Source organism: Halospina sp. K52047b, from assembly GCF_008709855.1.
Classification (GTDB): domain Bacteria; phylum Pseudomonadota; class Gammaproteobacteria; order Pseudomonadales; family Oleiphilaceae; genus Halospina; species Halospina utahensis_B.
Genome location: NZ_VYJH01000005.1, coordinates 114238 through 171908, shown reverse-complemented (window position 1 = coordinate 171908; position 57671 = coordinate 114238). Strand labels below are relative to the sequence as shown.

Below are 57671 nucleotides of genomic sequence, written 5' to 3'. Positions count from 1 at the left end.
GGACCGTGGGGCATTGATTAACGCCGTCTGTGCCCACCAGGACCGGATACGCTCTATCGTGGAGCGTATCCATGAAGCGGGGCTTGAGCTTGAATGCATTGATATCGCCGAGCTCGCGCTGCGTAACCTTCTGGCCCGTGCCGATCCAGAGGGGCGTGGCGCGGCCCTGGTGCATCTGGGACGGCAGAGTGGTCACGTGATCTTTTGCCGGGGTGAGGTGCTCTACATGGCGCGGCGCCTGGATGTCTCCCAGGCCCAGCTACGGGACGCCACCACCCAGGAGCAGACGGTCCAGGACCTGGCGCTGGAGATCCAGCGGTCGCTGGATTATTACGAAAGTCAGCTGCGACAGATTCCCCCCTCCCGTGTCCAGCTGGCAGGCCACCCGGAAGCGCTGCCGCTTGCCGGGATGCTCAATTCCGAGGTGACCGCTGAAGTGGTGGATCTGGATTGGAGTGCCATGCTCTCAGGCGTGACGCCCGCACCCGGAACCGGGCTTGCTGTTGCCACGCTGCTGGCGGATGACGAGGGAGCGAGATGAAGCAGTCCGTCAACCTGTACACAGAGGCCTTTCAGCCCTCAAGGGAGTGGCTGACCCTGGGCCGGATGCTCAGCCTGGTTGCGGTTGTGCTGCTGGTGGTTGCCGGCATCGGGGGCGCTCTCCGGTATCAGTTGGCCGGTGCTGAAGCCCGGCTGGCGGAGATTGAAGCCCGGGAAGCCGAAAAGCAGCAGTCGGTGGAGACGCTCCAGGAACAGGTGGCCGACCGAAAGAAGGATCCGGCCCTGGAAGAGCAGGTCACACGACTGGAGCAGCGGGTCCGTGATCGCCGCCGCCTGGTTGAGCGTGCGGATTCGGTGGCAAAGGCGAGTAGCGAGGGCTTCACACCCTATCTGGAAGGGCTGGCACGCCAGACACTCGATGGGCTATGGCTCACACGGATCCGGGTGGATCTGATGCGTGATCGTCTGGGGCTGTCAGGTCGTACCACCGATGGCCAGAACGTGCCTGAATATCTGCAGCGATTGCAGAAAGAATCCGTGTTCGAAGGGCGTCGCTTTGCCCGCTTTGGCATTGACCGCCCGGAGGACGGTGGGCCGCTGAGCTTTGATGTGGCTTCAACCCGCGAATCAGCGGAGGAAGACGAATGAAGGACCGTCTCCAGCAGCGCTGGCAGACGCTCGCGGCTGCCTTCCTGGCGCGGGCGCGCCGTGAACGTGTGCTGATGCTGGTGGCTGCGGCGGCGCTGGTGGCTCTGGGAGCCTGGCAGTTGCTGGTGACACCGGTTCTGGAGGCCCGGAGCCAGGTGGCGGAGCGCATTGCCAGTGCGCAGGAGTCGCTGGAAGGGCTTGCCGCGCAGGAGGAAACGCTTCTGCGCAAGCTGGAAAAGGATCCCAACGAACCGCTGCGTGAACGTATCAGCCAGCTCCAGAGGCGCCTTGACCGTTACGATCAGCAGCTCGAGGAGCTGACGACCGGCCTGATCAGCCCGTCGGAGATGGTGGCGCTGTTACGCCGTATGCTGGTCCGGCATGAGGGGGTGGCCCTGGAGAGTGTCTCCCACAGGGCCCCTCAGCCGGTTGCGGTGGAAGGCCAGGATGACAGTGCGAACAGTGAAAAGGAGGCCAGCCTCTATGCCCACCCGGTGGAAGTCACCGTCAGCGGTGGTTTCCATGATGTGCTGGCGTATCTGCGGGATCTTGAAGGCCTGGATGAGCGTCTGGGGTGGCGGTCACTGGATTATCAGACACAGGACTGGCCGGGAGCGCGGGTCCGGATCCGGTTGCACACACTGAGCCTGCACAGGGAGTGGTTGGGTGTCTGAACGGCTTGTGAGTGGCATCATTGCTGGCCTGCTGATTCTGGTACCGCTGACCTGCGGGGCCAGCAGCGGGGCGTCACTGCCGGACCCAACGCGGCCGTCCTCGGTATCGACACAGGAAAGCAGCGTCTCGCCAGCACGCCGCTTCCAGCTGGACTCAATCCTGGTGGGGGATCAGCGCCGGCGGGCGGTCATCAACGGGATCAGCCTTGCTAAGGGCGGTCAGCTTGGGGATGCCACCCTTGTCCGAATCGGTATGGATCGTGTGCTGATTGAAATTGGCGGACAGCAGTACACTCTTGAACTCGACAGCGCGCCGTCAGTCCGGCGCTAGCAGCAGGTTAACCGTTATGCGAGAGCGTTCCGTCCCATTTCTGATTCCAGCTGTGCTCAGCCTGTTTTTGGCCGGCTGTGCCGGGAATCCGCTGATGCAGACCCAGCAGGCAAGTTCTACGGAAACCACGGAGCGGATCGAAAAAGAACTGGAAAAGGCTGGAGCCAGCAGCGGTGATACGGATGCCGCCCCGGCGCCTGATGAGGTGACGGGCGCCCTGATGCCGGACTTCTCCGGAGCGGGCGGTGCCACTTCCGGCGGGGCGGAGCGCTTCAACGTCAATGCTCAGGGCCTGCCGGCACCCACCTTTTTCCGGAGCCTGGTCGACGGTACGCCTTACAACGTGGTGGTGGATCCAGCTGTGGAGGGCTCCATCACCCTGGATCTCACCCAGGTGACCCTCGAAGAGGTCATGGATGTGGTCTCGGATCTCTATGGTTATGAGATTGCCCTTGAGGGCCGTATCTACCGCATCCGCCAGGCAGGTCTCAGGACCCGTATATTCCAGGTGGACTACCTGGACATCCAGCGCAGCGGCAATTCCGAAACCCAGGTACGGTCGGGGCAGGTGACCGATACGGGCAATGGGGATTCCGGCTCGAACAACGGTGACAGTGGCTCCGGCAATGGCACCGTGGTCGGTACCCGTATCACTACGACCTCCGAGTCGCGCTTCTGGGCGGATCTCAACGAATCCCTGAACCTGATGGTCGGGTCCGATAGTGGCCAGCGTGTCATCACTAATCCTGGTTCGGGGGTGGTTGTGGTCCATGCCCGGCAGGATGAGCTGAAGGTGGTTGAGGATTACCTTCGCCGGATGCAGCTGATCTCCAAGCGCCAGGTGATCCTGGAGGCCCGAATCCTTGAGGTGGCTCTCAACGAGAGGTACCAGCAGGGCATCAACTGGAATGCTGTGGACCAGATGGGCAGCGGCAACAGTCTTCAGGGAAGCCTCAGCAGCATTGCTACCAACACCCAGGGGGGAGGAGCGTTTTCCGCCGCTCTTGAGGTGAACAGTTTCAACAGCTTGATTCAGCTTCTGGGCAGTCAGGGCAATGTGCAGGTGCTGTCCAGTCCGAGGATCTCGACCGTCAATAATGAGAAGGCCGTCATTAAGGTGGGCAGTGACGAGTTCTTCGTGACCGATCTTGATTTTGATGACGATACCACCGCCGGTGGCACAGGGACCTCCAGGTCGACCTCTGTGGATCTGACGCCATTCTTTTCGGGGATTTCTCTGGACGTCACCCCGCAGATCAGTGATGACAACGTCGTCACTCTGCATGTTCATCCCTCTGTGAGCGAGGTGGAAGACCAGGAAAAGCTCATCACCATCGGTGACGAGGACGTGACGCTGCCTCTGGCGCTGAGCACGGTGCGCGAGACAGACAGTGTGGTGCGAGCACGAAGCGGCCAGATCGTGGTGATCGGCGGGCTGATTCAGGATCGGACCGAGGAGACAACCTCAGCGGTGCCCTTCTTCAGTGATATCCCGGTCATTGGTGAACTGTTCAAGCAGCGCAGCTATGAGTCCCGGAAAAGCGAACTGGTGATTCTGCTCAAGCCCATGATCGCCAATGTGGCCCGGTACGGACAGGACGTGGAGGACAGCCGCGAGCGCATCCGGGATCTGCGCCGGATCATGGAATCCACAGAATCCCCGAAGCCAGAACCGGCGGCGGGCGCGACACAAGAGAGGTAGCATGTACGAGGCATTTTTCGGCCTTCGGGATGCCCCCTTTTCACTGACGCCCAATACGCGCTACTTCCTGCGTGCGCCCAGCCACGGGCAGGCGCTGGAACTGCTGCTGGTGGCCCTGCGCCAGAAGGAAGGCTTCATCAAGGTCTCCGGCGAGGTGGGCACCGGCAAGACACTGCTGTGCCGGTTGTTGCTCAATGCCCTGGAAGGGAAACTCACCACCGCCTACCTCCCCAACCCCCAGCTCGGCCCTAAAGAGTTATTTGAGGCCATTGCCGATGAGCTGGGAGTGACGCTCGATGATGCCAGTAACACCCACAGGGCCCTTTCAGCACTGCAGCAATATCTGATCGATAACGCGGCGTCTGCCGGTGCGGCGGTGCTGGTGATCGATGAAGCTCAGTCCATGCCGGTGGAAACCCTTGAGGCACTGCGTCTGCTGACGAATCTGGAAACGGAGAGCCGTAAGCTCCTGCAGGTGGTTCTGTTCGGGCAGCCTGAGCTGGATGAATTGCTTGCCCGACCGGATCTGCGCCAGCTGAGCCAGCGCATTACCTTTCAGCACCGACTGGAGACGCTGTCGCCGGAGACGGTCGCTGACTATCTGCAGCACAGGCTCGCGCGGGCTGGATGGAACGGTGGACGACTCTTCCAGCCCAGGGCGGTACGCCTGATCAGCCGTGCCTCGGGCGGAACCCCCAGGCTGATCAACATTCTCGCCCACAAGGCCCTGATTGCCGCCTATGGGCGCGGTGAGCGTGAAGTGACCAGCCGTCATGTACGCCAGGCCATCCGCGATACCGATACGGTCGTGCGCCGCCCCGGGGTTCTGGGAGGGCTTCTATGAGTCTGCTCAATGACGCCCTCCGGGATCTGGAAAAACGCGAAGGTGCGGACGGCAGTAACGGTGAGTCGATTCCGGCGGGGCTGGGCGCTGCCAGCTACCGGACGCCTGCCCACTGGGGTTGGATACTGGGTGGCTCGGCACTGCTGCTGGCGATACTGGCTGGCGCCGGGTTCTGGTGGCTGGGCTCGGATCAGCCGCGATCTGCAGGGAAGGGGGCTGTTCCCGCCATCAACGATGAGCCGGCGCCTGTGATCCGTACCGCGACACTGCCCGCGGAGAAGGGGCGGACCGGTGAGGGTTCCGGGACTGTTGAGCGTAATACCTCCGAGCGGGCAGGAAGCACCGAGCAGGACGGTGACACCAGTGAGCCTCCTGAGACTGTCAGGAAGGTGGAGCCGACCGGCATAACAGAGCCTGCAGCAGAGCCGGAACCGACAGAACAGACAGAAGTGGCGGAACAGGAAAGTGAGCCGGAAGACCCCGTCTCCACTGATGACGTTGCGAATCAGTCGGACCCCGAGCCGGAAACAGCCACCCCCAGCGTGCGCGAACTGACGCCCGCGGAAAAAGATCGGCGGTTCTCCCGGGAGCTGGAAGCGCTACTGGCGGATGGCCGTGTTGCGCAGGCCGGGGAACGCCTGAATCAGCGAGCCATGCTGGATTCCGATATGCCACGCTCCCGGGCGGCGATGGCCCGGCATGCCTTGGAGCGTGGAGAGCCGGCCGCCGCGTTGCAGTGGCTGCCGGAGCAGGCCGTGGCCATGTATCCGGAGCTGCGGCTGCTCAGGGCGCGTGTGGCGCTTGAGCGCTCGGGCAGAGCCAGTGCCCTGCAGTGGCTGGAATCCGAGCCGCCGGGGCCGGCCACCATGCCGGCCTATCACACCATGATGGCGGCGCTCTATCAGCAGACCGGAGACCATCAGGCGGCCGCCGAGCAGTGGGCGGCGTTGATTGAGACCGATGACGGCAATGCCCGCTGGTGGGCCGGCTTGGGTATTGCCATGGAAAGCCGCGGGCGGGATGAGCAGGCCAGGGCCGCCTATACCCGCGCGCTGTCACTGCCGGATCTGGCGCCACAGCTGCGCCGGTACATCGAGCAACGGCTCGCCGCGGAGCAGGGGTAGAAGTATGTCGGAAACACGCCGCAAGGTCCGCATTGGCGATCTTCTCGTTGAGAACAGCGTCATCACCGAGGAACAGCTCCAGACCGCGTTGGGTGAGCAGAAGCGCACCGGCCGCAAGCTTGGTAAGACGCTCACGGATCTCGGTTATCTGGATGAGGACCAGCTGCTGAATTTCCTTTCGCAGCAGCTCGATATCCCCTTCGTGCAGCTCCGTCACTACAACTTCGATCATGAGCTGGTGAAGAAGCTTCCGGAGGCTCAGGCACGGCGCTTCCGGGCCATTGTGTTGGCAGAGCGCAACGGTGAGCTGCTGGTGGGCATGGCGGACCCCATGGACATCTTCGCCTACGATGAACTGACCCGGATCCTGGAGCAGCCCGTGAAGCAGGCCGTGGTGCGGGAGAGCGAACTGCTCAACACCCTGGACCTGGTCTACCGCCGCACGGATGAGATCGCCTCTCTGGCCGAGGAGCTGGAGGACGAGATCGGCGACGAGGCCTTTGATCTGGCCGATCTGGGCAGCGACTCGGATGTGAACGAAGCGCCGGTGGTGCGCCTTCTGCAGACCATCTTCGAGGATGCCATCCAGGCACGCAGCTCGGACGTCCACATCGAGCCGGACGAGACCGTGATCCGCATCCGTCAGCGCATCGACGGTGTGCTGCAGGAACAGGTCATGAAGGAAAAGCGCATCCACTCCGCGCTGGTGCTGCGCCTCAAGCTCATGGCCGGGCTCAATATCTCCGAGAAACGCATGCCCCAGGACGGGCGCTTCAACATCCGCGTTAAGGGCCGGAGCATCGACGTGCGGGTGTCCACGCTGCCGGTGCAGTACGGTGAGTCCGTGGTCATGCGTCTGCTGGACCAGTCCCAGGGCATACTGGATCTGGAAAGCACCGGTATGCCGCCCGGTATCCTCAGGCGGTTCCGCCGCCTTATCCATCGCCCCCACGGCATGATGCTCGTGACCGGGCCCACCGGCTCGGGTAAAACGACCACCCTCTACGGCGCACTGACTGAGCTCAACCAGGCCCAGGTGAAGATCATCACCGCCGAGGATCCGGTGGAATATCGGCTGCCGCGCATCACCCAGGTGCAGGTTAAGAGCCAGATCGGGCTGACCTTCGCCTCGGTACTGCGCTCGGCCCTGCGCCAGGACCCGGACATCATCCTGGTGGGGGAGATGCGCGACCAGGAGACCGTCCAGATCGGCCTGCGCGCCGCCATGACCGGCCATATGGTGCTCTCCACCCTGCACACCAACGACGCCGTCAGCAGTGCCATGCGCCTTCTGGACATGGGCGCGGAACCCTTCCTGGTCTCCAGCTCCATTGCCGGGGTCCTGGCCCAGCGGCTGGTGCGGCGTGTGTGTGAGAACTGCCAGGTTCCCTACACCCCGACGCATCAGGAAAAGATCTGGATTGACCGGATCAGGGGGGAGCGTGGTGACCTGGCGGCGCCTGCGGAAGCGGGGGAGGTGTCGGAGCCTGCCGAACCGGTGGTAACAGAAACCGTTGATGGCGGGGGAGATGATTCCCTGGAGTTGACCCTCTCCGACGAGTTGATGAAGACCGGGGAGACAGCGCCTGACCATACGGGTGGTTCTGGTAGGGATGCTGGCCAGGGCTTTGTTGTGGGCAAGGGCTGCTACCAGTGCAGCAACACAGGTTACCGGGGCCGTATCGGCGTTTACGAGCTTCTGGAATTCAATGAGGCGATGCTGGATGCGTTGCGCCGGGCGGACTATGCCGGCTTCGAGCGGGCCGCACGGGCCATGCCGGATTACGAGAGCCTGGACCACTGCGCCCTGCGATACGCTGAACAGGGGATCACCAGCCTGGATGAGGTCGCCCGGGTCTCCGCCACGCTCGGTGGTGGCACCGCGGATGAGGCGGGAGACTGACCATGCGTTTCGAGTATCGGGGCCGTAACAGCAAGGGTGCCCTGGAACAGGGGGTGCTGGAAGGGGGGTCACGGGACGCCATCGCCGCCGAGCTCCAGCGGCGGGGCATTACGCCAGTCTCCGTGGAGCCGGAGGCGGAAGCCGGCAGCAGCCTGGCTCAGCTGGGGCAGATCGAGCTGTTCCAGCCGAAAGTGAAGCTGGATGACCTGATCGTGTTCTGTCGCCAGATGTACGCGCTCACCAAGGCCGGCATCCCGATCATCCGCACCATGCGCGGGCTGGCCGAGACCAGCAAGGCGCGCGCGCTGAGCCAGGCGCTGGATGACGTGGCGGACCGGCTGGAGACCGGCACCACCATGGCCACCGCCATGCAGGCCAATGACCGTGTTTTCTCCGGACTGTTCGTGGCCATGGTGCACGTGGGGGAGAACACCGGTCAGCTGGACGACGCTTTCTTCCGGCTCTCGCGCATCCTGGAGCTGGAGCGGGAAACACGCCGGCGCATCAAGCAGGCCACCCGTTATCCGATCTTCGTGATCGTCGCGCTGACCGCGGCGATGATCATCATCAACTTCTTCGTGATCCCCCAGTTTATTTCCACCTTTGAGCGCCTGGGGGCGGACCTGCCGTTCATCACCCAGGTGCTGATCATGACCTCCAATTTCATGACCACCTGGTGGCCGGCACTGCTGGGAGGTATGGTGGCCGCTTTCGTGGGGGTACGTCGGTGGATCGCCACAGAGCCCGGGCGCCTGCAGTGGGACCGTTACAAGCTGCGTATTCCCATCATCGGGCCCATTCTGGAGCAGATTGCGCTGAGCCGCTTCTCGCGAAACTTTGCCACGACCCTTGCAGCCGGTATGCCCGTGACCAGCGCGCTTTCTGTGGTAGCCGACGCCAACAGTAACGCCTGGATCGCGCATCACCTGCTTGAGATGCGCACCTCGATTGAGCGCGGTGACAGCCTGATGCGCGCCGCCCGTGAAAGCGAGCTGTTCACGCCGCTGATTCTGCAGATGATCTCGGTGGGCGAGGAAACCGGCTCCGTGGATGAGATGCTCACCAACGTGGCGGATTTCTACGATGAGGAAGTGGATTACCAGTTGAACCGGTTGTCTGAATCCATTGAGCCCATATTGCTCGTAGGTGTGGCCATACTGGTACTGATTCTGGCGCTGGGGGTCTTTCTGCCGGTTTGGGATCTGGGCAGTGCGGCTATCGGATAGCAGAGCAAAGAAAGTCAGTTCCAATCGAGTATAAGCGAGAGAGAATGAACACGAATGAACTGGGAAACGTAAAAGGACAGCAGAGCGGCTTCACGCTGATTGAACTGGTGGTGGTGATCGTGATCATCGCCATTCTGGCGGCTACAGTGTTGCCTCGGTTTGCGGAGCTTTCGGAAGAAGCTCATGAGGCGAGTGTGCGGGGGACAGCTGGAGCTTTTGGTTCTGCTGTGGCTCTGGTGAAAGCGCAGTGGACCGGCGTTGGTGCGCCCGGCGAGGTGAATGATGGGCTTGAAGGGTTTGGTGCGGACAATGTAAACACCAACGCCGAAGGTTGGCCCGTTTCAGTAACGGATGGGGCTTCATCGAGCAATTGCGTGAACTTGTGGCGCGCATTATTGCAGTCCAATGCACCGACGGTCAGCGCGAGTGATGGTGACGATACTGACTACGTCGCCAGTTCCGGTACGAACAGCTGTACCTATGAGTATCAGAGAGGTGATACGGAGCACACGATTGAATACAACGCCGAGGAAGGGGAGGTTTCAACAAGTTTAAACAATTCCTGACTCGAAATTGCGCGAAATTCAGTCATACTGTTAGTCAAAACATCTAAATCTACATGAAAAGTCTGAAAGGAGTAAGTTTCATGCAACGGCAACAACAGGGTTTCACCCTTATCGAACTGGTTATTGTGATCGTTATCCTCGGCATCCTGTCCGCATTTGCTCTGCCACGGTTTGTGGATCTGGGGAGTGACGCCCAGGCGGCTGCACTGGAGGGAGCTGCAGGGGCGATCAAATCCTCTGCGAGTATTGCGCATTCGGCATGGCTTGCGGGAGACCGAACATCGCCAGTCGATATGGACGGGACAGATGTAACTATGAGTACTGAAGGGTATCCCACGGCGGATGACGCGGGCATCATGACTGCGGCACAGATTGATACAGCAACCGATTTTGCTATCAATAACGGAACGGTCACTCCTGTTGGTTTTGACGATACTAGTGATGCAGATGGGGATGGCACTACTGGTGAGTGTTCGTTCGACTACAGCGCAACGACTGGAAATGTAACCAATCTAGTAACAGATGATTGCGTCTAACCGCTTAATACGCTGGGAAGGCGAATGGTATGTCAACTTTTCTGGCATGCCGTAAAAGGGTAGTCGGGTTTACGCTTGTTGAGCTGGTAATAACTCTAGTCCTGATCGGCATTTTGAGCGCCGTCGGTATTGGTCTATTGGCCAATCCGGCGGGCTACTCGGCGATCCTGGCGCGAGACCAGTTTGTATCCTCCTCTCTCTTGGCCCAAAAGCGAGCCCTTGCCAACACTGACACCACCATTGCCCTGACTATCAATGAATCGGCGGGGCAATGGTGTTTTCGTGTTTCCACTAAAACGGATGCGGGGTGTAGTGAAAACCAGGAAGGTGCCCGGACCGCCGCTCGGGAAGGAGCCAGTCTCCAGAATAACCCAGGCACTCTGTATTACCGGGGCAGCCGACGGGTCAATGCCAGTGATGAGCCAGTGGCCGCGGGTAGCGGAGTTGATCTGACCTTTGTTCCTGCGGATGGAGGCGCAGGCCACCCGGCCTGTGTCTCCGCTTCAGGATTTGCCTACCCGGAGCGCTGCGTTGATGGCTGACTCCTGTTCTTTTTATCCCTCCAGACGGCAGTTCGGTGTCACCCTGATCGAGCTGGTGATCACGATTGTGATTGTCGGGGTTGCCATCGCCGGTGTGATTGGTAGCTATTCACTGGTGGTGGGGCGCAGTGCGAACACGCTTTATCAGTCGCGGACCACTGCCGTGGGTCAGGCCTACCTGGACGAGATTCTTGCGCGGCGGTTCGGGCCGGGGGTCGGCCCGGGCGGCAGTCCTTCCGCTAGTGGCTGTAACGATACAGGTACGGGTGGCGGGAAAGAGCGAGCCGATTACAGGACGGTGAATGACTATCAGGGGCTGGAGGACTCGCCGCCGCGCCTGGTATCCGGTGGTTTTGGCGAGGCCTATGAAGGGTATCGTGTAGAAGTAAGTGTTACCTGTGCCGGGGCCGAAGTGGGTGTGGGCGATGACGCCAAGCGCATTGACGTCATGGTCTATCCAGCCCAGGGGCCGAGCATGACGTTCACAGCCTACAAGGGTAACTTCTGATGCGCCGCCAGCAGGGCTTCACGCTGACGGAGCTGATCATGGTGATCGTGATCCTGGGCATCATCGCGGCCATCTCGGTGCGCTTCATCCAGTTCTCCACTCAGGGGGCGCTGGATACCGCCAATCGCCAGCGTCTGGCACTCGGAGCAGGGATTGCTTCCGAGCAGGTCAGCCGTGAGTTGCGCTCGGCATTGCCGGGCAGCATCCGCACCAGTGAAGGTGGGGAGTGCATCGAGTTTTTCCCGATCGTGGCGGGGTCCCGGTACGTGGATGGTGCGGACAGCTTTGAACCCAATCGGGCGCTTTCCGAGTTCCAGGCAGTACCGTTCTCGCGCTCGACGGAGCAAGCCATCCGAGTGTTCATCTATCCCTATGCCGAGGGTGATTTCCCCGATGGACTGTATGAGACGGGTGCTGAAACCCGGGCGGGGCTGGGGTCGGTCAGCGGGTCCGGGGAGGAGCGCACTGTCACGCTCAGTTCGCCCCATACGTTTCCAGAGCATTCACCACAGCGACGCGTAACGCTTACCGGAGATCCGGTGAGTTTCTGTCGTGGCACGGGGACCAATAGTCGCTACCTTTTCCGGTATTCCGGCTATGGGCTTAACGCCAGTGGTGGCCGGCCCAGCGGAGGCGTTCGTGAGGTGGTTGCGATGCCGCTTGGCGACGGGCCACTGATTTTCAGTTTTATACCGCCGACACGTCAGCGCAACGGCGTGGTGACCTTTGAATTTACGTTGCAGTCGGCGGACTCTGAGGAGTCCCTCTCTGTGGCCCAGGAGGTACAGGTGCGCAATGTTCCCTGACTCACGCCCAATCCAGTTCCAGGGGCGCCGCTCGTCCCAGGGCGGTGCCGGGCTGGTGATGGCCATCTTCCTGATTACGGTCATGGCACTGATTGTCTCGACCATTGCGCAGCTCCAACAGACCACCGGTGAGGCTGAGGCGCTGGACATCCAGTCCACGCGAGCCTACTACGCGGCGGAGTCCGGCGCGCAGCTGGCCATGACCCTGCAGGATGAAGGGGAAGGGTGTGGTTTCGGAACCCGTACTTTTGATGGTTTCAGCAACGGCCTCAGGGACTGTGAGGCGGACGTCAAGTGTACTGACCTCAGCACACAGGAGAAGGTCTTTCGCATTGAGAGCCATGGGCAATGCGGGAGCGGAGCGGATTTAGCCAGCCGCACAGTGGAGGTACTGGCTCGATGAAGCGTGTAAGTGGAAGTCTGACACTGTTTGTCATCGTTGCTTCCATTCTGGCTGTTCGCACAGGTGGTGCTGCAGAGCAGGTGCTATCGGAACCGGGAGCTGGAACCCTGGTTGTGCCTGACAATGTTTCCGAAATCACCGTTGAGCTCTGGGGTGGTGGGGGTCGTGGTGGTAGCCGTCAAAGTCCTGGAGCTGCGGGTGGCGGTGGCGGGGGTGGCTACGTCAGCGAGACGTTCCAGGTAAATCCGGGGGAAACTTACGAGTACCAGGTTGGTTCTGGAAGTAGCAGTAGTGAATCGGGTGAAAGCTCCTTTCTGAGGGGGCCTGCGGGGGATGTTGAAGCTTTTGGGGGCGAAAGTGTTCCGCTTGACGGCGATGAGGGGGCTGTAGGTGGTTCTGGGGTTGGCGCTGAGGTCTATCAAGGCGGTACCGGAGGTTCAGGGGAAACAGGCGGATTTTTGGAGACGGACAGGCAAGCTGGGGGAGGTGGTGCTTCAGCTGGCCCAGCAGGGAATGGTGCTGATGGTCAAACCCCTGAAGGAGGGCAGGCGGGCCAGGACAGCGGCAGCGGTGGTAACGGTGCTGAAACAGAGTTTGGGGATTCCCGGCCAGGTAATCCCGGCGGCCTTCCGGGAGGAGGCGGCGGCGGGGCAACCACCTGTTCCAGGTGGTTCTGTCCTGCCGAAGAAGGTGGAGCTGGGGGCGACGGCCAGATACGGATAACCACAGATGGTGACCCCCTCAAAGCTTCCGCTGACATTGCCTACTGGTTTGATGGGGACTGGGGAGGGGCGGCCTCCGTTCCGGATCAGAGCGGGAACGGTAATACGGGCACCTCAAACGGAGCATCTTTCGTCAGCGCGGGGGAAGACGGCGCGATTCCCAATTCCCCGGGCACCTGTGGTTTTGCATCCATACCAGCCGACGGCAACATAACTGCCCAATCAGACGTCGCTAATGACAGTGACTCATTCAGCATGGGCTTCTGGGTGCGGATGGAGGAGGGGCAACAGACCAGCGACACGCCCAGTATTGTCGCAGTAGGCGATGTAACCGACTTCTATGCCGAAAGGGCTGAAGTGCTGGCGGATTTTCGCGGGGGAAGTCGGGATCTCGTTTTTGTCGTTCATACACGTCAGGGGCAGGGCCAGGGACAGGGCAGTATCCGGCAGCGCGAGTTGCGATGGACTCCGGATGCAGGCACTGAAACAGATCCTTTCTCAGGGAACTGGGTGCATGTTGCCGTAAGCCATGATCTTGAAGCCAATGAGCTGGTTATGTATGTGAATGGCAATGAAGAGGTCATCAGGGAGGATTACGAAAGAGGACGTTCCGTTGTTGAAGCCGACTCTGCAATCCAGATTGGCGGTTTTTCCGATGGAACCGCCCCCGCGGCGTTTGATTTTGATGAGTTCCGCTATTCCGCCAGTGCGATCAGCAGTTCGCAGGCGGTGCGTCTGGCCAATGAAAGTAGACCCTGCAACACAGGTCTGGCAGGTTTCGAGATCAATGCTTCATCCGTTGCCAGTGTGTGTGAACCATTGCCAATCCAGATCACCGCCATCAATAGCTCGGGGGCACAGGTTGCTGATTATACCGGGACTGTCGATCTTTCAACTTCGTCAGGCAATGGCAACTGGTCGATTGCGGATGGGGAGGGCGGTCTGACTCCTTCCCCTGACAATGACAATAATGGTGCTGCACAGTACCAGTTTGTTGATGCGGATGAAGGTCAGGTGACGCTGGCTCTGGCGAACGAGTTGGCGGACCGGCTCACCGTCAGCGTTGTTGATAGTGGGGTCCAGGTAGGCACGACCTCGGATCCTATCCAGTTCCGGGAAAACATATTCCAGATCCAGTCCTCGGATTCTCTCGGAACGGACTTTGTTGCCGGTCGCGATCATCAAGTTGAGATTGCCGCTTATGGACGTGGACAGGATCAGGAGTGTGGTCCGATTACTGCTTATGATGGTGCCGTGGCTCTGAAAGCATGGCTGGATCGTGCAGATCAGGATCCAGGCGGAGAGGCCCCCTCTCTGGATGGCAGTGGTGGCCTGCCAGACTCGGAGCCAGGATCCGGAAATGTTGATGTGGTGTTCAATGAGGGTGTTGCGGAACTGCCATGGCAGGCCACGGATGTAGCTCAGTATTCATTGAATGTCCTGGATGACAGTTCCGGTATTGTTCAGGATGAAGAAGGGAACCCCTTGCCGGTGAGCGGGCAGGGGCCGGAATGGACTGTTCGCCCATTCGCGTTTCATGTCTCCGTCCCCGACAATCCAGGCGCTTCATCCCCCACCGGCGATGCATTTCAGGCTGCGGGGCGTCCGTTCGACGTCAGTGTGCGGGCGGTACAGTGGCAGGCAGCTGATGATGGCAATGATGATGGGGAGCCGGATGGTCATGAGACGCCGGATCCAACGAATCGGGCGGATCTTTCGGATAACGCGTCAACTGCTTCCTTTGGCGCCAGTAATCCAGCCGCGGAGTTGTCCTCTACCCTGGTTGCCGGACCGCCCAACCCAGCGGATCCGGGCTTGACCGGTATGCCGGAGGTAGATGCGTTCACTGATGGGCAGGGCTCCGTTACGACCCGATTTGATGAAGCGGGCAGTATTGCTGTGCAGGCATTACTGGATGGTGGCTATCTTGGTCGGCCGGCAACGGTTCGGGGCCGGTCGGGTTTCGTGGGGCGGTTCCATCCGGAACTGTTCACTGTCGAGGCGGCAGACGGGGCTTTTGAGCCAACCTGCAACAACTTTGCCTATACCGGGCAGCCGCATAGCTATAATCCGGCTCAGGCACCGGAACTGACCATCACACCGAAAGCCTATCGGGCACCAGGGACCGCGCCTCAGGTCACCAATTATCGTGAAACATGGCAGTTGCTGGAGGCCGGAGATGTCTCGCGAATCTTCCCTGAAGAGGATGCTGACAATGGTCTCGACGTGTCGGTTGATCAAGCGCCTGAGGGAGACCTGACCCCTCTGGAAGATGGGAATATGCTCTATCAGTTCGTCGGTGATGAATTCATCTACATCCGGACTGAGGGCGCACGGATCGAGCCGTTCACGAGCAATCTCACTCTGGAGGTTGATGGTGTTGATGACGGTGATGCGCAGCTGATGGAGAGTCAGAACCCTGTCACTCTGGATCCCGCCGGTGTGGAGATCCGTTATGGCCGTATCAGTCTGGGCAGTGTTTACGGCCCGGAGAACGTGGACCTCATTATGCCGCTCAGGGCTGAGTATTGGGATGGTGAGCGCTTCAGGCTGAACACCGCTGACGAGAGTGACGTTCCTCCTGCGGAAAGCGGGGAAGGGTGTTTCCAGTACAGTCCCTGGAATGAGGAAGATGGAGGAGATATTCAGATCGCTTCGCAGGATGTGGCGGATAATGTCAGGTCAGGAGACTCTACAGCGGAGACGTACGGTCTTTCCGGTGGCCAACCCAAATCTGGTAATGAGATTCTTCTGCGCTCAGGGCGTGATCCGGTTGACCCTGATGACCGCCAGAGTGAGGTTGAGCTGCTCAATGTGCCTGACTGGCTGAAACCTTTCGACAGCGACGGCAATCTCCAGAACCCGAGCGCCACTGCTACCTTCGGCGTTTATCGGGGTCACGATCGCATCATCTACTGGCGGGAGGTCCAGTAGGAGCGAGCTTGCTCGCGATTCGAAGCAGCTACGGGCCTGCAATCGCGAGCAAGCTCGCTCCTACAGCAGAAACGGGGGTCAGTCTTCCTGTGGCGCCTCTTCGGCGTGCTCATCCATACCAAGATCCTTGATCTTGCGCGTCAGCGTGTTCCGTCCCCAACCCAGAAGGTTCGCCGCATCCCGCCGCCGGCCGCCGGTGTGTTTGAGGGCGGTTTCGATCATCACGCGTTCGAATTCCGGTAACGCGGTATCCAGGATCGGGTGTTTCCCCTGTTTCAGTGCTCGGTCCGCCCAGTCGCGCAGCTGCTCCTGCCAGCTGCCGGCGTTGCTGCTTCCTTCCTCCTGCTCCAGCAGTTCCCGGGGCAGGTCGTTCACGTGGATCTCGCGGCCGGAGGCCATCACGGTCAGCCAGCGGCACACGTTCTCGAGCTGACGCACGTTGCCGGGCCAGGGCAGGGTGCTGAGGTAGGTCTCGGTCTCTTCCTTGAGGATCTTGGGCTCGACATTCAGTTCATGTGCGGCCTGTTTGAGGAAGTGGCGCATCAGCAGCGGGATGTCCTCCCGCCGCTCGCTGAGCGTTGGCAGGTGAACGCGGATGACGTTGAGCCGGTGGAACAGGTCCTCGCGGAAGCTGCCTTCGCGTACCCGTTCCTCCAGGTTCTGGTGGGTGGCGGCGATGATGCGCACGTCCGCTCGAACAGGTGTGGCGCCGCCGACGCGGTAGAATTCGCCGTCGGCCAGAACGCGGAGCAGGCGGGTCTGGGTGTCCGCCGGCATGTCACCGATCTCGTCCAGAAACAGGGTGCCACCGTTGGACTGCTCAAAGCGGCCCTGGCGGGCAGCGTTGGCGCCGGTGAAGGCGCCTTTCTCGTGGCCGAACAGCTCGGATTCGATCAGGTCCCGTGGAATGGCGGCCATATTCAGGGCCACGAAGGGGCCGCCTGAGCGCGGACTGTGGTTGTGCAGGGCGCGTGCGACCAGTTCCTTGCCTGTGCCGCTTTCCCCGTTGATCAGTACCGTGATGTTGGAGTGCGAAAGGCGCCCTATGGCCCGGAAAACTTCCTGCATGGCGGGGGCCTCACCGATGATCTCGGCATTCTCGCCGGCGTGTTCCGCCTCCCGCTCACGGGCGCTTGAGCGCTGCTCCCGGCCATGATCAATGGCGCGCTGGATGAGGGAGAGGGCCTCGTCCACGTCAAAGGGTTTGGGCAGGTATTCAAAAGCGCCGGTCTGATAGGAAGAGACCGCGCTGTCCAGATCCGAGTGGGCCGTCATGATGATGACCGGCACCATGGGGAAGCGTTCACTGATGGAGCGCAGCAGGGTGATGCCATCGATGCCGGGCATTCGGATATCGCTGATCACAGCATCCGGCTGGTCCTGCTCAAGCCGTTCCAGTATGCCTTCGCCGCTTTCAAAGCTGACCGTTTCAAGGTCGGCGCGGCTCAGTGCGCGCTCCAGCACCCAGCGGATGCTGCGGTCGTCGTCGATGATCCAGACAGTGGCGCTCATTCGGAGGCCTCCAGGGGAAGAAAGATGATGAATCGGGTGCAGCCGGGCTGGCTCTCACATTCCACCAGGCCCTGGTGCTGCCCCACGATGCTCTGGGTAATGGCCAGCCCGAGCCCGGTGCCATCGGGGCGGCCGCTGATCATGGGGTAGAAAATGTTCGGTTGAAGCTCGCGTGGAATGCCGGGCCCGTTGTCGATGATGTCCACCCGGCAGACCAGCCGGTGGCGCGTATGGCCGATGGTGAACTGGCGCAGGGCGCGGGTACGCATGGTGATCGTGGGCTCTGCATCCTCCGGCGGGTGCTTGGTAAGCACTTCCAGGGCATTGCGCGCTATGTTGAGGATGGCCTGGATCAGCTGCTCGCGGTCGCCCATGAACTCGGGGATACTGGGATCGTAGTCCCGCACAAGGCTGACCTGGCTGCCGCCTTCGGCTTCCAGCAGGGTACGCACATGTTCAACCACATCATGGATGTTGGTGGGGGCTGTCTCGATGGCCCGGTTCGGGCCCAGCATCCGATCCACCAGGGTGCGCAGCCGGTCCGCCTCCTCCATGATCACCCGCGTGAAGTCGCGCAGTTCCGCGTTCTCCAGCTCACGTTCCAGCAGCTGGGCCGCCCCACGGATACCGCCCAGAGGGTTCTTGATCTCGTGGGCCATGCCCCGCACCAGGGTACGCGTGGTCTCCTGCTGGGTGAGGAGTTCCTCTTCCCGCGAGATGCGCTGGAGACGGTCCCGTTGCTGGATTTCCATCAGCAGCAGGGGGTCGTCCCCGGGGAACGGTGAGATGGAATAGTCCACGCAGATCAGCTGGCCACTGGGCAGTAGCAGTTCCGCTTCGCGCTTGGTGAAGGTATGGCCGGTGGCCGCAGTCTCGGTGAGCGTCTGCAGGGCCGCGTCCGGCTCCACGAAGATACTGGTCACCGGCAGGCCGCGGATGCGGTCGCCACTGGTCTGGAGCAGCATCTCGGCAGCTGGGTTCAGGTAGCGCGTGCGTTTGTCGTGATCGAGCACCAGAACCGCTGTCGCCAGATTGTCCAGGATGCGCTGGTGCATGGGTTCGGTCATAGGTCCCCTCCTGGGAACAGGCTCTGCAAGAATCAAACCAGCTTCTGGGTCGGTGTAAAAGCGCTGCTGGGCCGAATCAGTGCACGGTTGGAATCGCGTTCTGCCCCATGCTAATGCAGAAGGTTCTCGTGTGCACCAATACAGTGCATTAGGCGGTTGCAGTTTGAGCGTGGGCGAAGTCGCGTTTGTCGCCAGGGGGATCCCGGCGAGCGGGTCTTCAGTTCAGTTGCGAGGGGCGGTGCAGGGTGAATCGGGTGACATCGGAGGAGCCGATTGTCTCGCCGTTGGCGTTGACCACATGGATCACGATCTCGTGGGTACCCCGGTTCATGTTCTCCAGCGTGAAGCTGGTGCTGCGGCTCTGGCGGGTTCTCTCGCCATCCAGTTCGAGGGCAAAGCGGTGACCGGAACGCAGCGAGGGCTGGGACTGGATGCGTACCACGACCAGCCCATCGCCGCGCCAGAAAGCGCTGTCGTGTTCCGGCTGGGTGATCTCGATGGACTCGTAGCCCTGCTTTTCGTTGTTTCCGCCGTCGCCCTCGCGTTCGCTGTTGCGCCGTTCGCGCGCTGCGCCATCGGGCAGGCTGACCTCCGGCAGGGGCTCCAGTTCCATGGCTTCGCTGTCATCGCCGGCCGGCTCGTCCGAATAGGTTACGTTGCCGTTCTCGTCCACGTGCCGGTAGATCTCACCGGCCACGGTGCTGCTGCTCAGGGGCAGGAGAAAGGCCAGGACCAGCGCTGTGAGGGCAATTGTTGATCGGAACACGGAGCCTCCGGATTCGGGACGGACGGATATCCTTTCCCGATTATTCAAGCACCGCGTTGCCAATGCAACAAAAAACCCGGCGCGGGTTGTCCCGGGCCGGGTTCTGACAGGTACTGGAGCCGTGTTTACACGGAGTAGTACATGTCGAATTCCACCGGATGGGTGGTCATGTTGTAGCGGGTTACATCCTCACGCTTGAGGTCGATGTAGCCCTGGATCATGTCTTCGGTGAAGACGCCGCCCTGGGTCAGGAACTCGTGGTCCGCTTCGAGAGCGTCCAGCGCTTCCTGGAAGGTCTCCGACACGGTCGGGATTTCCAGTGCCTCTTCCTTGGGCAGATCGTAGAGATCCTTGTCCATGGCTTCGCCGGGGTGGATCTTGTTCTGGATGCCGTCCAGGCCCGCCATGACCAGCGCGGAGAACGCCAGGTAAGGGTTGGCGGACGGGTCCGGGAAGCGCACCTCGATCCGGCGTGCCTTGGGGTTGTTGGTGTACGGGATCCGGATGGACGCGGAGCGGTTGCGCGCGGAGTAGGCGAGCATCACCGGCGCTTCGAAGCCTGGAACCAGGCGCTTGTAGGAGTTGGTGGACGCGTTGGTGAACGCGTTGATGGCCCTGGCATGCTTGATGATGCCGCCGATGTAGTAGAGGGCATTTTCGCTCAGGCCGGCGTAGCTGTCGCCGGAGAACATGTTCTTGCCGTCCTTGCTCAGCGACATGTTGACGTGCATGCCGGAGCCGTTGTCGCCGACCACCGGCTTGGGCATGAAGGTGGCGGTCTTGCCGAAGGCATGGGCCACGTTGTGCACGCAGTACTTGAGAATCTGCACCTCGTCCGCCTTGCGGGTCAGCGTATTCGGGCCAACGCCGATCTCGCACTGACCGGCGGTGCCGACTTCGTGGTGGTGCACCTCAATCTCAAGGTTCATGGATTCCATGGCGGCACACATGGCGCCACGCAGGTCGTGCAGGGAATCCACAGGGGGTACCGGGAAGTAGCCGCCCTTCACCTTGGGCCGGTGGCCGGTGTTGTTGCGCTCGAAGTCCTCACCGGAGACCCAGGCGGCTTCCTCGGAGTGGATTTCGTACATGGCGGAGTCCATGTCCACTTTCCACTTGGCGGAATCGAACACGAAGAACTCGGGCTCAGGGCCGAACAGGGCCGCATCCGCGATGCCCAGGGACTTCATGTAATCCTCAGTGCGCCGCGCCACGGAGCGCGGATCACGCTCATAGCCCTGCATGGTTGCCGGCTCAACGATGTCACAGGTGATGTTGAGGGTGGGCTCTTCCGCGAAAGGATCCAGGGTGACTGCGTCATCATCGGGCATCAGGATCATGTCGGACTCGTTGATGCCCTTCCAGCCATTGATGGAGGACCCATCAAAGGTGGCGCCGTCCGTGAAGAAGTCGTCATCAGCCCCGCTGGCAGGCATGGTGACATGCATTTCCTTGCCGCGGCTGTCGGTGAATCGCAGGTCGATCCACTTGATGTCGTGTTCCTGGATCAGCTTCAGTGTGTTCTTGGACATGTCAGAACTCCATCTGTGGTTCATTTGAGTAGAGCAGAGTGCTCGTGGCTCCGGCCCTGTGCACCGTGGTGGGGCCTTTCGCGTGCCTGACCACCCTTAAGCAAAAGGCTTGCCAATTACCGGATTTGCTCTTTTCTGGCCGCATAACAGGGCATTGGCGTCATCCTGGTGCGCTGACGCCGCTGCACGACGCACTATTACGGTGCACAAACGCGTGAGGCCGGTCCAATCTGGTGCGTTTTTGGACTGCAGCAGAGGCCCGTCGGAAAATGCCCCTGTTACTCGTTGCAGAAATGACCTCATGGAATAATCCGGTCTGTTCGTGTACAATCCGCGCCCTTGGTTCGGGGAAAGCCCGGATCGACCCTCATTTTCACCGCCCTTCATTCGAAATACCAGTGATTCAGAGGCCCTTTTCGTGATTGAGAATCTTCGCAACATCGCCATCATTGCACACGTTGACCATGGCAAGACCACGCTGGTCGACCAGCTGCTGCAGCAATCCGGGACCCTGGATCGCAAGTCATCGGACACTGACCGTATCATGGACTCCGATGATCAGGAGAAGGAGCGGGGCATCACCATCCTCTCCAAGAATACTGCGATCAATTGGGGCGAATACCGGATCAACATCGTCGACACGCCCGGCCACGCCGATTTCGGTGGCGAGGTGGAGCGGGTCATGTCCATGGTCGACTCGGTCCTGCTGCTGGTCGACGCCGTTGACGGCCCCATGCCCCAGACCCGCTTCGTGACCCAGAAGGCGTTCGCCAAGGGCCTTAACCCCATTGTTGTGGTGAACAAGGTGGACCGGGAAGGCGCCCGCCCGGACTGGGTGATCAACGAAGTCTTCGACCTGTTCGATGCACTGGGCGCCAACGAGGACCAGCTGGACTTCCCGATTGTCTACGCCTCCGCCCTCAACGGCATTGCCGGTGAGGACCCGGATGCCCTGGAAGACGACATGGATTCGCTGTTCAAGATGATCGTCAACCAGGTTCCGGCACCGAGCGTGGATCCGGATGCATCCCTGCAGATGCAGGTCTCCTCGCTGGACTACGACCCCTACGTGGGCGTGCTGGGCGTGGGCCGCATCAAGGGCGGCCAGATGAAGCCCGGCCAGCAGGTAGCCGTGATCAACCGCGAGGGGGAGCAGCGCAATGCCAAGCTGCTGGAAGTGAAAGGCTTCCTCGGCCTTAACCGCGTGAACGTGGATGAAGCCAACGCGGGCGATATTGTCTGTATCTCCGGCATCAGCAACCTTCGCATCTCGGATACGATCTGCAGCCGCGAAGCCCCCGAGGCGATGCCGGCGCTGACCGTGGACGAGCCGACCGTAAGCATGACGTTCCAGGTGAACGATTCGCCCTTCGCTGGCCAGGACGGCAAATACGTCACCAGCCGCCAGATCAAGGAGCGCCTTGAGCAGGAGCTGTTGCACAACGTGGCGCTGCGGGTCGAGCAGGGCGATGCAGCGGAGAAGTTCACGGTCTCAGGCCGTGGTGAGCTGCACCTGGCTGTTCTGATCGAGAACATGCGCCGTGAAGGCTTTGAGCTGGGCGTCTCTCGCCCCGAAGTGGTGCAGCGTGAGAACAACGGCGCCAAGGAAGAGCCCTACGAGCAGGTCGTGGTCGACATCGAAGAGCAGCACCAGGGCTCGGTCATGGAAGAGATGGGCAACCGCCGCGCCGAGATGCAGAACATGGTGCCGGACGGCCGTGGCCGCGTGCGGATTGATTTCATCATGCCGGCGCGCGGGCTGATCGGTTTCCGTTCCCAGTTCCTGACCCTGACCCAGGGCTCGGGTATCCTGACCCACGTGTTTGACCACTGGGGTCCGGTCAAGGGTGGTATGGCCGAACACCGCCATAACGGTGCCATCGTTTCCATGGTCAAGGGCACTACCACGGCCTACTCTCTGTTTACGCTGCAGGACCGTGGCCGCCTGATGGTGGGCCCGGGCGCCGAGGTGTACGAGGGTATGGTTATCGGTATTCACGCGCGGGAGAATGACCTGACGGTGAATCCGACCAAGGGCAAGCAGCTTACCAACGTGCGTGCCGCTGGTACGGACGAGAACCTGGTGCTGACCCCGCCGATCGAGATGACCCTCGAGAACGCGCTTGAGTTCATCGATGACGATGAACTGGTGGAGGTTACGCCCAATAACCTGCGGGTCCGCAAGAAGCTGCTGACTGAAACGGATCGCAAGCGCGCCGGCAAGAAATAGGGTGGCTGAGCCTGCCCCGGGCGCCTAGACTTGGGGCATGCTGACCCTTTACCCGGAAATCGCCCCCTACGCCACCCATCGCCTGGACGTGGGGGATGGCCACAGTCTCTACCTGGAGGAGTCCGGGCATCCCGACGGGATCCCGGTGCTCGTGGTTCACGGCGGTCCGGGTGCGGGCAGTGATGGCACTGCCCGCCGTTTCTTTGATGCGGAGCGCTACCGCATCATCCTCTTCGATCAGCGCGGTTCCGGCCGCTCCACCCCGTTTGCTTCCGTAGAGAACAATACCACCGCCCATCTGCTTGAGGACATGGAGCGCATCCGCGCGTTCTTCGGCATTGAGCAGTGGCTTCTGTTTGGCGGTTCATGGGGGTCCACGCTCAGTCTGTTGTACGCCCAATCCCACCCGGAGCGGGTTCTGGGGCTGATCCTTCGGGGTATCTTTCTCTGCCGCGAGCGCGATATCAGCTGGTTCCTGCAGGACGGGGCCAGCCGGATCTTTCCGGATTACTGGGAGGATTTCATCGCCCTTATCCCGGAGAGTGAGCGGGATGACCTGATCCGTGCCTACCACCGGCTGCTGCACAGCGACAACGAGCTGGAGCGCCTGCAGGCCGCCCGCACCTGGGCGATCTGGGAGGGGCGCTGTGCCACCCTGCACCCGAACCCGGCAGCGGTGGAGCGTTTCGGGCACGCGCATCTGGCGCTCTCCCTCGCCCGTATCGAGTGTCACTACTTCCTCAACGGCGGTTTCATCGAGGAAAACCGGATCCTGGACAACCTGGATGCCATCCGCGATAAACCGGCCCGTATGGTTCACGGTCGCTACGACATGGTCTGCCCGCTGGAGAACGCTGTCACGCTGCACGATGCCTGGCCGGAAGCGGATCTTTCCATTATCCGTGACGCCGGACATGCGGCCTCGGAGCCCGCCATCGTCGATGCACTGATCCGGGCAACCGAAGCTATGAGTGATCGCTTCGGTCCGGATTTCGGGATGCTGTAGCAGCAGGGAAGCCGCCCTTGAGGGAAGGGCGGCTTTTTCAGGAGTGAGTACTCAGAAGTCGAACGACTTGGAGTAGGCGACCTGAATAAGGGTCGAGCGACGGGTTTCGGCGTCGTTTTCCACATCAACCCACGTGCTGGCCGTGAAAGAAAGCTCATCGTTGAACTGGAAAGTGAGGTCGAGATGAGTGTCATCTGTCTCATCCGTGCTTACCTGTCCAAGGGTTGCACTTACTGGCCCGTAGCCGTAGCCCAGTGAGGTATAGCTGTAGCCTGGCGCGCCGGCGACGTTGTCCCAGTAGGAAAGTGACGCGCCGTAAGCGCTGATGCTGGCGTACGCTTCTGAGAAATCGGCGAAGCCGTCCTGACTCACCCTTTGCTCTGCGAACTCGGCATTGCCGGTTCCGTCATTCACGATTTGTTCCGAAGTGCGGTTTTGTTTCGGGTAAATGTAATTGATCGCACCGACATCAATCGAGATGTCTTCGGTGATGTCCGTCGAGTATCCTGCATACAGGTCATATTCCTGGCCCAAACTATCATCGCCACTAGCGGCCCACACACCGGCGTAAAGGCCCATGCCACTGTCCACGTCTAGGCTTCCTGAAATATGGGCACTGCCGTCGCTCAGGTTGGAGCCGCGGAAGAGGTACATGTTGGAAATGCCAACACTGGCGCTGAGGCTTGGGTCAAAGCTTGCTGCTGCTGCGGGTGACGCGGCGAACATTGCGCCAGCGCCCATGAATCCGGCAGCGATGCAGCTGAAAAGACGGGTACGTTGAGTCTGCATGATAATAGCCTCCGTTGGCTGTTTTGATTAATTCCGTTGCAGTGCAACTTGCCCCTACCACAGCAGCCGCTGTGCCTTTTTCTATAAAGTCCTTTAAAATCAGTATCTAAAAAGGGTTAGGGGCGGTTGTCAGGAGGGTGGAGGCGCTTTGTGGGCTGGCCTTGGGGGCTGTTTTGGTGCAGGTGCACTCTGGTATGCGTCATTGCAGGGCGCTTTCTGGCACCATGAGTGGCTGCTGTTATCTGGACAGGAGGAGGTTGTTTGAAAGGGCTTATACAGCGTGTCAGCAGCGCCAGCGTCAGTATCGACGGAGAGGTCGTGGGAGAGGTCGGTTATGGTCTGCTCCTGTTTCTTGGGGTTCAGAAAACGGATGGGGCGGCCGAGCAGAAACGGATGCTGGAGCGCGTGCTTGAGTACCGTGTGTTTCCTGATGAACAGGGGCGTATGAACCGGAGCCTACGCGATTGCGGCGGTGACCTGCTGGTGGTGCCCCAGTTCACTCTGGCGGCGGATACCAGCAAGGGCAGCCGGCCCTCCTTTTCGTCCGCGGCCCGGCCCGAGCGCGGCGAACACTGGTTCAATGCGTTTGTGGAGGCAGCCCGCCAGGAGGTGGACGTGGCACCGCCCGGGATCGGGCATCTGGCCACCGGCCGGTTTGGTGCGGACATGCAGGTACAGCTGGTCAATGACGGGCCGGTAACGTTTCTGTTGAGCGTGTAGCGTTGAGGTTTCTTTAGCCGGTGGGGCCTCAGTGGTATTCTGCCGGCTCTGATAACACTAGGGGGTTCCATGAAGCGGAAAGGAATTGTTCTGGCACTGGCCGCGCTGGCGGCTGGTGGCGTACAGGCCCAGGATTCGGGCCGCAGCGGCGACAGTGAACTGACACTGGCGGAGGTGGACGCACTGACGCACCGGCTGGACATGATGCCGGAGATCTACGGCCAGCTTGGGCTGGTGATGGAGCACCGCGATACGGATGGTGCTCGCGGCAGCGAAACCGCCTTCCGCGACAGCAACTCCTGGATCGGCCTGCGCAACCGCACCGAACTCATGCCGGGTACCGAGGGATTCTTCCGTGCTGAGTGGCGCTCTATTCCCACCCGCGCCGATGAAGACCGGAACCGGATGTTCGATGAGCATGTCGAGTACGCCTACATCGGCCTTGAGGGTGACTTTGGCCGCATCTGGGGTGGCGTGGACGATACCGTGTATGAACAGCAGCTCGACCACGTTGCCAATTTCTTTGAAGGCGAATTCCGCCATGAGGACGGTGGGCGTGATACAAGGCGCCATCCGCTGGGCCCCTACACCACGGGCCGTGACCGTCTGGTGCAGTACACCACACCCTCCTGGGGCGACCTCCGGCTGCATGCCGCGGTTCAGCTGAACGAGGATGGTAGTCCCGAAGTCGGAAACGACCAGGAGAAGGAAAGCCGTCCCTATCAGGCAGTCCTGAGCTATACCCCTGGCAACTGGGAATGGGCGCTGGGTATGGATTCCAATGACGGCGGCGACGTGCTCGGGGCAAACCCCTCCGAACGGGAACGGCTTCAGGCAGGCAACGAGAATACCTACGGCGGCCGCATGACCTATGAGGGTGAACGCTGGCACTTCACCGCCCAGTATCAGCACCGCAAGGACATCGCCAGCGTGGCGGCCCTGCTGACCAGCTACCGCATCGGCCCCAACCGGTTCTCGGTTTCCTGGGAAAGGGAGCGTGATGAACTTGCACAGGAGGTTTCCGGTGGTGACCTGGATAGCGAAACCACCAACGCCTACACGGCCCAGGTCATGCACGATCTGACCGAGTCCATGGCGGTGTACGTGGAAGGCTACAAAGCCAGTTCCAATGAGCAGACGCCGGACCGATTCGATCTGATGGTCGGCGCCCGTTACCGGTTCTGATCCATGAGCGAGACCGAGCTCAAACTCAGCATGACCCCCGCCAACCTTGACCGGGCCGGGGGCTGGCTGAGTACCAGGGGCGCCGTGGAGCAGGGCGAGCCCCTGACGCTCCTCAACCGTTACTATGACACCCCGGAGGGAGCCCTGAACGCGGAACGGGTGGCTCTGCGCGTGCGCGCCACCGGCAGTGGCTACATCCAGACCCTGAAAACCCGCGGTCACCTCCAGGGGGCGGCCCTGGCGCGCCAGGAATGGGAGTGGGAAAGACCGGAAGCTTCCCTGGACCTGGCGCTTCTGGCTGACACCCCCATGGCGGATCACCCGGCCCTGAGCCACCTGGCACCCGTCTTTGACACGGACTTCCAGCGTCGCGTCCTTATGCTTGACTGGTCCGAGCAGGGGCAGTGGGCACGCATCGAATGCGCGCTGGACAATGGAGTGATCCGTGCCAGCGGGCAGGAGCAGCCGCTCTGTGAACTCGAGCTGGAACTGGTGGAGGGCGATGCCGGCATTCTCTCGCGGGTTGCAACCGCGCTGACAGCGAGCGTGCCGGCACTGCTCAACAGCATCAGCAAGGCTGAGCAGGGCTATCATCTGGCCGGGGTGGGCGCATCGGGAGAGGCTGGGTCCGGGGCCAGTCCCCAGGTGTGGCTGGATGCCCTGTGCCGCTTCTGGCTGGGGGATGATCCGGCTGGCTGGGAGCATTTTCTTCAGTTGCATCGACAACTGTCCGGTTCTGCAGAGGCAGCCGGGGCCGGGGAGGCCTACACTCAGGTCACAGCGGAGCTCGAATCCGCTGCGGTACAATGCATGTCGCCCCGCGAGGCCCTGACCACCATGCGCGGGTTGGCGCCGCTGCAGCTGGCACTGCTTGTCTGAACGGCATCAACCGGCGAGCTGATGGCACACCGACAGGAAGGTAACCACCATGATGGACCCTCTGGATGACGGGGAACTGGCACCGTTGCCTGACGCCCTCCGGGAGAAGGCGGCTGAAGGCTGGCGCAGTCTCATGGATGTGGAATCCTCCGCGAGCCAGGCGCATTTCGAGGCCCATCGCGAGGGCATCATCCAGGCCATTGCCCGCAGTGACTTCCTGTTCGAGCAGTTGCGGCGCCACCCCGATGTGCTGGAGCCGCTGTTCGAGTCAGAGCTGCTGACGCGCCCCTGGTGCCCGGGTGAGATCCAGGAGGACTGGCAGGCGCAGCAGCCGCATATCCAGGCGGAGGCGGAACTCCAGAAGGCCCTGCGGACCTTCCGGCGACGCTGGATGTTCCGGATCGTATGGCGCGATCTGCTGGGCGAAGCGGATCTCGAGGAAACCATGGGCGCCATGACCGAGCTGGCCGACGCCTGTATCGATGGCGCGGTTTCATGGCTCTACGCGGATGCCTGCCGCGAGTGGGGCACCCCCATGGGCGCGGATCCGGTTACAGGGGAGCACGTCGCCCAGCCCCTGCTGGTGATCGGCATGGGTAAGCTGGGTGCCGGGGAACTCAATCTCTCCTCGGACATCGATCTGATCTTCGCCTACCCGAGCAGTGGCGAAACCGAAGGCGCACGGCGCAGTGTCGACAATCAGGTCTTTTTCAGCCGCCTGGGTCAGAGGCTGATCCGCGCGCTGGATCAGCCCACCGCCGACGGTTTCGTCTTCCGTGTGGACATGCGGCTGCGCCCGAACGGCGAGAGTGGCCCCCTGGCCATGAGCTTTGGTGCCCTGGAGACGTACTACCAGAACCAGGGCCGGGAATGGGAACGCTATGCGCTGATCAAGGCACGGGTGGTCAGTGGGCCCAGGGAGCATGCCAGCCACCTTCAGCAGCTGCTGCACCCGTTCATCTACCGGCGCTACATTGATTTCTCCGCCTTCGAGTCGCTGCGGGAGATGAAAAAGCTCATCCAGCGCGAGGTTCGCCGGCGCTCACTGGAGAGCAACATCAAGCTGGGAGCCGGTGGCATCCGGGAGATTGAGTTTGTGGCCCAGGCGTTCCAGCTGATCCGCGGTGGCCGTGAGCCGGTCCTCCAGGAGCGCCGTCTCCGCGAAGTGCTGTCTGCCCTTGGGAGTATGGAGCTGTTGCCGGATGAGGTGGTCGCGGATCTGGACAGCGCCTATGTCCTGCTCCGGGATACCGAGCACGCCCTCCAGGGCATTGCCGACCAGCAGACCCAGACTCTGCCTTCGGATGCGGCGGGCCGGGCGCGGGTGGCGCTGATCATGGGGTACGGGGACTGGGACAGCCTTGCCGGTGACCTGCAGGCACACCGGGAACGGGTCAACGCGCATTTCGCGGACATCATCGCTCTGGAAGAGGACGAGGGAGAGGATGACGGTGGCCAGGATGGCTGGGAAGAGATCTGGGCCGGTTCGCTGGGGGAGGAGACGGCCAGCCAGTGGCTGGAAAGGGCCGGGTTCGAGTCGGCCACTGAGTCACTGGAACGGCTGAAATCCCTGCGGGAAGGCCGGGTTGTCACCACTCTCCAGAGTGAGGGACGGCGTCGCCTGGACCGCTTCCTGCCACGGCTTCTGGCTGCACTGGCGGAGGAGGACGCCCCGTCCGCCACTTTGGAGCGTGTGCTTCCGCTGGTGGAAGCGGTTCTGCGCCGCAGCGCCTATCTGCTGCTGCTTACGGAGAATCCGGGGGCATTGCGGGAACTGGTACGCCTGTGCGCGGCCAGCCCCTGGATTGCGGACCAGCTGGCGGAGACGCCGCTGCTGCTGGATGAACTGCTCAACGCTGAAAGCCTCTATACGCCGCCTGACCGGGATCAGCTGCAGGCGGACCTGAACCAGCAGATGCTGCGGATTCCGCTGGACGATCTGGAAGAACAGATGGAGGCGCTGCGCCACTTCCGGAAGGCCCATGTGCTGCGCGTGGCTGCCTCCGAGATCCGTGGCACACTGCCGTTGATGAAGGTCAGCGACTATCTGACCTGGATTGCCGAGGCCGTTCTGGAGCATGTGGTGGTGCTGGCCTGGCACCATCTGACCCAGCGCTACGGCACGCCCACGGATGATCAGGGGGAGCCCATTGAGATGGACTTCGCGATTATCGGCTATGGCAAGTTCGGCGGTATCGAGCTGGGCTACACCTCGGATCTGGACCTGGTGTTCGTGCACGACAGTGATCCGCAGAATGTGACCGATGGCGATAAATCCATTGATAACGCGGTCTTCTATGCGCGCCTCGGTCAACGGGTGGTGCACATCCTCCAGGCGCAGACACCCTCCGGCCAGCTCTACGAAGTGGATATGCGGCTGCGGCCCTCGGGCAACTCAGGGTTGCTGGTCTCCACGCTGGATGCGTTCCGTACCTACCAGGAGCGCGATGCCTGGACCTGGGAGCATCAGGCCCTGGTCCGGGCGCGCTGGGTGGCCGGGAGCCAGGTTTCCGGCGAAGGGTTTGCGCGGATCCGCCATGATATCCTGGCAAATGAGCGCGACCCCGAGGCTCTGCGCCAGGAGGTGGTTGCCATGCGCCAGCGCATGCGTGATGCCCATGCCTCCGGGGATCCCGGCATATTCCACGTCAAGCAGGATCCGGGAGGGATCATCGACATCGAGTTCATGGTCCAGTACCTCATCCTGGCCTGGGCTCACCGGTACCCGGCCATCACCCACCAGTCGGACAACATCCGCCAGATGGAATCCCTTGGCGAGGCCGGTGTTCTGGATACTGCCATGGCTGAGCGTCTGCGGGATGTGTTCATCACCATGCGCTCGACTGTGCACCGGCGTGCGCTGCAGCGCCTCAACAGCGAGGTTTCGGCGGACCAGTTCGAGGCGGAGAGGCGCTACGTCATGGAGTGCTGGCAGACCCTGATGCATCCTCCTGCCGTTTAGGGGCTGTCCGTCCGTGCGCTCTCCGGTTCTCATGGAGGGCCCGTTTCCTGCTAGAATCCCGGGTTTGATGCTCTGGCCGAAAATACAGACGAGAGGAGTTGGCGGCAATGTCGATGGCGGATCGTGATGGTCTTATCTGGCTTGACGGGGAACTGGTGCCTTGGCGTGATGCCAAAGTGCATGTGCTGACCCATACCCTTCACTACGGCATGGGCTGCTTTGAGGGGGTGCGTGCCTACAGCACGGATGAGGGACCGGCGATCTTCCGTCTCCAGGACCACACCCAGCGCCTGTTCAACTCCGCGCACATCCTCAACATGAAGATGCCTTACGATCAGGAGACCCTCAACGACGCCCAGCGTCTGGTGATCCGTGAGAACGGTCTGGCCTCTGCCTACATCCGGCCCATGGTTTTCCTGGGGTCCGAGGGCATGGGGCTGCGTGCGGACAATCTCCAGGTGCACGTCATGATCGCCGCCTGGGAGTGGCCCTCGTACATGGCGCCGGAGGCACGGGAACAGGGCATCCGTATCCGCACCTCGTCCTACACGCGTCATCACGTGAACATCACCATGTGCAAGGCCAAGGCCAATGGCAACTACATCAACTCCATGCTGGCGCTCAATGAGGCCATGAGCTGCGGCTATGATGAAGCCCTGCTGCTGGACAACGAAGGTTACGTTGCGGAGGGGACTGGAGAGAACCTGTTCATCGTCCGCAATGGCGAACTGCATACGCCGGAGCTGACTTCCTGCCTGGATGGCATCACCCGGCGGAGCATTCTCGAATTCGCCCGTGAACTGGACATCCCCGTGAGAGAACGTCGGATCACCCGCGACGAGATCTACATCGCGGACGAAGCGTTCTTTACAGGCACGGCTGCCGAGGTGCTGCCCATCCGCGAGCTGGACAACCGCACCATTGGCAAAGGCAGCCGTGGCCCCATTACCGAGCAGTTCCAGCAGATGTACTTTGACGCCGTGGAAGGGCGCCGGGAGCGGAACAGGGACTGGCTGACCGTCGCCACCTGAGCCCGGGAACGCCTGCATATGGCACGCTGGCTCTATTCACTTCTGCTGACGCTGCTGCTACCCGGCATTCTGGCGTTCCTGTGGTACCGGGGTCTTAAGGACAGACGGTACCGCGAGCGCTGGCCGGAGCGGCTGGGTTACGGGCCGGTTCCCGAAAATGCCGGCATCCTCTGGATCCACGCCGCATCCGTAGGCGAGGTGATCGCGGCTGCTCCCATGGTCAGGGCCCTCCGTGAACAGGCGCCGGACCGACAGATACTGGTCACCACCATGACACCCACAGGCGCCGAGAGGGTTCGTGCCGCCTTCGGGGATCAGGTGATGCACGCCTATATTCCACTGGACCTTCCCTGGATGGTGAATGCCTTCATCAGGCGCGTGAAGCCGTCGGGACTGGTCATCATGGAAACCGAAGTATGGCCCAACCTGGTGAATGCCTGTGCCCGCAGGGGGATTCCGGTGATCCTTGCGAATGCCCGGCTCTCGGAGAAATCCGCCTCGGGGTATGCCCGTGTGGCACCGCTGACGCTGCCGGCTTTCCGTTCCCTTGACTGGATTGCCGCCCAGTCGGATGCGGACGCGCAACGTTTCCGCGCCATGGGCGTGCGCTCGCAACAGCTTTCGGTAACAGGCTCGATCAAGTATGACCTGCGGATTCCGGAAGCGGTGCGCGATGAGGCGGCTGCACTCAGGGAGAGTTTCGGAGAAGGGCGGCCCGTATGGATCGCCGCCAGTACCCATGACGGCGAGGATGACCCGGTCCTGGCCGCGCATCGCCGCCTGCTGGAACGTTACCCGCGGGCACTGCTGGTGCTGGTGCCACGCCACCCCGAGCGCTTTGATGCAGTGGCACGGCTCACTGAGCAGCAGGGCCTGACCCTGGCGCGTCGGACAGCGGCTGACGATCCCGCCTCTGCTCAGGTTTACCTTGCGGACACCATGGGTGAGCTCCTGATGCTCTTCGGGTGTGCGGATATCGCCTTTATCGGCGGGTCGCTCATTGAGCGTGGCGGGCACAACCCGTTGGAGGGGGCGGCCTGGTCGCTGCCGGTGCTGACCGGGCCGAATGTGTTCAACTTCGTCAGCGTGTTTGAGCGCCTTGCGGACGAGCAGGCCGTGCGGTTTGTGGATGGCACCGATGCGCTGGCCGCGGTGCTGGAGGAGCTTGTGGGGGCAGCGTCGGAACGGGAGGCGCTGGGCCAGCGTGGCCGGGCCGTGGTGGATGCCAACCAGGGCGCGGTGGCGCGCCTGGTGGAGGGTGTCCTCAGGCGGCTGCCCGATTACTGATCCGGGGTCTGGTCCCCGTTGTCCTGCCGTTCCTCGCGGGTTACCTGTCTTGCCAGACGTTCAATGCCCGGAGCTGTCGCGCTCAGCCAGCGGTCAAGGCCTTGCAGATCCTGGGGGCTCAGCGTTCCGGCTACCTGCTTCAGGCGCAGTGTGTTGAGCACGTAGTCGTAGCGGGCATTGGCGTAGTCCCTCAGAGCAACGTAGTAGTTCTGCTCAGCATCCAGTACTTCAACGATGTTCCTTGTACCCACCTCGTAGCCGGCACGGGTGGCGTCCAGCGCGCTGCGCCTTGAAACAATGGTCTGGCGCTGGGCATTGATGGTCTGGATGTTGGTGGTGATCCGGCGGAACAGGGAACGGGCGTCAAGGCGGACATTGCGGCGCACCGTGTCCAGGTTGCGTTGGGCCTGCTCGCTTTCCGCCCGAACCCGCCGGACACCGGCCTGGGTGCCACCACCACTATAAAGAGGAATGTTCAGGGACAGTCCGATGGTGGTATCGGTGCGCGGATACTCGTCCATGGGATTGGTCGGTATGGGTGCCCCCGGCGCCCCCATGGCCGGGAGGTCAAAGTCATTATCCTGGTGCTGACGCTGGACCCGGGCGAACAGGTCCAGTGTCGGCAGGTGTTCGGAGCGTGCTGCGCTGAGCTGCTCGCGGGTGGCGTCCACGGTAAGCTGTTGTGCCTTCAGCTCCCAGTTCTGCTCCAGTGCGGTCTGGGCCCAGGCCTTGGGGTTGGCCGGTTCCGGGCTGCTGATCGGGAAGTCGGTTTCCAGCCGTTCGAGGGTCTCCGGGAACTGGCCGGTCAGTCGCGCAAGGCTCTCGCGTTCGATGTCCAGCTGGCTCTGGGCAGCGATCCGCTGCGAGCGGCTTGCGTCGTAGCCTGCGCGAGCTTCCTCCACTTCAGTGGTGGCTACCAGCCCCACGTCATAGCGCTCTTTCGCTTGCTCCCACTGGCGCCGCAGGGCCGCTTCCTGAGCCTGGGCCGTGTCCAGTTCGTCCTTGGCGCGCAGCACATTGAAGTACTGTTCCGCTACTTTCAGCATCAGCCCCTGTTCAGCGCGGGAGAGTTCCGCCGCCGCAACCTTGCTCTGCTTCTGGCTGGCCTGGAAACCATACCAGGCGTTGGCCCGGAACAGGGGCTGGCTGAGCTGGAGGCCATACTCATGGTTGGTGACGTGGCCATCCACAGTGTTGAGCTCGGTATAGGTGGATTCTCCGAAGGCGTCCAGCTGGGGCAGAAGCGGAGCTCTGGACTCAGCCACAGCTGCCTCACGGGCTTGTCGGGCTGCCCTGGCCGCCGCCAGTTCTGAATCATAGGAAAGGGCCTTGCGGTAGACGTCCATCAGCCCCTCGCCGTGAGCCTGGGTAACGGGGAGCAGCAGGGCCGCAATCAGTGCGGGAAGAGCGCGCGCTTTCATTGGATCCCTCAAGCGTTGATCAAGGATGGCCGTGACCGGCGGTCACCATTATGGACAAGTTCCGGGGCAATCTCTAGACTCGAATGGACTGTCTTGACGGGGTGCCGGACCCGGGGTTGGCGTTTGCCGCCGCGACCGGCTGAGATTGCGAATGCAGAACCCGCAGACCTGATCCGGCTAGCACCGGCGTAGGGATCGAGACAGGCGGGTGCTGACTGTACCGCCTCCTTGTTTGCCACTACTGACGTCATGTCTGCCTCTGCGTTCTCCCGTCCGTTCGATCACCAACGGAGGAGAACCACCATGAACCCATCCAATGAGCTCCTGAGCGAGAACGAGCGCGTCAACGACGCCACCATCGACCAACTGCCTGCGTCGCATAAAGTGTACGTTTCGGGCAGTCGTCCGGATCTGAACGTGCCCATGCGCGAGATCCAGCTGAGCCCCACAGACACGGCCCAGGGCCCGGAAGCCAACGAGCCGTTGCGGGTCTACGATACATCCGGCCCCTATACGGATCCCGCTGCTGCCATCGACCTCCGTGAGGGCCTCGCGCCTTTGCGCGCCGGCTGGATCGATGAACGGGGTGATACGCAGCGCCTGCCCGAGTTCAGTTCCGAAACCACTCGCCAGCGGCTGCGTGACCCACGACGGGACGCCTTCCGCTTCGGCCGGCCGCCCAAGCCCAGGGTGGCCAGCGCGGGCGGCAACGTGAGCCAGATGCACTATGCGCGGAAGGGCATGGTCACCCCCGAGATGGAATTCATCGCCATCCGCGAGGGCGTCGATCCCGAGTTCGTGCGTGATGAAGTGGCGCGTGGACGTGCCATCATCCCCAACAACGTCAACCACCCGGAATCCGAGCCCATGATCATCGGGCGCAACTTCCTGGTGAAGGTCAACGCCAACATCGGCAACTCGGCGGTCACGTCCTCCATTGAGGAAGAGGTCGGCAAGCTGACCTGGGCGATCCGCTGGGGGGCGGATACCATCATGGATCTGTCGACCGGTAAGGACATCCACGAGACCCGGGAATGGCTGCTCCGCAACTCACCGGTGCCTGTGGGCACGGTACCCATCTACCAGGCCCTGGAGAAGGTGGATGGTACGGCCGAGGACCTGACCTGGGAGCTGTTCCGGGATACCCTCATCGAACAGGCCGAACAGGGCGTGGACTACTTTACCATTCATGCCGGGGTGCGCCTGCACCATGTGCCCATGACGGCGGAACGGACCACGGGTATCGTCTCGCGCGGTGGGTCCATCATGGCCAAGTGGTGCCTGTCCCGGCACGAAGAGAGCTTCCTCTATACGCATTTCTCTGAGATCTGCGAGATCATGAAGGCCTATGACGTTGCCTTCTCCCTGGGCGACGGGCTGCGCCCCGGCTCCATTGCCGATGCCAACGACCGGGCGCAGTTCGCGGAGCTGGAGACACTGGGCGAGCTCACGAAGATCGCCTGGGAGCATGATGTCCAGTGCATGATCGAGGGACCTGGTCATGTGCCGATGCACCTGATCAAGGAAAACATGGAGCGTCAGCTTGAGTGCTGTGACGAGGCGCCGTTCTACACGCTGGGGCCGCTGACAACCGACATCGCGCCGGGCTATGATCACATTACCTCCGGGATTGGCGCTGCCATGATCGGCTGGTATGGTTGCGCCATGCTCTGTTACGTGACGCCGAAGGAGCATCTGGGCCTGCCCAACCGCGAGGACGTGAAAGAAGGGCTGATGGCCTACCGGATTGCGGCGCACGCGGCGGACCTGGCCAAGGGCCACCCCGGAGCCCAGCGGCGGGATGACGCGCTTTCCAAGGCGCGCTTCGAGTTCCGCTGGGAAGACCAGTTCAACCTCGGACTGGATCCCGAACGGGCCCGAGCCTATCACGATGAGACCCTGCCCAAGGATTCGGCGAAGGTGGCGCACTTCTGCTCCATGTGCGGGCCGAAGTTCTGTTCCATGAAGATCTCCCAGGAGGTGCGTGACTACGCGCGGGAGCATGGTCTGAACGATGAAGCGGCGCTGCGGGAAGGGCTGGCGGACAAGTCCGCCGAGTTCCGCGAACAGGGAGGGGATCTGTACCACGAAGTCTGAGACCGATGAGGCCCTGATGGGAGAGCTGGACAGCACCTTTGACCACGATGACGTGACCATTGAGTCCGATGAGGCGCTCTATCAGGGTTTCTTCCAGCTTCGTGGGTTGCGGTTCCGGCACCGCCTTTTCGGAGGCGGCTGGAGCCCTGCCATGCATCGCGAGATCTTCTGGCGTGAGAACTGCACCTGTGTGCTGCCCTATGACCCCTGGCGGGACGAAGTGGTGCTTCTGGAGCAGTTCCGCGCCGGCGCCCTGGGGCGTGAGGCCTCGCCCTGGCTGCTGGAGGTGGTCGCCGGCATCAACGAATCCGGTGATGACGGTGAGACCACCGCCCGCAGGGAAGCCGAGGAGGAAGCGGGGCTGACCCTGGGGCGTATCGAGAAGGTCTGTGACTATCTGGTCTCACCTGGCGGTACCAATGAACTTGTGCACCTCTATGGCGGCTGCGTGGATGCGGCCGGTACAGGTGGTATCCATGGCCTTGAGCATGAGAACGAGGACATCCGCGTGCAGCCTCTTGCCTTTGAAATCGCCATGGAGGGCCTGCGTGACGGCCGGATCTGGAACGCACCAGCCATCATGGCCCTGCAGTGGCTGGCTCTGAACCGTGAGCGGTTGCGGGATGAGTGGAGGGCCGGGTGATGGTGCAGCGGTATGTGCCGGACCTGACCCGCTTCGCGGCGGTGTGCGAGGCCAACTACCATCGCCTGGGCCATCTTGAGCGCCTCGGGCCCGACGCGGACTCTGATGTGTTCTTCCAGTTGCATGACGGTGGTCGGCATCTGGGAGACGTGCATCTGTGCCGTCTGGAGAAGGCGCGCTTCACCGAGACCTGGTACCTGGAACAGGTGGCGAACAACGGGCGCTGGCTCAATAACCCCCGCATGACGGTGCGTGCCTATCACGATGTGGGGATGCTGGAAGTGATGAGCTGTTTCCGGCATGGGCGCATCCGCGCTGTGAATCCCTACCCCAATGCGCGAATGCATCTTCCGGACGAGAAGCTGCAGATCAATCTGTTCCTGGCGGACTGGCTGGATTTCTGCCTCAGGTTCGGGCAGGCGGCCGACCTGGATTCGGTCTGGAGCCTGGAATCCTGAACCCGTGATGACGTTCCCTAAATCCGTTGGGCAATAACGCATAAGCCCGCTATATTGAAGGGCATAGCGACGAAGGGAGCCCATAGCCACCATGGACGCCTCAGCCGAGCCCCTGCATGTGCTGCAGATTACGGACCCCCACCTGATGGGGGACCCGGAAGGGCGCCTGCTCGGGATCAATACGCGCCAGACACTGGAGGCAGTGCTGGCGCATGTCCGCGTCCATTACGGTCAACCGGATCTGGTTCTGGCAACCGGCGATATCTCCCAGGATGGCAGTGACGACTCCTATCACTATTTCCGGGAGCAGACCGCTTTCTTTGAGGGGCCTGTCTTCTGGGCAGCGGGCAATCACGATGTGCTGCCGGCAATGGAGCGGGCCATCAGGGGAACCCGATCGGCAAAGCGGCGTTACCGGAGCCATGGGTGGCAGCTGATCTGCCTGGACTCCTCGGTGCCGGACCAGGTGCACGGGTGCCTGGGGGAGAAGGAACTGGCGTATCTGGATGCCTGCCTGAAGGAGCACCCCGGGGATCATGCGCTGGTGTGCCTGCATCACCATCCGATCCGTATCGGTGCCGAATGGATGAATGCCATTGGCCTGCAGGATCACGAAGCCCTCTTCGAGGTGCTGGCGCGCCACGAGCAGGTGCGGGGACTTCTCTGGGGGCATATCCACCAGTCCCTGGACCAAGAGATCGGCGGCTGGCGCATGCTGGCCAGCCCCTCCACCTGCGTGCAGTTTCTGCCGGATTCAGAGTCCTTTGCGGTTGATGCCGTGCCGCCGGGTTACCGCTGGCTCGCGCTCTATCCGGACGGGCGCATCCGCTCCGGCGTGGAACGCATTGCCGATGATGACTACGGACTGGAGCTCGACAGCGTTGGCTACTGATGACCCTGACCTGATCTATCTTCATGGGTTCCGTAGTGCGCCGGCTTCCGAAAAGGCAAGGGAGCTGGATGCCTGGCTGCATGAATCCGGCTACCGGGGGCAGTGGTTCATTCCCCAGTTGGCAACCACGCCTGCCGGCGTGGAGGCGCAGCTCGCCGGGCTCATCGAAGAGGCGCCGGGTTCCGGGCCCGGCCTGATCGGCAGCTCCCTGGGCGGGTTCTTCGCGATGGTGATGGCGGAGCGCTATGGTCTGCCGGCGGTCCTGATCAATCCCGCCGCGCATCCCTACCGCCTGATGGAGGAGTCACTCGGCGAGCACACCAACCTCTATACCGGGGAGAGCTTCCACGTTACGGAGGAGCACGTGCATCAGCTCAAGGCCATGGATCCGGGGGTTCTGTCACACCCTGAGCGCCTCATGGTTCTTCTGGAAACCGGCGATGAAACACTGGACTACCGGCAGGCTGCCGAAAGGTTCACCGCCAGCAAGCTGGTTGTGCACGAAGGTGGTAACCACCGCTACACGCGGTTCCGCCAGGAGCTGCCGATGATGATGGACTTTCTGCGGCGCGGGGTCAGTCCTCAGTAACCGCCGTGGACCGTGATCCCCATATCACGGAAGTTCTGAGCCATTTCCTCCAGGTCGTACTGGGTCAGGCCGGTGTGGATGAGTACATCCTGTTCCAGGCGCTGCCATTCATAATCCTCTTCCTGCTGGCCCAGGATCGAGAAGTTACCGCAGATGTGCTCAGCGATTTTGAGCGTGGCCAGCAGTGTCTTGCGTTCCTGGGCCCGGGTGCCCGTCTGGGCAAAGACCTGCTGAACGTTGTGGTGTTCGGCGATGACCTCGCAGAGGTGGCGCGGCAGGTTCCAGGATTTGGCCACGTAATAGCCGACGACCGCATGGTTGGTGTTCAGCATCCGGTTCTCAACGTCGATCAGGCGCGGTTCGTCACGCGCGTAGCTCTCCATCATGACATCGTCGTAGTCCGGGAAGCGCTCCATCATCAGTGGAATACCGGCGTTGTGGAAAAGTCCCATCGCATAGGATTCATCGGGGTTCTTGGCGCCGATGGCGCGCGCCACATGGGCCGAAACCTGGGCGATGTCCGTGGCGGTGTCCCAGAACCGGGTCATGGCACGGATCGCCTGATCCGACATCTCGCCCTTGATGCTCAGGCCGTTGATGATGTTGATGACCGTGGTGGGGCCGAGCAGCGCGACTGCCTGTTCAATGGATGAGATCTGGTTGCTGTGCTGCAGGAAGGGCGAGTTGACGAACTTGAGCATCATTCCGGACAGGGAGACATCCTGCCGGATGAGTTTGGCGATCTGTTCGATGTCCGGATCCGGCATCGCCTGCTCCATCTGGAGGTCCACCATGATCTGGGGCTGTGGTGGAATCCGTATGCCCTGGAGGACGTTGTGGATCTGTTCGTCGGTGAGTTCCGCAGGCATAGGGGCTTATCATCCTGTTGGGTTGCTGCCCCCAGCCTAGACCAGATGGTGGCGATAGGCTGTAACCGATTGTTCAGGGCGTTCCTGTACCCCCGTAGGAGCGAGCCTCGCTCGCGATTGTTACCCGGGATCGCGCCGGGATCGCGAGCAGGGCTCGCTCCTACGGGGACTGGAGATCCAGGATTGGCCAGCCGCGGTGGTGGGCGGTGTCGCGCAGGGCAGGGTCCGGGTTGGTGGCAACCGGGTTGGGCACGGTTTCCAGCAGCGGCAGGTCGTTGCGCGAGTCACTGTAGAAGTGCGCGCCATCCAGGGTTTCCGAGCGATCGAGCAGCCATTCCTCGAGCCGCGTGATCTTGCCGTCCCGGAAGCAGGGGGTGCCGGCAACGCGGCCGGTAAAGGCGCCATCCACCACTTCCGGCTCGGTGGCAATCAGGTTGGGGATACCCAGGCGCGCCGCGATGGGTTCCGTGACGAAGCGGTTAGTCGCGGTGATGATCAGCAGGGTCTCTCCACGCTCACGGTGACGGTTGATGAGGGCTTCGGCCGCGGGCTCGATCATGGGCTCTACCCGTTCCTGCATGAATCGTTGCCGCAGCTCCTGCAGTATTGCAGGTTTCTGGCTGGCCAGTGGTTCCAGGGCGAAGGCCAGGTATTGCTCAATATCCAGCCGACCGGCCTCGTAATCGCGGTAGAACTGGTCGTTGCGCTGGCGGTAGCGCTCCCCATCGACCACGCCGGTATCGATCAGGAACTGGCCCCAGGCATGATCGCTGTCGCCGTGCAGAAGGGTGTTGTCCAGGTCGAAGATGGCGAGTGTCACGGTAGTGCGGCCTCCGGGAGAATTCGGGGCGCAAGGGTATCACAATCACCGTAGGAGCGAGCCCTGCTCGCGATGGATGTTGGGAATCGCGAGCAGGGCTCGCTCCTACGCGGTTTGCTCCGGGGCTATCAATTCTGGAAAAATGACACTAACTTACACGTAGAAGATGAATAACAAACAGAGGTGTTGCCGTGATTGACTCCGACGGATTCAGACCGAATGTCGGAATCATGCTGGCGAATCACCGGGGGGAATTGCTCTGGGCCAGGCGCATCGGCCAGGACGCCTGGCAGTTTCCACAGGGAGGCATCAATGAGGATGAGACACCGGAGCAGGCCCTCTATCGCGAACTGATGGAGGAGGTTGGCCTGGACTCATCGGATGTCCGGATCATCACTACCACCCGGGGCTGGCTCAGGTACCGCCTGCCCCGGCGCATGGTCCGAAGGGATTCACGCCCGGTGTGCATTGGCCAGAAACAGAAATGGTTCCTTCTCGAGATGCTCTCGCCCGACGCCCGGGTGAGGGTTGATCGCAGCCATAAGCCTGAATTCGACGGCTGGCAATGGGTCAGTTACTGGTACCCGCTGGGGCAGGTGGTGTCCTTCAAACGCGAAGTCTACCGCAGGGCGCTGAGGGAACTGGCGCCGGGGGTATTCAGGCTACAGTCAAAGGGGCAACCGCCGGCCCGCCAGGAAAGCTGACCGACTATGACCACAATGCTCAGCACGCTGCGAAGCATCGTCCAGGAACTGAACGGAATCAATAACCTGCAGGACGCGCTGGACACCATAGCGGCGCGTGTCCAGACCGCTATGCACACCGAGGTCTGCTCGGTCTATCTCTACGACGACAAATCCGGCTGTTACGTGCTCAAGGCCACCGAGGGTCTCTATAAGTCCGCGGTGGGCCAGGTCCGTATTGCGCCTTCTGAGGGCCTGGTGGGGCTGGTTGGGACCCGTGAGGAGCCCATTAACCTGGAGGATGCCCAGAAGCACCCGCGCAACCGCTACTTTCCGGAGACCGGTGAGGAACGCTTCGGCTCCTTCCTTGGTGTACCCATTATCCACCACCGGCGCGTGCTGGGCGTGATCGTCGTCCAGGAGACCCAGAACAGCCGCCGCTTTGACGAGGGTGAGGAAGCCTTCCTGGTCACCATCTCCGCCCAGCTTGCCGGGGTCATTGCCCACAGTGAGGCGACCGGTGCTATTGGCGGTATCTCGATCAGCGGTGACCAGGCCCGGGATGTGGCTTTCAGCGGTGTCGCCGGTGCTCAGGGCGTGGCCATCGGGACCGGCGTGGTGGTGTTTCCGCCGGCGGATCTGGATTCGGTGCCGGACAAGCGCTGTGAGGATGTGGATGCGGAGATCGAGCGCTTCCGCGCGGCCGTTTCCGCGGTACGGGACGATGTGGAGCAGGTAGGCGAGCGCCTTGCGCCGCAGCTGAGACCGGAAGAGCAGGCCCTGTTCGAGGTCTATCTGCGCATGCTTCACGACCATGCGCTGCCCGGCGAGGTGGAGAACCGCATCCGTGAGGGGCTCTGGGCACCGGGGTCGCTCAAGGCGGTGGTGAACCAGTATGTCCGCCACTTCGAGATGATGGGGGATCATTACCTGCGTGAGCGGGCCGTGGATATCCGTGATCTCGGGCGCCGTCTGCTCTCCCACCTCCAGGAAGGGGAGTCAGAGACACCGGAGTACCCGGAACGGACGATTCTTGTCAGTGATGAACTGACGCCCGCGATGCTTGGGGAAGTGCCCCAGGGCCAGCTGGCCGGCCTGGTATCCGTCCGCGGTTCCGGCAACTCCCACGTGGCCATCCTGGCCCGGGCCATGGGCGTGCCCACGGTCATGGGGCTGGTGGACATCCCGGTGGCGCAGCTGGATGGCAGGGAACTGATTGTGGACGGCTATGAGGGCCAGATCTTCGCTTCGCCCTCCACCGAGCTCAAGGCCTTCTTCGAGTCCATCATTGAGGAAGAGCAGGAGCTGGTTAAGGGGCTGGAGGAGCTGCGCGACAAGCCGTGTGAGACCCTGGATGGCCATCGTATACCGCTGTTCGTGAACACGGGTCTGATCACGGACGTGGTGCGCTCACTCAGTCACGGGGCGGAGGGCATTGGCCTGTACCGCACCGAGGTGCCGTTCATGATCAATGAGCGGTTCCCCTCCGAACAGGAGCAGAAGGCCTATTACCGCGAGCAGCTTGAAGCCTTCGCTCCGGCGGAGGTCACCATGCGCACGCTGGACATCGGCGGTGACAAGGCGCTGACCTATTTTCCGATTGTTGAGGAGAACCCCTTCCTGGGGTGGCGCGGTATCCGGGTCACGCTGGACCACCCGGAGGTGTTCCTGGTCCAGATCCGCGCCATGATCAAGGCGAGTGAGGGGCTGGACAACCTGCGCATCATGCTGCCGATGATCAGCAATGTCTCTGAGATCGAGGAGGCCCAGCACCTGATCTATCGCGCCTGGCATGAGGTGCGTGACGAGGGCTACCAGCTGGCGATGCCTCAGGTCGGGGTTATGATCGAGATCCCTGCGGCCGTGTACCAGGTGCGGGAGATCGCGGCCCGGGTCGACTTCGTCTCCGTGGGGTCGAACGACCTGACCCAGTATCTGCTGGCGGTGGACCGCAACAACCCGCGCGTGGCCAGCCTCTATCACTCCTATCACCCGGCGGTGCTCCAGGCACTGTGCCAGGTGGCCCAGGACTGCCATGATGTGGGCAAGCCGGTCAGCATATGCGGTGAGCTGGCGGGAGATCCCGGTGGTGCCATACTGTTGCTGGCCATGGGGTACGACGCCCTTTCCATGAACGCCTCCAACCTGCCGCGGATCAAGTCCGTGATCCGTGGCATCGACATGGATATGGCCCGTGGGCTGCTGGCGGAGGTGCTGACCCTGGATTCACCGCATGTGATCCGCAGCTGTGTGGAACTGGCCCTGCGCAAAGCCGGGATCGGGCGTTTTATCCGGCCGGAACGCAGTGGCTCCGGGGTACGGGAACTCGCGGCCTCCCGGGAGTGAGCGGGCATTCAGTGCTATCCTTGTTTCTAGTATGTCTACTCTAGAAGACGCCGTTAGTCTTGAGTGAGCAGTCAGATCAAGGGGTAATCCATGGAAACACTGTCACGCAGGTCTGCCGAGCGCCCGGAGCGGCCCCGGATCGGGCTGGCACTCGGGGGCGGCGGCCCACTGGGCGGAATCTATGAAATCGGCGCGCTGCGGGCCCTGGATGAGGCGCTGGATGGCGTCGACTTCAATGACCTCTATGTCTACGTCGGTGTCAGTGCCGGCTCTTTCGTTGCAGCCAATCTCGCCAACCAGATGACCACGGCACAGCTGTGCCGGATCTTTGTGAAGAACGAGGCCGATGTGCACCCCTTCCACCCGGAGGTGTTCTACCGGCCGGCGTTCCGCGAGTACGTGCGTCGGGCGCTGGCGGTTCCGGGGCTGCTGCGCGAGGCGTTCGGGCGTTTCGCCAGTAACCCCTACGACCAGAGCCTGCTGGATGCGCTCACGGTGCTGGCCCAGGTGGCGCCGGCGGGGCTGTTCGACAACACCGGGCTGCATGAGTACCTGCGCCGTGCCTTCAGCATGCTGGGGCGGACCAACGATTTCCGGCAGCTGCGCCACAGGCTCTACATCATTGCGGCCGACCTGGAGAGCAGTGAGGCGGTGCGACTGGGAGCCCCCGGGTTTGATCATGTACCCATCTCCCGGGCTGTGCAGGCCAGCATTGCCTCGCCGGGGATCTATATGCCGGTGGAGATCGACGGCCGCTTCTACGTGGACGGCACCCTGCGCAAGGGGCTGCATGCTTCGGTCGCCCTGGAGGATGGGGCCGATCTCGTGCTCGCCATCAACCCGCTGGTGCCCATCGACGCCAGTGCCGCGGTGCGTGCGGGCACCATGAACGCGGGCGCACTTACGGATTCCGGTATGCCCAACATCCTGGGGCAGACCTTCCGGACCATGGTGTATTCGCGCATGGAGGCGGGCATTGCGCAGTATGCGGACCAGTACCCGGACTCGGACATTGTCCTGTTCCAGCCGGAGCGTGATGACGCCAAGCTGTTCTTCTCGAACGTGTTCAGCTTCCAGTCCCGGCGTATGGTCTGTGAGCACGCCTATCAGATGACCCGGCGCGACCTGCTGCGCCGTGCCGATGAGCTGGAGAGCCAACTGGCGCCCCATGGTATTACCCTCAATCGGGATATCCTGGCGGATGAGCAGCGCACCATCAGCACCAGTCTCTACGGGGAAATGCTGCCGGTGTTTGTGGCTCAGGAAGGCAAGCGCCGGAGCCGCTTCGGCTCCGGCGTGGAGCAGGTGTCGGGGCTGATCAACAGCGCCCGACAGATGCTCTGAGGCTCACAGGATGTAGCGGCTGAGGTCCTCGTCCTCGGCCAGCTCGCCGAGCTGCTGCTCCACGTAATCCGCCGTGACCTCGAAGGCCTCGCTGATCTGGTCACCGGCATCGAATGAGATGTCGTCCAGAAGCTTTTCCATGACCGTGTGCAGACGGCGGGCACCGATGTTCTCGGTGCTCTCGTTGACCTTCCAGGCAATCTCCGCAATGCGGTCGATGGCCTCGTCCGTGAAGGTCAGGTTGACGCCTTCCGCGCTCATCAGCGCTTCATACTGGGCCACCAGTGATGCCCGTGGCTCGGTCAGGATCCGTTTGAAGTCGCCCGGAGTCAGGGCCTTGAGCTCCACGCGGATGGGGAGACGGCCCTGGAGCTCGGGGATCAGGTCCGAGGGCTTGGTCAGGTGGAAAGCGCCGGAGGCGATGAACAGGATGTGATCCGTGTGCACCATGCCGTACTTGGTGCTGACGGTGCTGCCCTCGATCAGCGGCAGCAGGTCGCGCTGCACGCCCTCGCGGGAGACGTCCGAGGAGCCCTGTGAATCGCTCTTCTTGGCGACCTTGTCCAGCTCATCCAGGAAGACGATGCCATTCTGTTCGACCACCTGGATGGCGCGCTGCTTGATTTCCTCCTCGTTGACCAGCCGCGCGGCTTCTTCCTCGCGCACCTGCTCGAAGGCGTCCGCCACGCGCATGCGCCGGGTCTTGCTCTTGTCGTTGCCCATGCTGGAGAACAGCGACTGGAGCTGGCTGGTCATCTCTTCCATGCCCGGCGGGGTCATGATTTCCACGCCGCCGCTGTTGGCGCTGACCTCAATGTCGATCTCCTTGTCGTCCAGCTCGCCCTCGCGCAGTTTCTTGCGGAACATCTGACGGGTGGCGGAGCTGTTATCCGCTTTCTCGTCCTCTTCCTGATCGCGCGGTGGCCGCAGCAGGGCGTCGAGGATGCGGTCCTCGGCGGCGTCCAGGGCGCGGTCCTGGACCCGGGCCATTTCCTTCTCGCGCAGCAGCGAGACGGCGTTCTCGGTCAGGTCGCGGATGATGGATTCAACGTCGCGCCCCACGTAGCCCACCTCGGTGAACTTGGTGGCCTCCACCTTGATGAAGGGCGCTTCCGCCAGCTTGGCGAGCCGGCGCGCGATCTCGGTCTTACCCACGCCCGTGGGGCCGATCATGAGGATGTTCTTGGGGGTGATCTCGTCCTGGATGTCGGTCTCTGCCTGCATGCGCCGCCAGCGGTTGCGCAGGGCAATGGCGACGGAGCGCTTGGCCTCGTCCTGGCCGACGATGTGGCGGTTGAGTTCGTCAACAATCTCCCGGGGGGTCATGCCTGCCATGAATACTCCTGTCAGTCGCTGGGTTCGATGACTTCCAGCGCGCGGTTATGGTTGGTATAGACGCAGATATCGGCGGCGATATCGAGGCCTTTCTCGGTAATCTCGCGCGCCGTCAGCTGGGTGTTCTCGAGCATGGCCCTGGCGGCTGCCTGGGCGTAAGGGCCGCCGGAGCCCATGGCGATCAGGCTTTCCTCGGGCTCGACCACGTCGCCGTTACCGGTGATGATCAGCGAGGTTTCCGCGTCCGCCACCGCCAGCATGGCCTCGAGCCGCCTCAGGGCCCGGTCCGTGCGCCAGTCCTTGGCCAGTTCCACGGCGGCGCGCGTGAGGTTGCCCTGGTATTTCTCCAGCTGCGCCTCGAAACGCTCGAACAGGGTGAAGGCGTCGGCCGTGCCGCCGGCGAAGCCGGCGAGCACACGGTCGTTGTACAGCCGCCGTACTTTGCGGGCGTTGCCTTTCATGACGGTGTTGCCGAGGGAAACCTGGCCGTCGCCGCCCATGGCTACCTCGCCGTCACGGCGTACTGAAAGAATGGTTGTCATGCGTACTCCCGTGGTTGCCGGGTTTGGGGTTTATCCGGAAGTGGGGGCTTGGGAACTGTATTTCAAGGTGTGCCGGCAGGGCGTCAGCCCTCGCCTTCGGCCTCGCGCCGGCGCACCATCGGCTGGATGTTGATCTCGACAAGGCGGTCCACGGCCTGGTTCATGCGGCTGCGGGAGTCGAAGGGCCCGACCATGACGCGGAACCAGACGCCGCCATCATTCACGCTGACTTCGGAGATACGGGCCCTGAGGCCCTGGAAGCCGACCTGGGCGCGCTGGCGTTCGGCGTCTTCCCGGCTCTGGAAGGACCCAGCCTGCAATATGTACTCCAGGTTCCGGTCGCTTTCGGACTCGTCCGGACGGTAGGCCTCGATATCCGGCGTGGCGACCTCGGACTCCGGCAGCATTTCATAGAACTGGAAGTCGGGGGTTTCGCCGCTGCTTTCCTGTTCGGGCGGCTTTTCCGGAGCGGTGGATGTCTCCGGCTGCCTGTCACCGCCGTCGGGTTCCAGCGAGTCCAGATAGACAAGGAATCCCACGAACCCGGAAAGCAGCGCCACCGGGATCAGCCAGCGCAGGGAGGTTGAGTCCTTCTTCTTGGCCATGATCGCGTCCCTTACATGGATTCCGGCGCGTTGACACCAAGCAGTTCGAGGCCGTTGGCCAGGACCTGCTGCACCGCAAGCGACAGGGCAACCCGCGCCTGGCGGAGCGGGTCATCGTCCACCAGTACCTTGTGGGCGTTGTAGTAGCTGTGGAACTGGCCGGCCAGGTCCCTCAGGTAATGGGTGAGCTGGTGGGGCTCCAGCGCTTCCGCCGCCTTTCCCAGAATCTCCGGGTAACGGGCCATCATGGCGGCGATATCCTTCTCTTCCTCGAGTTCGAGGTGTTCCAGGATGGCCGGTTCCAGGCTGACGCTGCTGTCCAGGCCCTGGGCACGCATTTTTTCGAGCACACTGCAGACCCGGGCATGAGCGTACTGGATATAGTAGACGGGGTTATCCTTACTCTCGGATTTGGCCAGCTCCAGGTCAAAGTCCATGTGCTGTTCGGCCTTGCGCGTGACGTAGAAGAAACGCGCTGCATCCTTGCCCACCTCATCGCGCAGCTCGCGCAGGGTGACGAAGGAGCCGCTGCGGGTGGACATGGAAAGCCGCTCACTGCCCCGGTAGAGAATGGCGAACTGCACCAGCTGGATGTCGAGCCTGCCGGGATCCACGCCCAGGGCCTCGATGGCGCCGCGCACCCGGGCCATGTAGCCATGGTGGTCTGCCCCCCAGACGTTGATGACCTTGTCGAAGCCACGCTCGAACTTGTTCAGGTGGTAGGCGATGTCCGAGGCGAAGTAGGTGGTTTCGCCATTATCGCGGCGCACCACGCGGTCCTTATCGTCACCGAAAGTCGTGGCGCGGAACCAGGTGGCGCCGTTTTCCTGGTACAGGTGACCGTTGCGCTCGAGCCGCTGCAGCGCGTCCTCGATGTCCGGGCGCAGGCTGCGCTCGGAGAACCATTCGTCGAAATGGATGCCGAAACCGGCCAGGTCTTCCTTGATATCCGTGAGGATGGCGTTGAGTGCGAGGTCAAAGACCCGGGCGAAGGCCTCTTCGCCGATGAGTTCCCGGGCGCGCTGCACCAGGCCATCAATGTGGGCTTCCTTGTCGCCGCCCTCGGGCTCGTCCGCCGGGATGCCGCTGAAGACGGTGGCGGCAGGGTGCTGGAGGCTGTCACCTGCATCCTCGCGCAGCTGGCGGGCAATGGGCAGGACATAGTCGCCGCGGTAGCCGTTGGCGGGGAAGGTGAAGGACTCACCACCCTGTTCCAGATAGCGCAGCCAGACACTGAGCGCCAAGATGCTCATCTGGCGGCCAGCGTCGTTGACGTAGTACTCGCGGTGGACACTGTAGCCGACGGCTTCGAGCAGATCCGAGACACTGGCCCCGTAGGCGGCACCGCGGCCATGGCCCACGTGCAGCGGGCCGGTGGGGTTGGCGGAAACGAATTCGACCTGCACGGACTTGCCCTGGCCCAGATCCTGACGGCCGTATTCACGCCCCTGTTCCCGGATAGTGCGCAGAATGTCGAACTGGCTGGCGTGGCTGACGAAGAGGTTGATGAAGCCGGGGCCGGCGATCTCCACCTTCCGGATGGCATCGTCCCCGGGCAGTGCCGCGACGATCCTCTCCGCCAGGTCCCTTGGTTTCATGCCCGCCGGCTTGGCCGCCTTGAGGGCGATGTTGCTGGCGAAGTCACCATGGTTGCGGTCACGCGCCGGCTCCACCTCGACAGTGGGTGCGGCTTCGGCTGGGATGACCCCCTCGGTGGTCAGGGTTTCAACGGCTTTCTGGAGAAGTTCGGCGATGCGGTCTTTCATTGGGAACAGTGGCCTGGTGTGCTTTTGGGGTTTCCGTGTCTGGCTCGCGAGCAGGGGCGTCCGGTCGCGGATGACGATGCGCCATTATCGGGGAATCGGGAACCAGACTCAATCCAGGCTCTGCGGGTCCACGTCCACCGCCCAGCGCACGCCGCCGGCGGGCCGGTTCTGTTCCAGGTAGCGGCAGAGCTGGTTGGTCAGGCGGTGCAGGGCCGGACGGTCCTGGCTCTGGAACAGGATCTGGGCCCGGTGTCGGTTGGCCTTGCGGGCGATGATCGCTGGGAAGGGGCCGAGCACGGAAACCGGCGCCGGGCTGGCTTCGGCACGGCGGGCGAGATCGTCCAGCAGGGCCAGGCTGTCCGCCATGGTCGGGGCTTCCGCCCGCAGTGCGGTCATGAAGCTGGCCGGCGGCAGGCCTGCTTCCTCCCGTTCCTGAAGAAGGGTGTCCGCGACGCTGGGGTAGTCCCCGGTGCAGAGCTGGGTAAGCAGCGGGTGGCCCGACTGGCAGGTCTGGATGAGCACCCGGCCGCCACGTTCACCGCGTCCGGCACGCCCCGAGACCTGGATGACCAGCTGGGCAAGGTGTTCGGGGCCCCGGAAGTCGCTGCTGAACAGGCCGCCGTCCGCATCCAGGATGCCCGCCAGGGTCACGCCGGGAAAGTCATGGCCCTTGGCCAGCATCTGGGTACCCACGAGAATGCAGGGCTCGCCCCTGCGGACTGGCGCCAGGAGTTCGTCCAGCCGTCCACGACGCCGGGTGCTGTCGCGATCGATACGGATGACGGGGGTTTCCGGGAAGCGTTCCGCAAGCACGGATTCCGTCTTCTCCGTTCCCTGGCCGACTGCGTTCAACCCTTCCTTGCCGCATTCCGGACAGGTTCGTGGCACAGCCTGCTGGTGCCCGCAGTGATGACAGCGCAGGCAGTTGTCGTAGCGGTGGTAGGTGAGCCGGGCATCGCAGTGCGGGCATTCAATGGGAGCTCCGCACTCGAAGCACATCACGACGGGGGAGAATCCCCGTCGGTTGATGAACAGCAGCGCCTGGTCGCCGGCTTCCAGGGTCTGGTCGATGGCTTCCAGTAGCGGAGGTGAGAGCCCACCGCTGAGCGGGCGGCTGCGTACATCCACCAGGTCGGTGCGGGGGAGGGTGGCATTGCCGGCGCGGCGTTCCAGGCGGTGCAGATGATAGCGCTGCTTTCGCGCGTTGTGCCAGGACTCCAGCGAGGGCGTGGCCGAGCCCAGAATGACCGGGCATCCGCTCTGCCAGGCCCGGTAGATGGCCAGATCCCGGGCGGAGTAGCGGAAACCTTCCATCTGCTTGTAGGAGCCGTCGTGTTCCTCGTCGACCACGATCGTGACCAGGTTGGCATAGGGCAGAAGAACGGCCGAGCGGGTGCCGATCAGGATCAGCGGCTCGCCCTCCCGCACCCGTGTCCAGGTGGACAGGCGCTCGGTGGCGTTGAGCGCCGAGTGCCAGACGGCGATACGGGCGCCGAAATGGGTCTCGAACCGGGCGAGTGTCTGCGGAGTCAGGCTGATCTCGGGCACCAGGACCAGCACCTGGGCCCGGTCCGGATCCCGCGCGGCGGCGATGCGTTGCTTGATGAACTCAATGTAGAGTTCGGTCTTGCCACTGCCGGTGATACCAAAGACCAGGTGGCTGGCAAAGCCCTCCCCGGGCGCGTTCAGGTTGTCCAGTACCGTGGCCTGATCCTTGTTGAGTTCGATGGAGGGGGCGTCCGGCCAGGTGCAGGCATCCTCGCTGGCAGTGCGTTCCGTGGCGAGGCCCCGTTTCTCGAGATTCTTCAGTACTTCCCGGGTGAAGCCGGCCGCCTTGATGGAGGTCAGCGGCTGGCCGGGGTGCTGGTTGAGCCATGCCAGCAGTTCACGCTGGCGCCGGGCCTGTGTTGGCAGGTTCGAGATATCCGCATCAGTGGCCAGCCAGACGGTGGGTCTGGGCAGGCTGGCCGGCGCCCCCCGGCGGAGGGCCGGGGGAAGTGCCGCAAACACGCACTCTCCCGGCGGGTGCTGGTAGTATCGGGCTGCCCAGAGCAGAAGTTCGCGGGCGTCATCCGGCAGTACCGGCCAGTCTTCCAGGGGTGTCTCTACCGGTTTGAGCGTCATGTCCGGTGGATCCGGTGGATCCAGCTCCATGACCAGGCCCAGTGTACGCTGCTTTCCCAGTGGCACGCGCACGCGCTGCCCAGGGGTCAGCGTCATGCCCTCGGGAATACGGTAGTCGAACAGCTGACGGACCGCACGGGGGAGGGCGATGCGTGCCAATGTCGCCAACGGGGTCTCCTTGCGCTGGGTGCTGAATCTGCTATGATGCGCCGCTTACACAGTGGCCGAGGTGCCGGCCGAGAGTCTGCACCGGAATCCCAAATGTTTCAAATGCGGTGCCCGGCGGATGGCCCGGGTGGCGGCATTGCCTGCTAGAGAGGTCAACCATGAATCACGATATCCAGCCTGAATACAAGGAAATGAAGGCGACGTGCAGCTGCGGCAACGTCATTCACACCCGTTCCACTGTGGGCAAGGACATCCATGTTGATGTCTGCTCCGCCTGCCACCCCTTCTATACCGGCAAGCAGAAGGTCATGGATACTGGTGGCCGTATCGACAAGTTCAACCGTCGTTTCCGCGGCAAGATCGGTGGCGGCAACAGCTGACTCGACAGGACTTCTCTCCATCCAGAAACGGAAGATTGGCAATGTCTGAAGATATGAAGCAAGCAGCGCTCGATTACCACGCCAAGCCGCGCCCCGGCAAAATAAGCGTGGAAATCACCAAGCCGACCCAGACCTCGCGGGATCTGTCCCTGGCGTACAGCCCGGGCGTGGCGGAGCCGGTGCGCGAGATTGCGAAGGATCACGAGAACGCCTACCTCTACACCACCAAAGGCAACCTGGTGGCCGTCATCTCCGATGGCAGTGCCATTCTTGGCCTGGGCAACCTCGGCGCGCTGCCGAGCAAGCCGGTTATGGAAGGTAAAGGGGTGCTGTTCAAGCGGTTCGCCGGCATTGATGTGTTCGACATCGAGGTGAACTCCGAAAGCCCGCAGGCGTTCATCGAAACGGTGGCGCGTATTGCGGATACTTTCGGTGGTATCAACCTTGAGGACATCAAGGCGCCGGAATGCTTCGAAATTGAGCGCGCGCTGATTGACCAGTGTAACGTGCCGATCTTCCACGACGACCAGCACGGTACGGCCATTGTGACCGCCGCCGGCATGCTCAATGCGCTGGAGCTCCAGGGCAAGACGCTGGAAGAGGCGCGCATTGTCTGCATGGGCGCCGGCGCGGCGGCCGTTGCCTGCATGAAGATCCTGATCAGCTGTGGGGCCCGCCCCGAGAACATCATGCTGCTCGACAGCAAGGGTGTGGTGCACTCCGGCCGTGAGGATCTCAATCAGTACAAAGCCATGTTTGCGGTTGAGACTGATCGCCGTACACCGGCGGACGCCCTGGAGGGGGCCGACGTATTCGTTGGTCTCTCGGGACCGGACCTGCTGACGCCTGAGATGCTCAAGTCCATGGCGCCGAACCCGATCGTGTTCGCCTGTTCCAACCCGGATCCGGAGATCAAGCCGGAGCTGGCGCTGGAGACCCGTGATGACATCATCATGGCGACAGGTCGTTCCGATTACCCGAACCAGGTGAACAACGTGCTGGGTTTCCCATTCATCTTCCGTGGCGCACTGGACGTTCGTGCCAGTGAGATCAATGAGGAGATGAAGGTCGCGGCAGTCCACGCCATCCGCGAGCTGGCCAAGGAATCCGTTCCGTCCAGTATCGCCCAGGCTTATGGTGTGGGCGGATTCCAGTTCGGCAGGGAGTACATCATTCCCAAGCCCATGGATCCGCGTCTGCTGGAGTTTGTTCCGGCAGCAGTGGCTAAGGCTGCGGTGGACAGCGGCGTGGCCGGCAAGAAGTATCCGGATCATTACCCGCTCAAGTCCATGGAAGACATCATCTGAACCCTGACGCCTGTTCAGGGTAAGGATGAAAAAGCCCCGGTCAGTCATGGCCGGGGCTTTTTTGTGGTTAGTTGTCGCCGCTGCCTCAGAACAGCTGCTGTGCCGGTGTGGATTCTCCGTTCTCCCCGCGTCCGTTCTCATCACGGCTTCCCGAATCACCGGGGGATGCCGGCTCCGGGGCATAGCGCGATCGGAAGATCTCGAACCTGGCATCGGGGTTGTCCGTGCTGGCGCTCTCGCCGGTATCAGGGTCAATGCGGCGTGAGACGATGCCGGCAGGGCGTTCCATGAGCTTCTCGGGCATCCCCTGGAGTGCGACCTCCATATAGTCTTTCCATATGGGCAGCGCTGTCACGCTGCCGAACTCGCGCCGGCCCAGGGAGCGGGGCTGATCAAAGCCCACCCAGGTGCCGGTTGCTATGCCCGTGTTGAAGCCCATAAACCAGGTGTCGAGCTGGTTGTTGGTTGTCCCCGTTTTGCCCGCCAGATCCTCTCGCCCGAGCGAGCGCGCAGCACGCCCGGTGCCTCTCTCGATCACATCACGCATCATGGACTGGAGGATGTAGATCGCCTCTTCATCGGCGACCCGCTCCATGGTGTGGACGGGGCGGACCGGATCCGTATCCCTGTTGCTCCCGCTATTCCTGTCGAGATCGGGGAGCGTCGCATCCAGAACCTCCGGGTCCTTGCTGCAGTCGTTACACTGGTGCGTTTCCGGCGCTTCGCGGAGCACTTTGCCCTCTGGACCCACGATGCGCTCAACAACCCAGGGTGTTACCTCGTAACCGCCGTTGGCGATCATGGCATAGGCGCGCGTCATCTCCATGGGGGTCATGGCCCCGCTTCCCAGGGCCAGCGACAGGTCACTCGGGAGCCGGCTGGTGTCCAGTCCCAGGCTGTCGATGTAGTTCAGTGTGCGCTGGATACCGGTCTGGCGCAGCAGTCGGATGGCGACCAGGTTGCGGCTCTGGTACAGCGCCTGGCGCAGGGTAGTCGGGCCCCGGAACTGGCCGCCGGCGTTCTGCGGGCGCCAGGCGGTCTCCAGGTCCTCGTCATCAAAGACGATGGGGGCGTCGTTGATGGTGGTGGCGGCTGTCGCGCCGTGCTCCAGGGCCGCAAGGAAGATCAGGGGCTTGAAGGCGGAGCCGGGCTGCCGGTAGGCCTGTGTGGCCCGGTTGTAGGAGCTCATGCTGAAGCTGTAGCCGCCGCTCAGCGCCTCAATACGACCGTCATCAGGTGACATGGAGACAATGGCGCCCTGGATTTCGGGAATCTGCATCAGTTCGGCTGTCAGCGTATCCTGCTCACTCTCGGGGCGCAGGACATCCTGAACGGGAATCCGCACATAGACGACATCCCCAACGGATACCACATCCTGGGGTGACTCCGGTTCCGGCCCGGTGCGGTTCTCATTGATGTACTCCCGGGCCCAGCGCATGTGGCGCATCGGGATGGTGACGCTGTCATGCAGGGCTGTCACGGCAGTGGCGGCGTTGTCGTTCAACCCCACGATGGCGGCGGGGACGAGATCGTTTACCCGGGGCAGGTCCTCCAGGCGCTTGCTCAGTGCGTCACGGTCATTGAGCATTTCCGGCGCCCACTGGTCGACCGGGCCGCGATAGCCGTGTCGGCGATCATAGGCTTCCAGGCCCTGGCGGAGTGCGCGCGTGGCGGCCTGCTGCCTTGCGCTGTGCACGCTGGTGTGGATCTCATAGCCTTCACTGTAGATCTGTTGGCCAAACTGGCGCAGGGCTTCCCGACGGGCCATTTCGGCCACATAGGGCGCGTTCAGTGCGAGTTCAGGGCCATGGTAGCGTGCGCTGACACCTTTGCTGGTTGCCTTGCGGTATTCATCGTCACTGATGTAGCCCAGTGAGGCCATGCGCGAGAGGATCCAGTCCCGCCGCTCAAGGGCCCGCTCCGGGTCGGCCAGCGGGTTCGCGGTGGACGGCGCCTTGGGCAGCCCTGCAATCATGGCCATCTGGGCGAGGTTGAGGTCGGTGATGGGTTTGCCATAGTAGACCTGTGCTGCGGCCTCAATGCCGTAGGAGCGGTTGCCGAGGTAGATCTTGTTAACGTAGAGCTCAAGAATCTCGTCCTTGGAAAGCTCGCGTTCGATCTGCAGGGCCAGAAGGATCTCGTTGAACTTGCGGAGAAACGTTTGATCTCGTGACAGAAAGAAATTTTTTGCAACCTGCATGGTGATGGTGCTGCCCCCGGACTGGATGGAGCCGGTTATGGCAAGCTCCCAGGTGGCGCGGATAAGTCCCCGCAGATCAACACCATGGTGCTCGTGGAAGCGGCTGTCCTCGGCGGCCAGGAATGCCTGGATCTGGTGCCCAGGTACAGCTTCCAGATCCCGTGGCGTTCTTCTCATTTCGCCGAATTCGGCTATCAGTTTGCTGTCACGTGTATACACTTTCAGAGGCGTCTGAAAGTTCACGTCCCGCAGCTGGTCCACGGACGGCAGGCCAGGCTGGAGGTACAGGTAGAAGGCGGCCAGTACCATGGCGGCACCGGCGCCACCGGCAAGAAAAAGCCAACTGAGGATACGGATGTAACGGAGTGTGCGGGACATTTTCTCTGACAATTTTGGACTATGCGTCTATCATTTCATAAATTGCTTCAGGAGGCACCGGAAGCCGTAAGGGGTCTGCAAGGATATCCCGAAAGCAGAATCCCTGAAACAGGCAACCGTTGCGATCCATACAGAATACTGGGGTGAGCACGTGTTCGGACTGCTTGGAAAGAAAGCGAACAGCATGCTCGGGGTCGATATCAGCTCAAGCTCCGTCAAGCTGCTGGAACTGTCAAAACAGGGTGATCGATACCGCGTTGAGAGCTACGCGGTTGAGCCCCTGCCACCGAATTCGGTGGTCGAGAAGAGCATCAACGATGTGGAAGCGGTGGGCGATGTGGTCCGCAAGGTGGTGGGCAGAGCGCGCACCGGCCTGAAGCACGCGGCCGTGGCCGTTTCCGGATCCGCGGTGATCACCAAGACCATCCAGATGCCGGCGGGACTCAACGACTTCGAGATGGAGGACGAGATCGCCAACGAGGCGGATCAGTACATCCCCTATCCACTGGACGAGGTGGCCATTGATTTCGAGGTCCAGGGGCCGTCCGAGGTCAATCCGGACCAGGTCGATGTGCTTCTGGCCGCCTGCCGTAAGGAGAACGTCGATGTGCGCGAGGAGGCCCTTCAGATCGGTGGCCTGAGCACGAAGGTCGTGGACGTTGAGGCCTATGCGCTCGAGCGCGCCTTCGGCATGCTCGAGTCCCAGCTCGAGCGTGACGCCGAGGAGCAGGTGGTGGCGCTGGTGGACATCGGTGCCACGATGATGACGCTGAGCGTGCTGGTGGATGGCGAGACCATCTACACCCGGGAACAGCTCTTTGGCGGTAAGCAGCTGACCGAGGAGATCCAGCGGCGTTACGGGCTCAGCCAGGAAGAGGCCGGTCTGGCCAAGAAACAGGGGGGGCTTCCGGACGATTACGAGAGTGAAGTGCTCGAACCCTTCAAGGAAGCGGTGGTCCAGCAGGTGGCCCGGGCCCTGCAGTTCTTCTTCGGGTCGAGCCAGTACAATACCGTTGACTATGTTCTGCTCGCGGGCGGCACCGCATCCATAGCGGGGCTGTCCGAGCAGGTGGAAGAAAAGACCGGAACCGCTACGCTGGTGGCAAATCCCTTCGCCGACATGGCGGTGGGATCCAAGGTGCATGCCGCGGGGTTGAGTAATGATGCCCCCTCCTTGATGATCGCCTGCGGCCTGGCGATGAGGAGTTTTGACTGATGGCCCGTATCAACCTCAGACCCTGGCGTGAAGAACTCCGCGCCGAGAAACAACGCCAGTTCCTGGTCATGCTCGCCGGTGCCCTGATTGTCGGCGCCGGCCTGGTATTCCTGTGGCAGAGCCATGTGCAGGGCCTGATCGATCATCAGGAATCCCGTAACAGCTACATTGAGAATGCCATGAAGGACCTTGAGGAGCAGATCGCCGAGATCGAGGACCTCAAGGAACGCCGCGAGGAGCTGCTGTCGCGTATGCAGGTGATCCAGGATCTCCAGGGGCAGCGCCCTGTGATCGTGCGTGCCTTCGATGAGATGGTTCAGACGCTTCCTGACGGTCTGTTCTACACTCAGCTGGAGAAAAGTGGCGATCAGGTCTCCATCGTCGGGATGGCCGAGTCCAACAGCCGGATATCGAGCCTGATGCGCAACTTCGAGCGTTCGGACTGGTTTGCCGAGCCCAACCTGACGAATGTCTCCGCCGCGGATGACCAGCGGTCCGGTTACAGCCGGTTCAACCTGAGCGTTCAGCAGGTGGTGCCGGATGAAGACGAAG

Annotated in this window: 50 protein-coding genes, 1 pseudogene and 1 riboswitch (2 of these 52 only partly in view); of the genes and pseudogenes, 37 read left to right on the top strand and 14 right to left on the bottom strand. The window is 62.2% G+C overall.

Features of this window, described 5'->3' with window-relative positions:
• The 17 genes and pseudogenes from F3089_RS08640 to F3089_RS08565 form a co-directional block, all read left to right on the top strand.
• On the top strand, window positions 1-541 hold the 3' portion of the coding sequence (locus F3089_RS08640) for a type IV pilus biogenesis protein PilM (RefSeq protein ID WP_151440442.1). Its footprint begins 293 nt before the window's first position; the window shows 541 of its 834 coding nt (coding positions 294-834); its start codon lies beyond the left edge, outside the window; its stop codon occupies window positions 539-541.
• Window positions 538-1149 (top strand): PilN domain-containing protein, encoded by a 612-nt coding sequence (locus F3089_RS08635; protein WP_151440441.1) that lies wholly within the window; start codon window positions 538-540, stop codon window positions 1147-1149. The genes F3089_RS08640 and F3089_RS08635 overlap by 4 nt, the downstream gene beginning before the upstream one ends.
• On the top strand, window positions 1146-1823 hold the full coding sequence (locus tag F3089_RS08630) for a type II secretion system protein GspM (protein ID WP_151440440.1): 678 nt from the start codon (window positions 1146-1148) through the stop codon (window positions 1821-1823). Before F3089_RS08635 ends, F3089_RS08630 begins: the two co-directional genes overlap by 4 nt.
• Complete coding sequence (locus tag F3089_RS08625) at window positions 1816-2154, top strand: hypothetical protein (RefSeq protein WP_151440439.1); 339 nt, start codon at window positions 1816-1818, stop codon at window positions 2152-2154. Before F3089_RS08630 ends, F3089_RS08625 begins: the two co-directional genes overlap by 8 nt.
• 94 nt (window positions 2155-2248) lie before the next feature.
• The gene (mshL, locus tag F3089_RS08620; protein WP_151440438.1) at window positions 2249-3856 is read left to right on the top strand and encodes a pilus (MSHA type) biogenesis protein MshL; all 1608 of its coding nucleotides are present in this window, start codon (window positions 2249-2251) and stop codon (window positions 3854-3856) included.
• Between the two features lies 1 nt (window position 3857).
• Complete coding sequence (locus F3089_RS08615) at window positions 3858-4700, top strand: ExeA family protein (protein WP_151440437.1); 843 nt, start codon at window positions 3858-3860, stop codon at window positions 4698-4700.
• The gene (locus tag F3089_RS08610; protein ID WP_151440436.1) at window positions 4697-5824 is read left to right on the top strand and encodes a tetratricopeptide repeat protein; all 1128 of its coding nucleotides are present in this window, start codon (window positions 4697-4699) and stop codon (window positions 5822-5824) included. Before F3089_RS08615 ends, F3089_RS08610 begins: the two co-directional genes overlap by 4 nt.
• A 4-nt stretch (window positions 5825-5828) precedes the next feature.
• Window positions 5829-7727, top strand: a complete 1899-nt coding sequence (locus F3089_RS08605; protein ID WP_225741718.1) for a GspE/PulE family protein — start codon at window positions 5829-5831, stop codon at window positions 7725-7727.
• A gap of 2 nt (window positions 7728-7729) precedes the next feature.
• A complete protein-coding gene (locus F3089_RS08600; RefSeq protein WP_151440435.1) occupies window positions 7730-8953 on the top strand; it encodes a type II secretion system F family protein in 1224 nt (407 codons plus the stop codon).
• 44 nt (window positions 8954-8997) lie between these two features.
• Window positions 8998-9519, top strand: a complete 522-nt coding sequence (locus tag F3089_RS08595; protein ID WP_151440434.1) for a prepilin-type N-terminal cleavage/methylation domain-containing protein — start codon at window positions 8998-9000, stop codon at window positions 9517-9519.
• 80 nt (window positions 9520-9599) lie between these two features.
• On the top strand, window positions 9600-10055 hold the full coding sequence (locus F3089_RS16165) for a pilin (protein ID WP_151440433.1): 456 nt from the start codon (window positions 9600-9602) through the stop codon (window positions 10053-10055).
• A 29-nt stretch (window positions 10056-10084) separates the two neighbouring features.
• Window positions 10085-10597 (top strand): pilus assembly FimT family protein, encoded by a 513-nt coding sequence (locus F3089_RS08585; RefSeq protein ID WP_151440432.1) that lies wholly within the window; start codon window positions 10085-10087, stop codon window positions 10595-10597.
• Window positions 10590-11105, top strand: coding sequence for a type IV pilus modification PilV family protein (locus F3089_RS08580; RefSeq protein WP_192497313.1), 516 nt, complete (start codon window positions 10590-10592; stop codon window positions 11103-11105). The genes F3089_RS08585 and F3089_RS08580 overlap by 8 nt, the downstream gene beginning before the upstream one ends.
• A complete protein-coding gene (locus tag F3089_RS08575; protein ID WP_151440430.1) occupies window positions 11105-11911 on the top strand; it encodes a type II secretion system protein in 807 nt (268 codons plus the stop codon). The genes F3089_RS08580 and F3089_RS08575 overlap by 1 nt, the downstream gene beginning before the upstream one ends.
• Complete coding sequence (locus tag F3089_RS08570) at window positions 11901-12314, top strand: hypothetical protein (RefSeq protein ID WP_151440429.1); 414 nt, start codon at window positions 11901-11903, stop codon at window positions 12312-12314. Before F3089_RS08575 ends, F3089_RS08570 begins: the two co-directional genes overlap by 11 nt.
• Window positions 12260-13027 (top strand): annotated as a pseudogene (locus tag F3089_RS16230) (glycine-rich domain-containing protein); the annotation flags it as partial. The gene F3089_RS08570 and the pseudogene F3089_RS16230, both read left to right, overlap by 55 nt.
• 264 nt (window positions 13028-13291) lie before the next feature.
• Window positions 13292-15970: a LamG-like jellyroll fold domain-containing protein gene (locus tag F3089_RS08565; RefSeq protein WP_353623144.1), complete on the top strand. Its 2679-nt coding sequence runs from the start codon at window positions 13292-13294 to the stop codon at window positions 15968-15970.
• A 78-nt stretch (window positions 15971-16048) separates the two neighbouring features.
• On the opposite strand, the gene glnG is transcribed toward F3089_RS08565, so the two are convergent.
• The 4 genes from glnG to glnA form a co-directional block, all read right to left on the bottom strand.
• The gene (glnG, locus tag F3089_RS08560) at window positions 16049-17482 is read right to left on the bottom strand and encodes a nitrogen regulation protein NR(I) (protein WP_151440427.1); all 1434 of its coding nucleotides are present in this window, start codon (window positions 17480-17482) and stop codon (window positions 16049-16051) included.
• Window positions 17479-18549: a nitrogen regulation protein NR(II) gene (glnL, locus tag F3089_RS08555; protein WP_095618180.1), complete on the bottom strand. Its 1071-nt coding sequence runs from the start codon at window positions 18547-18549 to the stop codon at window positions 17479-17481. The genes glnG and glnL overlap by 4 nt, the downstream gene beginning before the upstream one ends.
• Before the next feature lie 217 nt (window positions 18550-18766).
• Window positions 18767-19315 (bottom strand): DUF4124 domain-containing protein, encoded by a 549-nt coding sequence (locus tag F3089_RS08550; protein ID WP_192497312.1) that lies wholly within the window; start codon window positions 19313-19315, stop codon window positions 18767-18769.
• 125 nt (window positions 19316-19440) lie between these two features.
• Window positions 19441-20847, bottom strand: coding sequence for a type I glutamate--ammonia ligase (glnA, locus tag F3089_RS08545; RefSeq protein ID WP_151440425.1), 1407 nt, complete (start codon window positions 20845-20847; stop codon window positions 19441-19443).
• 418 nt (window positions 20848-21265) lie between these two features.
• Here glnA and typA point away from each other — a divergent pair, with 418 nt between their 5' ends.
• Window positions 21266-23077 (top strand): translational GTPase TypA, encoded by a 1812-nt coding sequence (gene typA, locus F3089_RS08540; RefSeq protein WP_151440424.1) that lies wholly within the window; start codon window positions 21266-21268, stop codon window positions 23075-23077.
• A 37-nt stretch (window positions 23078-23114) separates the two neighbouring features.
• Window positions 23115-24083 (top strand): prolyl aminopeptidase, encoded by a 969-nt coding sequence (gene pip / locus F3089_RS08535; RefSeq protein ID WP_151440423.1) that lies wholly within the window; start codon window positions 23115-23117, stop codon window positions 24081-24083.
• Window positions 24084-24134: 51 nt separating this feature from the next.
• Here the strand turns inward: pip and F3089_RS08530 are convergent, their stop codons facing one another.
• Entirely contained in the window at window positions 24135-24872 is a 738-nt protein-coding gene (locus F3089_RS08530; protein WP_151440422.1) for a TorF family putative porin, read from the bottom strand.
• A gap of 261 nt (window positions 24873-25133) precedes the next feature.
• Between F3089_RS08530 and dtd the strand changes: the two genes are divergently transcribed.
• From dtd to waaA, 6 genes are all read left to right on the top strand, one after another.
• The gene (gene dtd, locus F3089_RS08525) at window positions 25134-25592 is read left to right on the top strand and encodes a D-aminoacyl-tRNA deacylase (RefSeq protein ID WP_151440421.1); all 459 of its coding nucleotides are present in this window, start codon (window positions 25134-25136) and stop codon (window positions 25590-25592) included.
• Window positions 25593-25661: 69 nt separating this feature from the next.
• Window positions 25662-26777 (top strand): porin, encoded by a 1116-nt coding sequence (locus F3089_RS08520; protein WP_151440420.1) that lies wholly within the window; start codon window positions 25662-25664, stop codon window positions 26775-26777.
• Between the two features lie 3 nt (window positions 26778-26780).
• Window positions 26781-27656, top strand: a complete 876-nt coding sequence (locus F3089_RS08515) for a CYTH domain-containing protein (RefSeq protein WP_151440419.1) — start codon at window positions 26781-26783, stop codon at window positions 27654-27656.
• A 49-nt stretch (window positions 27657-27705) separates the two neighbouring features.
• Window positions 27706-30618, top strand: coding sequence for a bifunctional [glutamate--ammonia ligase]-adenylyl-L-tyrosine phosphorylase/[glutamate--ammonia-ligase] adenylyltransferase (gene glnE, locus F3089_RS08510; protein WP_225741717.1), 2913 nt, complete (start codon window positions 27706-27708; stop codon window positions 30616-30618).
• Window positions 30619-30725: 107 nt separating this feature from the next.
• Window positions 30726-31649: a branched-chain amino acid transaminase gene (locus F3089_RS08505; protein WP_151440418.1), complete on the top strand. Its 924-nt coding sequence runs from the start codon at window positions 30726-30728 to the stop codon at window positions 31647-31649.
• Between the two features lie 18 nt (window positions 31650-31667).
• Complete coding sequence (waaA, locus tag F3089_RS08500; RefSeq protein ID WP_151440417.1) at window positions 31668-32936, top strand: lipid IV(A) 3-deoxy-D-manno-octulosonic acid transferase; 1269 nt, start codon at window positions 31668-31670, stop codon at window positions 32934-32936.
• Here waaA and F3089_RS08495 read toward each other — a convergent pair.
• Complete coding sequence (locus F3089_RS08495) at window positions 32930-34357, bottom strand: TolC family outer membrane protein (protein WP_151440416.1); 1428 nt, start codon at window positions 34355-34357, stop codon at window positions 32930-32932. The genes waaA and F3089_RS08495 overlap by 7 nt on opposite strands.
• A gap of 87 nt (window positions 34358-34444) precedes the next feature.
• Window positions 34445-34569, top strand: a riboswitch (TPP riboswitch).
• 91 nt (window positions 34570-34660) lie between these two features.
• Between F3089_RS08495 and thiC the strand changes: the two genes are divergently transcribed.
• The 5 genes from thiC (at window position 34661) to F3089_RS08470 (ending at window position 39036) form a co-directional block, all read left to right on the top strand.
• Window positions 34661-36454 (top strand): phosphomethylpyrimidine synthase ThiC, encoded by a 1794-nt coding sequence (gene thiC, locus F3089_RS08490; protein WP_151440415.1) that lies wholly within the window; start codon window positions 34661-34663, stop codon window positions 36452-36454.
• A 16-nt stretch (window positions 36455-36470) separates the two neighbouring features.
• Window positions 36471-37097, top strand: coding sequence for an NUDIX domain-containing protein (locus tag F3089_RS08485; RefSeq protein ID WP_151440414.1), 627 nt, complete (start codon window positions 36471-36473; stop codon window positions 37095-37097).
• Window positions 37097-37555 carry a DUF1249 domain-containing protein gene (locus tag F3089_RS08480; RefSeq protein WP_151440413.1) on the top strand — a complete coding sequence of 153 codons (459 nt, stop codon included), beginning with the start codon at window positions 37097-37099 and terminating at the stop codon, window positions 37553-37555. Before F3089_RS08485 ends, F3089_RS08480 begins: the two co-directional genes overlap by 1 nt.
• Window positions 37556-37646: 91 nt before the next feature.
• Complete coding sequence (cpdA, locus tag F3089_RS08475) at window positions 37647-38447, top strand: 3',5'-cyclic-AMP phosphodiesterase (RefSeq protein ID WP_151440412.1); 801 nt, start codon at window positions 37647-37649, stop codon at window positions 38445-38447.
• A complete protein-coding gene (locus tag F3089_RS08470; RefSeq protein WP_160899278.1) occupies window positions 38437-39036 on the top strand; it encodes a YqiA/YcfP family alpha/beta fold hydrolase in 600 nt (199 codons plus the stop codon). The genes cpdA and F3089_RS08470 overlap by 11 nt, the downstream gene beginning before the upstream one ends.
• Here F3089_RS08470 and F3089_RS08465 read toward each other — a convergent pair.
• Entirely contained in the window at window positions 39030-39905 is an 876-nt protein-coding gene (locus tag F3089_RS08465) for an HDOD domain-containing protein (RefSeq protein WP_151440410.1), read from the bottom strand. The genes F3089_RS08470 and F3089_RS08465 overlap by 7 nt on opposite strands.
• A gap of 160 nt (window positions 39906-40065) precedes the next feature.
• Window positions 40066-40725: a histidinol-phosphatase gene (locus tag F3089_RS08460; protein ID WP_151440409.1), complete on the bottom strand. Its 660-nt coding sequence runs from the start codon at window positions 40723-40725 to the stop codon at window positions 40066-40068.
• A 191-nt stretch (window positions 40726-40916) separates the two neighbouring features.
• Here F3089_RS08460 and rppH point away from each other — a divergent pair, with 191 nt between their 5' ends.
• The 3 genes from rppH to F3089_RS08445 all read left to right on the top strand — a co-directional run bounded on the left by rppH (window position 40917) and on the right by F3089_RS08445 (window position 45098).
• On the top strand, window positions 40917-41429 hold the full coding sequence (gene rppH, locus F3089_RS08455; RefSeq protein ID WP_151440408.1) for an RNA pyrophosphohydrolase: 513 nt from the start codon (window positions 40917-40919) through the stop codon (window positions 41427-41429).
• A gap of 15 nt (window positions 41430-41444) precedes the next feature.
• Window positions 41445-43754: a phosphoenolpyruvate--protein phosphotransferase gene (ptsP, locus tag F3089_RS08450; protein ID WP_151440473.1), complete on the top strand. Its 2310-nt coding sequence runs from the start codon at window positions 41445-41447 to the stop codon at window positions 43752-43754.
• 90 nt (window positions 43755-43844) lie between these two features.
• The gene (locus F3089_RS08445) at window positions 43845-45098 is read left to right on the top strand and encodes a patatin-like phospholipase family protein (protein ID WP_151440407.1); all 1254 of its coding nucleotides are present in this window, start codon (window positions 43845-43847) and stop codon (window positions 45096-45098) included.
• 3 nt (window positions 45099-45101) lie between these two features.
• On the opposite strand, the gene hslU is transcribed toward F3089_RS08445, so the two are convergent.
• The 5 genes from hslU to F3089_RS08420 all read right to left on the bottom strand — a co-directional run bounded on the left by hslU (window position 45102) and on the right by F3089_RS08420 (window position 51638).
• Window positions 45102-46433, bottom strand: a complete 1332-nt coding sequence (gene hslU, locus F3089_RS08440; RefSeq protein ID WP_151440406.1) for an ATP-dependent protease ATPase subunit HslU — start codon at window positions 46431-46433, stop codon at window positions 45102-45104.
• 11 nt (window positions 46434-46444) lie between these two features.
• Window positions 46445-46975, bottom strand: coding sequence for an ATP-dependent protease subunit HslV (hslV, locus tag F3089_RS08435; RefSeq protein WP_151440405.1), 531 nt, complete (start codon window positions 46973-46975; stop codon window positions 46445-46447).
• An 83-nt stretch (window positions 46976-47058) separates the two neighbouring features.
• Window positions 47059-47580, bottom strand: a complete 522-nt coding sequence (locus tag F3089_RS08430; protein WP_225741716.1) for an SPOR domain-containing protein — start codon at window positions 47578-47580, stop codon at window positions 47059-47061.
• A gap of 11 nt (window positions 47581-47591) precedes the next feature.
• Window positions 47592-49346, bottom strand: a complete 1755-nt coding sequence (gene argS, locus F3089_RS08425; protein ID WP_151440404.1) for an arginine--tRNA ligase — start codon at window positions 49344-49346, stop codon at window positions 47592-47594.
• 108 nt (window positions 49347-49454) lie between these two features.
• Window positions 49455-51638 carry a primosomal protein N' gene (locus F3089_RS08420; RefSeq protein WP_151440403.1) on the bottom strand — a complete coding sequence of 728 codons (2184 nt, stop codon included), beginning with the start codon at window positions 51636-51638 and terminating at the stop codon, window positions 49455-49457.
• Window positions 51639-51796: 158 nt separating this feature from the next.
• Here F3089_RS08420 and rpmE point away from each other — a divergent pair, with 158 nt between their 5' ends.
• Together rpmE and F3089_RS08410 are read left to right on the top strand one after the other, a co-directional pair.
• The gene (gene rpmE, locus F3089_RS08415; protein ID WP_077529212.1) at window positions 51797-52018 is read left to right on the top strand and encodes a 50S ribosomal protein L31; all 222 of its coding nucleotides are present in this window, start codon (window positions 51797-51799) and stop codon (window positions 52016-52018) included.
• Between the two features lie 41 nt (window positions 52019-52059).
• The gene (locus F3089_RS08410) at window positions 52060-53325 is read left to right on the top strand and encodes a malic enzyme-like NAD(P)-binding protein (RefSeq protein WP_151440402.1); all 1266 of its coding nucleotides are present in this window, start codon (window positions 52060-52062) and stop codon (window positions 53323-53325) included.
• Window positions 53326-53410: 85 nt separating this feature from the next.
• Here F3089_RS08410 and F3089_RS08405 read toward each other — a convergent pair whose 3' ends face one another.
• Window positions 53411-55903 carry a penicillin-binding protein 1A gene (locus F3089_RS08405; protein ID WP_151440401.1) on the bottom strand — a complete coding sequence of 831 codons (2493 nt, stop codon included), beginning with the start codon at window positions 55901-55903 and terminating at the stop codon, window positions 53411-53413.
• Window positions 55904-56054: 151 nt separating this feature from the next.
• On the opposite strand from F3089_RS08405, the gene F3089_RS08400 reads away from it, so the two are divergent.
• Together F3089_RS08400 and F3089_RS08395 are read left to right on the top strand one after the other, a co-directional pair.
• Window positions 56055-57119 (top strand): pilus assembly protein PilM, encoded by a 1065-nt coding sequence (locus tag F3089_RS08400; protein ID WP_151440400.1) that lies wholly within the window; start codon window positions 56055-56057, stop codon window positions 57117-57119.
• Window positions 57119-57671, top strand: the 5' portion of a protein-coding gene (locus F3089_RS08395; protein ID WP_151440399.1) for a PilN domain-containing protein. The gene runs 23 nt beyond the window's last position; the window shows 553 of its 576 coding nt (coding positions 1-553); the start codon lies at window positions 57119-57121; the stop codon falls past the right edge of the window. The genes F3089_RS08400 and F3089_RS08395 overlap by 1 nt, the downstream gene beginning before the upstream one ends.

Excerpts from the sequence above, each read along its gene's own strand:
- mshL (WP_151440438.1), top strand. The coding sequence starts at position 2,249 with ATGCAGACCCAGCAGGCAAGTTCTACGGAAACCACGGAGCGGATCGAA.
- F3089_RS08520 (WP_151440420.1), top strand. The coding sequence starts at position 25,662 with ATGAAGCGGAAAGGAATTGTTCTGGCACTGGCCGCGCTGGCGGCTGGT.
- F3089_RS08410 (WP_151440402.1), top strand. The coding sequence starts at position 52,060 with ATGTCTGAAGATATGAAGCAAGCAGCGCTCGATTACCACGCCAAGCCG.
- F3089_RS08630 (WP_151440440.1), top strand. The coding sequence starts at position 1,146 with ATGAAGGACCGTCTCCAGCAGCGCTGGCAGACGCTCGCGGCTGCCTTC.
- F3089_RS08595 (WP_151440434.1), top strand. The coding sequence starts at position 8,998 with ATGAACACGAATGAACTGGGAAACGTAAAAGGACAGCAGAGCGGCTTC.
- F3089_RS08605 (WP_225741718.1), top strand. The coding sequence starts at position 5,829 with ATGTCGGAAACACGCCGCAAGGTCCGCATTGGCGATCTTCTCGTTGAG.
- thiC (WP_151440415.1), top strand. The coding sequence starts at position 34,661 with ATGAACCCATCCAATGAGCTCCTGAGCGAGAACGAGCGCGTCAACGAC.
- F3089_RS08530 (WP_151440422.1), bottom strand. The coding sequence starts at position 24,872 with ATGCAGACTCAACGTACCCGTCTTTTCAGCTGCATCGCTGCCGGATTC.
- F3089_RS08485 (WP_151440414.1), top strand. The coding sequence starts at position 36,471 with ATGGGAGAGCTGGACAGCACCTTTGACCACGATGACGTGACCATTGAG.
- F3089_RS08465 (WP_151440410.1), bottom strand. The coding sequence starts at position 39,905 with ATGCCTGCGGAACTCACCGACGAACAGATCCACAACGTCCTCCAGGGC.
- F3089_RS08515 (WP_151440419.1), top strand. The coding sequence starts at position 26,781 with ATGAGCGAGACCGAGCTCAAACTCAGCATGACCCCCGCCAACCTTGAC.
- hslV (WP_151440405.1), bottom strand. The coding sequence starts at position 46,975 with ATGACAACCATTCTTTCAGTACGCCGTGACGGCGAGGTAGCCATGGGC.
- ptsP (WP_151440473.1), top strand. The coding sequence starts at position 41,445 with ATGCTCAGCACGCTGCGAAGCATCGTCCAGGAACTGAACGGAATCAAT.
- F3089_RS16165 (WP_151440433.1), top strand. The coding sequence starts at position 9,600 with ATGCAACGGCAACAACAGGGTTTCACCCTTATCGAACTGGTTATTGTG.
- F3089_RS08580 (WP_192497313.1), top strand. The coding sequence starts at position 10,590 with ATGGCTGACTCCTGTTCTTTTTATCCCTCCAGACGGCAGTTCGGTGTC.
- waaA (WP_151440417.1), top strand. The coding sequence starts at position 31,668 with ATGGCACGCTGGCTCTATTCACTTCTGCTGACGCTGCTGCTACCCGGC.
- cpdA (WP_151440412.1), top strand. The coding sequence starts at position 37,647 with ATGGACGCCTCAGCCGAGCCCCTGCATGTGCTGCAGATTACGGACCCC.
- glnG (WP_151440427.1), bottom strand. The coding sequence starts at position 17,482 with ATGAGCGCCACTGTCTGGATCATCGACGACGACCGCAGCATCCGCTGG.
- glnL (WP_095618180.1), bottom strand. The coding sequence starts at position 18,549 with ATGACCGAACCCATGCACCAGCGCATCCTGGACAATCTGGCGACAGCG.
- F3089_RS08635 (WP_151440441.1), top strand. The coding sequence starts at position 538 with ATGAAGCAGTCCGTCAACCTGTACACAGAGGCCTTTCAGCCCTCAAGG.
- pip (WP_151440423.1), top strand. The coding sequence starts at position 23,115 with ATGCTGACCCTTTACCCGGAAATCGCCCCCTACGCCACCCATCGCCTG.
- F3089_RS08600 (WP_151440435.1), top strand. The coding sequence starts at position 7,730 with ATGCGTTTCGAGTATCGGGGCCGTAACAGCAAGGGTGCCCTGGAACAG.
- F3089_RS08585 (WP_151440432.1), top strand. The coding sequence starts at position 10,085 with ATGTCAACTTTTCTGGCATGCCGTAAAAGGGTAGTCGGGTTTACGCTT.
- F3089_RS08575 (WP_151440430.1), top strand. The coding sequence starts at position 11,105 with ATGCGCCGCCAGCAGGGCTTCACGCTGACGGAGCTGATCATGGTGATC.
- argS (WP_151440404.1), bottom strand. The coding sequence starts at position 49,346 with ATGAAAGACCGCATCGCCGAACTTCTCCAGAAAGCCGTTGAAACCCTG.
- hslU (WP_151440406.1), bottom strand. The coding sequence starts at position 46,433 with ATGGCAGGCATGACCCCCCGGGAGATTGTTGACGAACTCAACCGCCAC.
- F3089_RS08405 (WP_151440401.1), bottom strand. The coding sequence starts at position 55,903 with ATGTCCCGCACACTCCGTTACATCCGTATCCTCAGTTGGCTTTTTCTT.
- F3089_RS08610 (WP_151440436.1), top strand. The coding sequence starts at position 4,697 with ATGAGTCTGCTCAATGACGCCCTCCGGGATCTGGAAAAACGCGAAGGT.
- F3089_RS08495 (WP_151440416.1), bottom strand. The coding sequence starts at position 34,357 with ATGAAAGCGCGCGCTCTTCCCGCACTGATTGCGGCCCTGCTGCTCCCC.
- F3089_RS08565 (WP_353623144.1), top strand. The coding sequence starts at position 13,292 with ATGGGCTTCTGGGTGCGGATGGAGGAGGGGCAACAGACCAGCGACACG.
- glnE (WP_225741717.1), top strand. The coding sequence starts at position 27,706 with ATGATGGACCCTCTGGATGACGGGGAACTGGCACCGTTGCCTGACGCC.
- F3089_RS08430 (WP_225741716.1), bottom strand. The coding sequence starts at position 47,580 with ATGGCCAAGAAGAAGGACTCAACCTCCCTGCGCTGGCTGATCCCGGTG.
- glnA (WP_151440425.1), bottom strand. The coding sequence starts at position 20,847 with ATGTCCAAGAACACACTGAAGCTGATCCAGGAACACGACATCAAGTGG.
- F3089_RS08570 (WP_151440429.1), top strand. The coding sequence starts at position 11,901 with ATGTTCCCTGACTCACGCCCAATCCAGTTCCAGGGGCGCCGCTCGTCC.
- F3089_RS08615 (WP_151440437.1), top strand. The coding sequence starts at position 3,858 with ATGTACGAGGCATTTTTCGGCCTTCGGGATGCCCCCTTTTCACTGACG.
- F3089_RS08445 (WP_151440407.1), top strand. The coding sequence starts at position 43,845 with ATGGAAACACTGTCACGCAGGTCTGCCGAGCGCCCGGAGCGGCCCCGG.
- F3089_RS08480 (WP_151440413.1), top strand. The coding sequence starts at position 37,097 with ATGGTGCAGCGGTATGTGCCGGACCTGACCCGCTTCGCGGCGGTGTGC.
- rpmE (WP_077529212.1), top strand. The coding sequence starts at position 51,797 with ATGAATCACGATATCCAGCCTGAATACAAGGAAATGAAGGCGACGTGC.
- F3089_RS08505 (WP_151440418.1), top strand. The coding sequence starts at position 30,726 with ATGTCGATGGCGGATCGTGATGGTCTTATCTGGCTTGACGGGGAACTG.